Origin of the sequence: Vibrio sp. L5-1, assembly GCF_021728315.1 — a bacterium.
Taxonomy (GTDB): Bacteria; Pseudomonadota; Gammaproteobacteria; order Enterobacterales; family Vibrionaceae; genus Vibrio; species Vibrio splendidus_K.
This window is the reverse complement of the sequence record NZ_JAKKCQ010000014.1, coordinates 1-57,671: the sequence shown is the minus strand read 5'-3', so window position 1 is coordinate 57,671 and position 57,671 is coordinate 1. Positions and strand designations below refer to the sequence as shown.

At 44.5% G+C, this 57,671-nt stretch carries 55 protein-coding genes, 1 tRNA gene and 1 riboswitch; of the genes, 17 read left to right on the top strand and 39 right to left on the bottom strand.

The annotated features are described in order from the left end of the window. Window positions 1–367 precede the first annotated feature (367 nt). Window positions 368–820 carry an RNA-binding protein gene (locus L3V35_RS24360; RefSeq protein WP_054548335.1) on the top strand — a complete coding sequence of 151 codons (453 nt, stop codon included), beginning with the start codon at window positions 368–370 and terminating at the stop codon, window positions 818–820. On the opposite strand, the gene murI is transcribed toward L3V35_RS24360, so the two are convergent. From murI to btuB, 3 genes are read right to left on the bottom strand one after another with little or no spacing between them, the layout of a single operon-like run. Beyond that, window positions 783–1,589, bottom strand: a complete 807-nt coding sequence (gene murI, locus L3V35_RS24355; RefSeq protein WP_054548336.1) for a glutamate racemase — start codon at window positions 1,587–1,589, stop codon at window positions 783–785. The two genes, L3V35_RS24360 and murI, sit on opposite strands and share 38 nt — an antisense overlap. A 60-nt stretch (window positions 1,590–1,649) precedes the next feature. Further along, complete coding sequence (locus L3V35_RS24350) at window positions 1,650–2,315, bottom strand: ATPase (protein WP_054548337.1); 666 nt, start codon at window positions 2,313–2,315, stop codon at window positions 1,650–1,652. A gap of 48 nt (window positions 2,316–2,363) precedes the next feature. Then, a complete protein-coding gene (btuB, locus tag L3V35_RS24345) occupies window positions 2,364–4,199 on the bottom strand; it encodes a TonB-dependent vitamin B12 receptor (protein ID WP_054548338.1) in 1,836 nt (611 codons plus the stop codon). A gap of 39 nt (window positions 4,200–4,238) precedes the next feature. Continuing rightward, window positions 4,239–4,443, bottom strand: a riboswitch (cobalamin riboswitch). Between the two features lie 155 nt (window positions 4,444–4,598). Between btuB and trmA the strand changes: the two genes are divergently transcribed. Beyond that, window positions 4,599–5,708 carry a tRNA (uridine(54)-C5)-methyltransferase TrmA gene (gene trmA / locus L3V35_RS24340; RefSeq protein WP_054548339.1) on the top strand — a complete coding sequence of 370 codons (1,110 nt, stop codon included), beginning with the start codon at window positions 4,599–4,601 and terminating at the stop codon, window positions 5,706–5,708. Window positions 5,709–5,782: 74 nt separating this feature from the next. Here the strand turns inward: trmA and L3V35_RS24335 are convergent, their stop codons facing one another. Then, complete coding sequence (locus L3V35_RS24335) at window positions 5,783–6,154, bottom strand: YijD family membrane protein (RefSeq protein ID WP_054548340.1); 372 nt, start codon at window positions 6,152–6,154, stop codon at window positions 5,783–5,785. Continuing rightward, window positions 6,154–6,795, bottom strand: a complete 642-nt coding sequence (gene fabR / locus L3V35_RS24330) for an HTH-type transcriptional repressor FabR (RefSeq protein WP_004736697.1) — start codon at window positions 6,793–6,795, stop codon at window positions 6,154–6,156. The genes L3V35_RS24335 and fabR overlap by 1 nt, the downstream gene beginning before the upstream one ends. Before the next feature lie 327 nt (window positions 6,796–7,122). Here fabR and sthA point away from each other — a divergent pair, with 327 nt between their 5' ends. Beyond that, window positions 7,123–8,523 carry a Si-specific NAD(P)(+) transhydrogenase gene (gene sthA, locus L3V35_RS24325; RefSeq protein ID WP_004736699.1) on the top strand — a complete coding sequence of 467 codons (1,401 nt, stop codon included), beginning with the start codon at window positions 7,123–7,125 and terminating at the stop codon, window positions 8,521–8,523. 188 nt (window positions 8,524–8,711) lie between these two features. On the opposite strand, the gene dinF is transcribed toward sthA, so the two are convergent. From dinF to L3V35_RS24305, 4 genes are all read right to left on the bottom strand, one after another. Then, window positions 8,712–10,067: an MATE family efflux transporter DinF gene (gene dinF / locus L3V35_RS24320; RefSeq protein WP_237300787.1), complete on the bottom strand. Its 1,356-nt coding sequence runs from the start codon at window positions 10,065–10,067 to the stop codon at window positions 8,712–8,714. 117 nt (window positions 10,068–10,184) lie between these two features. After that, window positions 10,185–11,063: a class I SAM-dependent methyltransferase gene (locus tag L3V35_RS24315; RefSeq protein ID WP_237300786.1), complete on the bottom strand. Its 879-nt coding sequence runs from the start codon at window positions 11,061–11,063 to the stop codon at window positions 10,185–10,187. A 97-nt stretch (window positions 11,064–11,160) separates the two neighbouring features. After that, complete coding sequence (gene lexA / locus L3V35_RS24310; RefSeq protein ID WP_004736702.1) at window positions 11,161–11,781, bottom strand: transcriptional repressor LexA; 621 nt, start codon at window positions 11,779–11,781, stop codon at window positions 11,161–11,163. A gap of 94 nt (window positions 11,782–11,875) precedes the next feature. Further along, window positions 11,876–12,238 (bottom strand): diacylglycerol kinase, encoded by a 363-nt coding sequence (locus L3V35_RS24305; protein WP_004736703.1) that lies wholly within the window; start codon window positions 12,236–12,238, stop codon window positions 11,876–11,878. A gap of 220 nt (window positions 12,239–12,458) precedes the next feature. On the opposite strand from L3V35_RS24305, the gene plsB reads away from it, so the two are divergent. Beyond that, the gene (plsB, locus tag L3V35_RS24300) at window positions 12,459–14,882 is read left to right on the top strand and encodes a glycerol-3-phosphate 1-O-acyltransferase PlsB (RefSeq protein ID WP_004736704.1); all 2,424 of its coding nucleotides are present in this window, start codon (window positions 12,459–12,461) and stop codon (window positions 14,880–14,882) included. A gap of 103 nt (window positions 14,883–14,985) precedes the next feature. Here plsB and ubiA read toward each other — a convergent pair whose 3' ends face one another. Together ubiA and L3V35_RS24290 are read right to left on the bottom strand one after the other, a co-directional pair. Beyond that, window positions 14,986–15,840, bottom strand: a complete 855-nt coding sequence (gene ubiA / locus L3V35_RS24295) for a 4-hydroxybenzoate octaprenyltransferase (RefSeq protein ID WP_054548341.1) — start codon at window positions 15,838–15,840, stop codon at window positions 14,986–14,988. Further along, entirely contained in the window at window positions 15,841–16,383 is a 543-nt protein-coding gene (locus L3V35_RS24290) for a chorismate lyase (protein WP_237300785.1), read from the bottom strand. A gap of 162 nt (window positions 16,384–16,545) precedes the next feature. On the opposite strand from L3V35_RS24290, the gene L3V35_RS24285 reads away from it, so the two are divergent. Continuing rightward, entirely contained in the window at window positions 16,546–16,953 is a 408-nt protein-coding gene (locus L3V35_RS24285; RefSeq protein ID WP_004736708.1) for a flagellar basal body-associated protein FliL, read from the top strand. A gap of 86 nt (window positions 16,954–17,039) precedes the next feature. Here the strand turns inward: L3V35_RS24285 and glpG are convergent, their stop codons facing one another. The 6 genes from glpG to ftsY all read right to left on the bottom strand — a co-directional run bounded on the left by glpG (window position 17,040) and on the right by ftsY (window position 22,699). Further along, window positions 17,040–17,885 carry a rhomboid family intramembrane serine protease GlpG gene (gene glpG, locus L3V35_RS24280; RefSeq protein ID WP_004736710.1) on the bottom strand — a complete coding sequence of 282 codons (846 nt, stop codon included), beginning with the start codon at window positions 17,883–17,885 and terminating at the stop codon, window positions 17,040–17,042. Between the two features lie 58 nt (window positions 17,886–17,943). Then, window positions 17,944–18,264 carry a thiosulfate sulfurtransferase GlpE gene (gene glpE / locus L3V35_RS24275; protein ID WP_054548342.1) on the bottom strand — a complete coding sequence of 107 codons (321 nt, stop codon included), beginning with the start codon at window positions 18,262–18,264 and terminating at the stop codon, window positions 17,944–17,946. A gap of 430 nt (window positions 18,265–18,694) precedes the next feature. Then, complete coding sequence (gene rpoH / locus L3V35_RS24270; protein WP_026012297.1) at window positions 18,695–19,552, bottom strand: RNA polymerase sigma factor RpoH; 858 nt, start codon at window positions 19,550–19,552, stop codon at window positions 18,695–18,697. A 177-nt stretch (window positions 19,553–19,729) separates the two neighbouring features. Continuing rightward, window positions 19,730–20,698: a permease-like cell division protein FtsX gene (gene ftsX / locus L3V35_RS24265; RefSeq protein ID WP_054548343.1), complete on the bottom strand. Its 969-nt coding sequence runs from the start codon at window positions 20,696–20,698 to the stop codon at window positions 19,730–19,732. Next, window positions 20,685–21,362: a cell division ATP-binding protein FtsE gene (gene ftsE, locus L3V35_RS24260; protein ID WP_004736585.1), complete on the bottom strand. Its 678-nt coding sequence runs from the start codon at window positions 21,360–21,362 to the stop codon at window positions 20,685–20,687. Before ftsE ends, ftsX begins: the two co-directional genes overlap by 14 nt. Window positions 21,363–21,439: 77 nt before the next feature. After that, window positions 21,440–22,699, bottom strand: coding sequence for a signal recognition particle-docking protein FtsY (ftsY, locus tag L3V35_RS24255; protein ID WP_171330978.1), 1,260 nt, complete (start codon window positions 22,697–22,699; stop codon window positions 21,440–21,442). A gap of 230 nt (window positions 22,700–22,929) precedes the next feature. Here ftsY and rsmD point away from each other — a divergent pair, with 230 nt between their 5' ends. Then, a complete protein-coding gene (rsmD, locus tag L3V35_RS24250; protein ID WP_004736589.1) occupies window positions 22,930–23,532 on the top strand; it encodes a 16S rRNA (guanine(966)-N(2))-methyltransferase RsmD in 603 nt (200 codons plus the stop codon). A gap of 10 nt (window positions 23,533–23,542) precedes the next feature. Next, a complete protein-coding gene (locus L3V35_RS24245) occupies window positions 23,543–23,809 on the top strand; it encodes a DUF1145 domain-containing protein (RefSeq protein ID WP_004736590.1) in 267 nt (88 codons plus the stop codon). A gap of 72 nt (window positions 23,810–23,881) precedes the next feature. Here the strand turns inward: L3V35_RS24245 and L3V35_RS24240 are convergent, their stop codons facing one another. The 4 genes from L3V35_RS24240 to L3V35_RS24225 form a co-directional block, all read right to left on the bottom strand. Beyond that, window positions 23,882–24,466 (bottom strand): YhgN family NAAT transporter, encoded by a 585-nt coding sequence (locus L3V35_RS24240; RefSeq protein ID WP_009848232.1) that lies wholly within the window; start codon window positions 24,464–24,466, stop codon window positions 23,882–23,884. Between the two features lie 217 nt (window positions 24,467–24,683). Then, window positions 24,684–24,920 (bottom strand): YecH family metal-binding protein, encoded by a 237-nt coding sequence (locus tag L3V35_RS24235; protein WP_017063767.1) that lies wholly within the window; start codon window positions 24,918–24,920, stop codon window positions 24,684–24,686. 90 nt (window positions 24,921–25,010) lie between these two features. Further along, a complete protein-coding gene (locus L3V35_RS24230) occupies window positions 25,011–25,631 on the bottom strand; it encodes a lysoplasmalogenase (RefSeq protein ID WP_237300784.1) in 621 nt (206 codons plus the stop codon). Between the two features lie 925 nt (window positions 25,632–26,556). Beyond that, complete coding sequence (locus L3V35_RS24225; protein ID WP_004736595.1) at window positions 26,557–26,931, bottom strand: hypothetical protein; 375 nt, start codon at window positions 26,929–26,931, stop codon at window positions 26,557–26,559. 244 nt (window positions 26,932–27,175) lie between these two features. On the opposite strand from L3V35_RS24225, the gene L3V35_RS24220 reads away from it, so the two are divergent. Further along, window positions 27,176–27,505 carry a DUF2500 domain-containing protein gene (locus L3V35_RS24220; RefSeq protein WP_004736596.1) on the top strand — a complete coding sequence of 110 codons (330 nt, stop codon included), beginning with the start codon at window positions 27,176–27,178 and terminating at the stop codon, window positions 27,503–27,505. A 59-nt stretch (window positions 27,506–27,564) separates the two neighbouring features. On the opposite strand, the gene L3V35_RS24215 is transcribed toward L3V35_RS24220, so the two are convergent. The 7 genes from L3V35_RS24215 to rhtB form a co-directional block, all read right to left on the bottom strand. Further along, window positions 27,565–28,578: an acyltransferase gene (locus L3V35_RS24215; protein WP_237300783.1), complete on the bottom strand. Its 1,014-nt coding sequence runs from the start codon at window positions 28,576–28,578 to the stop codon at window positions 27,565–27,567. A 139-nt stretch (window positions 28,579–28,717) separates the two neighbouring features. Then, on the bottom strand, window positions 28,718–29,938 hold the full coding sequence (gene arsJ / locus L3V35_RS24210) for an organoarsenical effux MFS transporter ArsJ (protein ID WP_237300782.1): 1,221 nt from the start codon (window positions 29,936–29,938) through the stop codon (window positions 28,718–28,720). 97 nt (window positions 29,939–30,035) lie between these two features. Further along, complete coding sequence (locus L3V35_RS24205) at window positions 30,036–30,545, bottom strand: cyclin-dependent kinase inhibitor 3 family protein (RefSeq protein ID WP_065205731.1); 510 nt, start codon at window positions 30,543–30,545, stop codon at window positions 30,036–30,038. Between the two features lie 158 nt (window positions 30,546–30,703). Beyond that, window positions 30,704–31,705, bottom strand: a complete 1,002-nt coding sequence (locus L3V35_RS24200) for an ArsJ-associated glyceraldehyde-3-phosphate dehydrogenase (RefSeq protein WP_237300781.1) — start codon at window positions 31,703–31,705, stop codon at window positions 30,704–30,706. A gap of 41 nt (window positions 31,706–31,746) precedes the next feature. Next, complete coding sequence (locus L3V35_RS24195) at window positions 31,747–32,088, bottom strand: metalloregulator ArsR/SmtB family transcription factor (protein ID WP_017104736.1); 342 nt, start codon at window positions 32,086–32,088, stop codon at window positions 31,747–31,749. Between the two features lie 99 nt (window positions 32,089–32,187). Next, on the bottom strand, window positions 32,188–33,408 hold the full coding sequence (locus L3V35_RS24190; protein ID WP_054548349.1) for an EAL and HDOD domain-containing protein: 1,221 nt from the start codon (window positions 33,406–33,408) through the stop codon (window positions 32,188–32,190). Window positions 33,409–33,451: 43 nt separating this feature from the next. After that, window positions 33,452–34,069, bottom strand: coding sequence for a homoserine/homoserine lactone efflux protein (gene rhtB, locus L3V35_RS24185; RefSeq protein ID WP_004736604.1), 618 nt, complete (start codon window positions 34,067–34,069; stop codon window positions 33,452–33,454). Between the two features lie 81 nt (window positions 34,070–34,150). Here rhtB and L3V35_RS24180 point away from each other — a divergent pair, with 81 nt between their 5' ends. Together L3V35_RS24180 and L3V35_RS24175 are read left to right on the top strand one after the other, a co-directional pair. Beyond that, window positions 34,151–35,131, top strand: a complete 981-nt coding sequence (locus tag L3V35_RS24180; RefSeq protein WP_237300780.1) for an alpha/beta fold hydrolase — start codon at window positions 34,151–34,153, stop codon at window positions 35,129–35,131. A 223-nt stretch (window positions 35,132–35,354) separates the two neighbouring features. Continuing rightward, the gene (locus tag L3V35_RS24175; protein WP_004736606.1) at window positions 35,355–36,182 is read left to right on the top strand and encodes a Cof-type HAD-IIB family hydrolase; all 828 of its coding nucleotides are present in this window, start codon (window positions 35,355–35,357) and stop codon (window positions 36,180–36,182) included. Window positions 36,183–36,264: 82 nt separating this feature from the next. Here L3V35_RS24175 and L3V35_RS24170 read toward each other — a convergent pair whose 3' ends face one another. Then, on the bottom strand, window positions 36,265–36,732 hold the full coding sequence (locus tag L3V35_RS24170; RefSeq protein WP_017096078.1) for an EVE domain-containing protein: 468 nt from the start codon (window positions 36,730–36,732) through the stop codon (window positions 36,265–36,267). 39 nt (window positions 36,733–36,771) lie between these two features. Here L3V35_RS24170 and L3V35_RS24165 point away from each other — a divergent pair, with 39 nt between their 5' ends. Together L3V35_RS24165 and L3V35_RS24160 are read left to right on the top strand one after the other, a co-directional pair. Next, window positions 36,772–38,316 carry a hypothetical protein gene (locus tag L3V35_RS24165; protein ID WP_171313193.1) on the top strand — a complete coding sequence of 515 codons (1,545 nt, stop codon included), beginning with the start codon at window positions 36,772–36,774 and terminating at the stop codon, window positions 38,314–38,316. 2 nt (window positions 38,317–38,318) lie between these two features. Beyond that, window positions 38,319–38,915 (top strand): DTW domain-containing protein, encoded by a 597-nt coding sequence (locus L3V35_RS24160; RefSeq protein WP_017083175.1) that lies wholly within the window; start codon window positions 38,319–38,321, stop codon window positions 38,913–38,915. A gap of 145 nt (window positions 38,916–39,060) precedes the next feature. Here L3V35_RS24160 and L3V35_RS24155 read toward each other — a convergent pair whose 3' ends face one another. From L3V35_RS24155 to L3V35_RS24120, 8 genes are all read right to left on the bottom strand, one after another. Continuing rightward, the gene (locus tag L3V35_RS24155) at window positions 39,061–41,541 is read right to left on the bottom strand and encodes an EAL domain-containing protein (protein WP_171313194.1); all 2,481 of its coding nucleotides are present in this window, start codon (window positions 41,539–41,541) and stop codon (window positions 39,061–39,063) included. A 192-nt stretch (window positions 41,542–41,733) separates the two neighbouring features. Beyond that, the gene (locus L3V35_RS24150) at window positions 41,734–44,232 is read right to left on the bottom strand and encodes an EAL domain-containing protein (RefSeq protein ID WP_237300779.1); all 2,499 of its coding nucleotides are present in this window, start codon (window positions 44,230–44,232) and stop codon (window positions 41,734–41,736) included. A gap of 170 nt (window positions 44,233–44,402) precedes the next feature. Further along, complete coding sequence (gene yigB / locus L3V35_RS24145; RefSeq protein WP_171309429.1) at window positions 44,403–45,119, bottom strand: 5-amino-6-(5-phospho-D-ribitylamino)uracil phosphatase YigB; 717 nt, start codon at window positions 45,117–45,119, stop codon at window positions 44,403–44,405. A gap of 15 nt (window positions 45,120–45,134) precedes the next feature. Further along, window positions 45,135–46,067 carry a tyrosine recombinase XerC gene (xerC, locus tag L3V35_RS24140; RefSeq protein ID WP_171309430.1) on the bottom strand — a complete coding sequence of 311 codons (933 nt, stop codon included), beginning with the start codon at window positions 46,065–46,067 and terminating at the stop codon, window positions 45,135–45,137. Continuing rightward, on the bottom strand, window positions 46,036–46,734 hold the full coding sequence (locus L3V35_RS24135) for a DUF484 family protein (protein ID WP_017090344.1): 699 nt from the start codon (window positions 46,732–46,734) through the stop codon (window positions 46,036–46,038). Before L3V35_RS24135 ends, xerC begins: the two co-directional genes overlap by 32 nt. Window positions 46,735–46,778: 44 nt before the next feature. Beyond that, window positions 46,779–47,609, bottom strand: a complete 831-nt coding sequence (dapF, locus tag L3V35_RS24130) for a diaminopimelate epimerase (protein ID WP_004736615.1) — start codon at window positions 47,607–47,609, stop codon at window positions 46,779–46,781. A gap of 11 nt (window positions 47,610–47,620) precedes the next feature. Continuing rightward, window positions 47,621–48,874 (bottom strand): diaminopimelate decarboxylase, encoded by a 1,254-nt coding sequence (gene lysA, locus L3V35_RS24125; RefSeq protein ID WP_009848209.1) that lies wholly within the window; start codon window positions 48,872–48,874, stop codon window positions 47,621–47,623. 42 nt (window positions 48,875–48,916) lie between these two features. Continuing rightward, a complete protein-coding gene (locus L3V35_RS24120) occupies window positions 48,917–49,129 on the bottom strand; it encodes a lipoprotein (protein WP_017104751.1) in 213 nt (70 codons plus the stop codon). On the opposite strand from L3V35_RS24120, the gene cyaY reads away from it, so the two are divergent. Then, window positions 49,109–49,423: an iron donor protein CyaY gene (cyaY, locus tag L3V35_RS24115; protein ID WP_171309431.1), complete on the top strand. Its 315-nt coding sequence runs from the start codon at window positions 49,109–49,111 to the stop codon at window positions 49,421–49,423. The genes L3V35_RS24120 and cyaY overlap by 21 nt on opposite strands. 68 nt (window positions 49,424–49,491) lie before the next feature. Here the strand turns inward: cyaY and L3V35_RS24110 are convergent, their stop codons facing one another. Continuing rightward, on the bottom strand, window positions 49,492–52,020 hold the full coding sequence (locus L3V35_RS24110) for a class I adenylate cyclase (protein WP_017084846.1): 2,529 nt from the start codon (window positions 52,018–52,020) through the stop codon (window positions 49,492–49,494). Between the two features lie 344 nt (window positions 52,021–52,364). Between L3V35_RS24110 and hemC the strand changes: the two genes are divergently transcribed. Genes hemC through L3V35_RS24090 form a run of 4 tightly spaced genes read left to right on the top strand, consistent with a single transcriptional unit; the run spans window position 52,365 to window position 56,461 of the window. Further along, complete coding sequence (hemC, locus tag L3V35_RS24105; protein ID WP_102447801.1) at window positions 52,365–53,303, top strand: hydroxymethylbilane synthase; 939 nt, start codon at window positions 52,365–52,367, stop codon at window positions 53,301–53,303. Between the two features lie 2 nt (window positions 53,304–53,305). Then, on the top strand, window positions 53,306–54,034 hold the full coding sequence (locus L3V35_RS24100) for a uroporphyrinogen-III synthase (protein WP_054542664.1): 729 nt from the start codon (window positions 53,306–53,308) through the stop codon (window positions 54,032–54,034). 19 nt (window positions 54,035–54,053) lie between these two features. Further along, on the top strand, window positions 54,054–55,280 hold the full coding sequence (locus L3V35_RS24095) for a uroporphyrinogen-III C-methyltransferase (protein WP_017091151.1): 1,227 nt from the start codon (window positions 54,054–54,056) through the stop codon (window positions 55,278–55,280). Beyond that, a complete protein-coding gene (locus L3V35_RS24090; protein ID WP_102572232.1) occupies window positions 55,280–56,461 on the top strand; it encodes a heme biosynthesis HemY N-terminal domain-containing protein in 1,182 nt (393 codons plus the stop codon). Before L3V35_RS24095 ends, L3V35_RS24090 begins: the two co-directional genes overlap by 1 nt. A gap of 1,089 nt (window positions 56,462–57,550) precedes the next feature. Here the strand turns inward: L3V35_RS24090 and L3V35_RS24085 are convergent. Beyond that, window positions 57,551–57,627 (bottom strand) — tRNA-Asp (locus L3V35_RS24085). Window positions 57,628–57,671: the final 44 nt, after the last annotated feature.

Below are 57,671 nucleotides of genomic sequence, written 5' to 3'. Positions count from 1 at the left end.
AGCGCTAGCGTTTTGTGATTTACATCTCAGTCGCTAGGGGTGCGTACTATACCTGCACCACTTAGAGAGTCAAGGGTTATTTTCAACTCCTTTTTCTCTACCGATTTCGCTGTGTGACTTTCGTCTCACTCCGTGTCGGTGAGGCGGCATTATAGAGAGATCGACATAGAGCACAAGGGCTTTTTTGAATAAAAGTTTTGTTCGCCTAAAAAGCCACCAGATCCGCATTTTTCGAATAAAAACTAAACATTTGAGACGTATCACAGCAATACATTGGCAAAATGGAAACCATGAACGTAAGATTCATGTATCTATTTTGTTAAGAGTAGATGCGTCTATTTCGTTTATTAATATGTAGTATTCCGATATGAACTCAAAAAAATCGATGTTGTTAATTGTCGCACTAGCTGTTCTAGGTGGCATTATTTTCTCTCAGGTAGATATATCGCCTGCAATTACCTTTATCCTTGGTGTCTTGGCTTCCGCTTTTGTTGTTAACTTTTCAAGCACCGACTCAAAATCAGATTCAGAACCTAAGGCATCAACAAAAACACTTTATGTAGGTAACCTTCCATACAAAGCGAATGAGTCACACGTACGTGAATTATTCTCAGAGTATGGTGAAGTATTTGCAGTACGCTTAATGAAAGACAAACGTACTGGTAAAAGAAGAGGCTTTGGATTTGTCGTAATGGCTAGCAATGATGTGAATCATGCTATTTCAGAACTTAACGATAAAGATTACATGCAACGAACTTTAAAAGTGCGAGTTGCAAATGATCCTAAACATCCAGAAACGGACGAAGCTGAACTGAGCTAAATCCTAACTGCTTCAACATGCTATTTAGTGCACTTTCTTTCTTAGGAAGTGCACTACAAAAAACCTCACGCACTCCCCCTTCTTTATCACTACTCTCCAAATCCAATAAATCTTGAACTCGCTTCGCAATCGCTTTACCAGAATCAACCAATAAAACACTCTTACCTAGGACTTGTTGAATCTCTGATTTTATCAGCGGGAAATGTGTGCATCCTAAAACGGCCACATCAATTGTATTGATCATCGGTTGAAGGATGAGTTGCAGCTCTTCAAGGTCAATCGTCTCCCCCCTGAGTTTATCTTCGGCCATATCCACCAGCCGAGTAGAACCTAACAGTTCGACTCTTTTATTACTCGAGAAGTTTTTGATGAGCTCGTGTGTGTATTCACGAGTAATCGTTGCGGGAGTAGCAATCAGACCCACCGCTTTATTGGCAAGTAGGGATGCAGGTTTGATTGCCGGAACAACGCCAACAATTGGGATTAGATTATTAGCACGCAGTGTAGGTAAGACAATCGTACTTGCGGTATTGCAGGCTATTACTACGATATCAATAGCGTGGCTAGCCACAAAGCTAGCGACGATACTTTGGACTCTGCGGACAAGAACTTGTTGATCGAGTTCACCGTATGGGTAAGCCTCGTTATCGAATACATAAGTATAGTTATGATTCGGTAGTAACTGGCTTATCTCCTTATATACAGATAGGCCACCCACTCCAGAATCAAAGACCAATATATTTTTTTGTAGACTATCCGACACAACGATTACCTATAATAAGTTTCGCTGCAATGATACTCCTTCGCTTAGTTTTCGCCAATCCTCACTCTATATAATGCAAGCTTGATAACGTTGATGAACAAAGCGCTCACCTTGCTCTACATTTTCTAGATCTATCTTGAGCTTACCTTTAAAGCATGGCGCTGACATCACTAAGGTATGGAACTCACCATCTTCGCCACATGGATCGACATGACTCGGTAAACTGTCTATTAGTTCAAGCGTGTATTTTTTCCCGCAATAGCTCATGTCTAATGCATCGCTATCGACCGTGACGAGAAAGGTTTCGATTCCTCTGTCTATTATTTCACTCGCAAGTGCCTGACTGCTCTCTCCCATGAGAGGGAACACACACTCCCAACCAGCGGGTTCTATATAGCTTCTTCGATAATCGGCAATGCCATTACAAAACATGTCTCCAAACGCGACCGCATCGATTGATAAGCCAGAACCTTTAAGTGCGGAGACAATGGTACTTTGATAAATCTCATTACTAGGAAACACTTCCGGGAGCTCAATCGTGATGAGTGGCAAACCGACTAATTGCGCCTGCATGGCAACCACATCAATGGGAGTCACTTGGAAAGGAACTTCATCTCCAACATATGTCGTGTATAGAGCGACAACTTCATATTCGGAGCTTTCAAGTAGACGCTCTAGCGTTAATGTCGAGTCTTTACCTGACGACCAACTTATGACGACTTTCTTTTTCATTGATATACCCAATAAGAAAAAACCGCCCGGAGGCGGTTTAGGTGTAAATTAGAATTGGTAAGCTACGTTCAAGTAGTAAGCACGCTCTGCGGCTGGGTACCCTAAAGCCGTTTCGTAGTCTTCATCAAGTAAGTTATCAACACGAGCACTGATCGTAGTGTTCTCATTAGCATAATAGCTAACAGCAGTGTCAACCAATGAATAAGATGGGAGAGTTACATCACTATATGGCCATGTCCCGTAATCAACATCAGGTCGCTTACCTACATATTGATAGCTTATAGACCAATCGACAACGTCAAATGCCACCAATGCATTCCACTTATACAGTTCTTTTGCTCGTCGCTGCAGCTGTTTACCATCATCACCTTCTGCATCTTTATAATCAGCACTCAACTGGTGTTGCACAATGCCCGTATCAAACTCGGCAGTCAGCTCTACACCTTGAATATGCGTCTCACCGTCAACGTTGATGTACTTATATGTTGTTGGGTGGTAATCGATTAGATTGGTGATCTTGTAATCGTATCCAGTTAATGTCCAATATACGTCTTTCACTAGACCATAGAAGCCCACCTCAATCGCATCAGACTCTTCTGGCTTAAGATCTTGAGTTCCGTAAGACGGATCATACTGTTGGTAAAGGTTTGGAGCTTTAAAAGCTGTACCGTATGAAGCTTTCATACCAAATTCTGGAATAAATTGATAACCAGCCCCGACGTTATATGTCGTTTCTGTACCAAATTCTTCATTGTCATCGACTCTTGCACTTGCTTCTAAAGTTGCAGAATCAACAGTGACTGAAGATAGGCCGAATACTGCCAAGTTAGAACGGTCGAATGTTTTATTCGCATTCTTATCTACATATGACTCATCGCGCCAATCAACGCCACCAGCTAACACAACATTCTTGTTCAATTTATAGCTATTGACCCACTGAACATTGTTTTGTTCTAATTCGTCTTGAGTTCCAGAAGTTTTGCTTTCACCAAATTGATAATTCCAAGAATCTTGGCTTTGTACTGTTGCTTGCATCTCAGAGTGTAATTGGCTGCCTTGATAAGTACCACCAATAGACACTGATAAATCGTCTTTTTCAGACTCCATATAGCTACGTGTACTATATGTATTGTCATATTGGTAAATATTCTCATAAGCACGAACATTACCAAATACACTGAATTGTTCATTCAACTTATGAGTATAACCAATCAAACCATTCAACGTTTCAAAGCCATGGCGGTCGCCATCATTTAAGCCAGGTACGGGCTTAACATTGTAGCCTTCATCGCTCTCATGGCTAATAGCAAGGTTTAACTGACCATTTTCAGAAGTCGCAACGCCGGATGCTAGACTAAGTTCTTGATAATCTAAGCTACCCAAACCAGCACTCAATGTTGTTGACTCATCCGTCGCACGAGCAATCGTAATAATGTTGATTACACCACCAATTGCTTCAGAACCGTATAAAGAAGCTCTAGCTCCTCGTACATACTCGATTCTCTGAACATAACTCAATGGGATCTGGTTGAAATCTACTGCACCTTTTGCTGCACGAGCAAAACGAACACCATCAACTAAAACTAGAACTTGATCAGAACTTGTTCCGCGAACAAATATAGAAGCGAGCTGTCCTCTACCACCATTTTGAGTAATCTGGATCCCTGTTAATCTTCTCAACACCTCTGGGATTGTTTTAGCTTGTGTTCTTTGAAAATCTTGGCGAGTAACAACTTCAACATCAGTTAATGTCGCAGTGGCAGACTGCTCAAAACGGTTAGCCGTTACTACCATGGTTTCGTCAGTAGATGCTTCTTGGGCGTGTAAATTGGAGATAGGTGAAAGCAGCGATGCTACAGCAACCGCTAAAAGGGATTTGTTCATGTTGTGATCCTAAATCGCGTAAATTCCTACCAAACCACATTGTATGGTTTAGCTACTGGCAGGTATTCGGACTCAAGAGCACAACCTTATGGTTACCTAATATTCGACTTCCCACAAAAAGCTATTTGCAGTGTCTTATGAATATTCGTTCTCTTTTACCGCTGCGCGTCAGTTCTGGATTCACACCAGATTCCCTCTTCAGCCATCTATACATCCAAATGGCACCAGCTTGCGGGAGATAGTATTAACCTATGAATCATTTGTCTAGTCTAAGATAGTTATAAGCTATAGTTTTCATGCTCGATTTACATTGAATGGCTCTCAACACTGGACAAGCGCCTGTGATTGAATAAAATCTGCGCTCTTGATTTAAAAGCACGACAGCAAAAAGGCATAACAATGGCGAATTTAGATGTAAACCCGCAACGCTACCAAGAACAACTAGCAGAAAAGACTGAGCGTCTTACTGAAATGTTCTCACAATACGATGTGCCTGAGTTGGAAGTGTATGAATCTCCAGAACAACACTACCGCATGCGTGCTGAATTTCGTGTGTGGCATGAAGGTGACGATATGTATTACGTCATGTTCAATCAAGAGACCAAAGAAAAATACCGTGTAGACCAGTTTCCAGCAGCTAGCCGTCTTATCAACGACTTAATGCCTCTACTAACAGATGCAATGAAAGAGAACCACTCTCTACGCCACAAGCTATTCCAAGTAGATTTCCTTTCTACACTAAGCGGCGAGATTTTGGTGTCACTGCTTTACCACCGTCAGTTGGGTGAGCAATGGATTCAAGATGCTAAAGCGCTAAAACAGCAATTGAACGATGAAGGTTTTAACCTAAACCTGATTGGCCGTGCGCGTAAGATGAAAATCGTACTAGACCGCGACTACGTAATAGAAAAGCTAGACGTGAATGGTGACAGCTACATCTACCAACAAGTAGAAAACAGCTTTACTCAACCAAACGGTAAAGTAGCAGAGAAAATGCTGGAATGGGCTGTCGACTGTACTCAAGACAGCAAAGGTGACTTGCTAGAACTTTACTGTGGTAACGGTAATTTCTCATTAGCACTGGCACAAAACTTTGAGCGTGTACTAGCAACTGAACTAGCGAAGCCATCTGTTGAATCTGCTCAGTACAACATTGCGGCGAACAAGATTGATAATGTTCAGATCATTCGTATGTCTGCGGAAGATTTTACCGTAGCAATGGAAGGTAAGCGTGAATTCCGCCGTCTGCAACAGGCGAACATCGATCTGAAGAGCTACAACTGCAACACTATCTTTGTTGATCCACCGCGCTCAGGTATGGATGTTGATACTTGTAAGATGGTGCAAGGCTACGAGCGTATCATGTACATCTCTTGTAACCCTGAGACATTGAAAGAGAACCTAGACATCCTAAGCGAAACACACGACATCACTCGTTTTGCTCTATTTGACCAGTTCCCTTACACGCACCACATGGAAGCCGGTGTATTCCTTGAGCGTAAAGCGTAAATATCGCTCTCTAGGTCGCACAGCAGATACAAAAAAACGAGCCAATTGGCTCGTTTTTTTATTTATACGTTGGTTTAAGCGGTTTTACCGATAAAGCCTAGCTTCTTACCTACCCAAGCGAGTAGCAGCATAGCGACAATAATCGCAAAGAAGTTTGAACCTGCATCAGGGTGTTGTGCTTTCACAAAAGCCGAGTGGCCAAATGCACCTACAAAGAAACAAGCTAAACCCACTAATGGAATATCTTCAGATACTGGATTCGTGAGGTATTCTTGGTAAAGCGCTTGTACAGCCAAAACTAACGCAATCAGTGGGAAAATAGAGAAGCCCACTTCGCTCATTGTTACCCAAGATAACAGTGCATCACCACACACACCTGCAACAACAGCAAGTACGAGTGTCTTTCTTTCAGAACCACGGTTTACAGTATTTTTTTCATTCGACATTATTCAATCCCGCCTTTTAATCGGTTACGTTCACGTTCTTTACGATACCAAAAAGCACCTTTGGCCATCATTCGCAATTGCATGATCAAGCGATCAGCCAATTCATCTCGCTGACGTCGATCTAAATCTAATGCTTCTGCCCCTGAGTTGAAGACCAAAATGACGGAGGCTTCAGCTTGAGTAAAAGCTTCATCTCGTGTCATGCCAGTCGTTATCAAATATTCGGTTAACTCAGCAGAGAAGTGCTGTATCTCACGAGCTACCGCAGCACGAAACTCAAAAGAGGTTCCTGAGCGCTCTCGCAATAACAGTCTGAATACGTTTGGGCTGCTTTCAATGAATTCCATAAAGGTTTCAACCGAGGTACGAATCACACTGCCTTCTTTTACTATGCGTTGCCTAGCTTGACGCATTAGCTGACGCAACAGTAAGCCACCTTCATCAACCATGGTTAAGCCAAGCTCATCCATGTCTTTGAAATGACGATAAAAGGAAGTCGGCGCTATTCCAGCCTCACGAGCAACTTCTCTCAAGCTCAGGTTGGAAAAGCTACGATCGGCACTGAGCTGGCTAAATGCTGCGTCGATTAAGCTGCGACGAGTTTTTTCTTTTTGCTGCGCGCGAATGCCCATTGGTTTCATACTTTATCAAACTCTTCTTTTACAGCCTAAACAGGCATGCCTAATACTCTGTTCAATATAACGCGAATCACATATTTATATAAGGCACTCTGGTTATATAAGACACTAAACACACCTCTTTGTTCACGTACCGAAGTAAATACGTTCGAAGAAAAAATTTCAATATCCACACTGTCATTTGGAGACATACGACATACCAAATATTATTTTTTCGATAACACTGCGTGATCCCACCGACTCTCTGATGCCCTTTTCATGTACCCAAGAACAGAATCAGTTAAAATCTCGCTAAAGCAATGTTAATCAAATATAACAAGGAAGATATCTATGCCGCACTCCAACCACTTTGATGTAATCGTAATTGGTAGTGGCCCCGGAGGAGAAGGGGCAGCGATGGGATTAACCAAAGCCGGGTTGAACGTTGCAATCATTGAAAAAGAGAGCAGCGTTGGTGGTGGTTGCACCCACTGGGGAACGATTCCTTCAAAAGCACTGCGTCATGCAGTAAGCCGCATCATTGAATTCAATAGCAACCCGCTGTTTTGTCAGAACAATAAAAGCATTCACTCAACCTTCTCCAACATTCTGGGTCATGCTAAATCAGTCATCGACAAACAGACTCGATTGCGTCAAGGCTTCTACGACCGTAACCAGTGCACATTGGTGTTTGGTACTGCGCGTTTTATCGATACTAACACTATCTCTGTCATGCAGAGCGATGGTACTGAAGAACATTACAGTGCAGACAAATTTGTTATCGCAACAGGTTCTCGCCCTTATCAGCCAGACAACGTCGACTTTCTGCATGAACGTATCTACGACAGCGACTCGATCCTTTCTCTTAAACACGACCCTCAACACATCATCATCTATGGTGCTGGCGTTATTGGTTGTGAATACGCTTCAATCTTCCGTGGTTTAGGCGTTAAAACCGATCTTATTAATACTCGCGATCGCCTGTTGTCATTCTTAGACAATGAAACCTCGGATGCTCTGTCTTATCACTTCTGGAACAGCGGCGTTGTTATTCGTAACGATGAAACCTTTGAGAAAATTGAAGGTACTGACGACGGTGTAATCATTCACTTAGAGTCTGGTAAGAAAATGCGTGCCGACTGTCTACTGTATGCCAATGGCCGAACGGGTAATACTGACAAGCTGAATCTTGGTGCCGTTGGCTTAGAAGCGGACTCTCGAGGACAAGTATCAGTCAACAGCAACTACCAAACCAGTGTTGAACATGTTTACGCTGTTGGTGATGTGATTGGTTATCCTAGCCTAGCAAGTGCTGCTTATGACCAAGGTCGATTCGTGGCTCAAGCCGTGGTGAAAGGTGAAGCAGAACGACACCTTATCGAAGACATCCCAACAGGTATCTATACTATTCCTGAGATCAGCTCTGTCGGAAAAACAGAACAAGAGCTTACCGCGGCTAAAGTACCTTATGAAGTGGGACGATCTTCATTCAAGCACTTAGCTCGTGCTCAAATCGCAGGTAAAGATATTGGTAGCTTGAAGATACTTTTCCATCGTGAAACTAAAGAGATTTTAGGTATCCACGTGTTTGGTGAGCGTGCTGCTGAGATCATCCACATCGGTCAGGCAATAATGGAACAGAAAGGCGAAGCCAATACCATCGAGTACTTTGTGAATACTACCTTCAACTATCCAACAATGGCCGAAGCGTATCGCGTCGCAGCGCTGAACGGACTTAACCGTTTGTTCTAAACAAAGAACCAATAGGACTATTTGACCACCTGTAGGCCAAATACATAAACAGCAAGCCACGCGCTTGCTGTTTTTATTTAAGACACTGAATAGTAAGGAATTGATAGTAATTAGATCATGGTGTTCTAAATACCTCTTTACCTGTACAGCTTCTCTTTTCGCTCCCTGAACTAATCTATCTATCTAAGCTAAGCGAGAAACTCACCTTTCTTCCACTGAGAGATAAATAGAACACCAAGACCAATGCCGCGCATTGCCATAAAGCTCAGCATCGCTAGCCAAAGTGCATGGTTCTCTAAACCTGATGCTAAGTAGAAAATCGCAAAGAAACTGCAGGTGGCCACAAACATACTGTTACGCATATCTTTGCCTTTGGTAGCGCCCACGAAAATACCGTCTAGCAAGAAGCACCACATAGAAACGAGCGGCATCGCAATCAGCCATGGCAGATACACCTCAGCCTGACTCTTAACCTCTGGAATTGTAGTAATTATATTAATCAAACTAGACCCAGCAATCGCGAACACTATGGTCAGTACCAAACAAATATTGAAGCTCCAGAAGAAAGTGCCAATCAAAGACTGATTTAACTCTTCTTTATCTTTCGCGCCAATCGCCTTTCCGACCATAGCTTCCATTGCGTAGGCAAAACCATCCATCCCATAAGAGATGATCATCAAGAAGCTCATCAATACCGCATTGGCCGCCACAACATCATCACCAAAACTTGCACCTTGGAAGGTCATAAAAGTGAAAGTCGCTTGCAGACACAGCGAGCGCAGAAAGATGTCGCGATTCAGTTTCACAAAACGGCTCAAACCTTGGCTGGTTTTCTTAAGCAGCTCCCATGGCGATGGTAACTGCTTCTTTGCCCAGATTCGATAAACACAAACCAAGCCAAACGTTAGCCCGGCATAATCTGCTATCACCGATGCCAATGCCGCACCTTCAACTTGCCATCCAAAGCCAATCACAAATACGATATCCAAAACGATGTTGGTGATATTAGTGATAATCACCATCCACATTGGCGCTTTAGCATTTTGGGTTCCGAGCAACCAACCTAAAATTACAAAGTTAGTTAGCGCAGCAGGCGCACTCCAGGCACGGATAGAGAAGTACTGCAGGCCATAATGTTTGACTTGCTCGCTGGCACTGCTCAATGAGAAAACCGCATCCGCAACTAAGCTGTGTAAAAGCAAAAAGACACCAGCAAACCCTAAGGCCATAGTCACGCCTTGCACAAAGACTAAACCAAGCTGCTTACCATCATTCGCACCATAAGATTGCGCGGCCAATCCAGTCGTCGACATACGCAGGAAACCAAGCAACCAGAAGGTCACACTGATCATGGTGCCGCCTAAGGCCACACCACCTAAATACCAAGAATGCTCTAGGTGACCGATAACCGCAGCATCGACTAAGCCCAGCAGTGGAACCGTAATATTGGAGAGAACCATCGGGATCGCGAGCAATAGCACTTTTTTGTGCATCGCCTGATTGGATAGCGTTTGAAAAATAGTTTGGGGATTAAATAGCTTCACGATCACCTCTTTGATTAGAGGCGATAGTTTAACCTAGTGGGTGGGCTTTCACTATGTTGTGGGGTTTTACTTATCTTGATACTTCTATTCAGCTACCTGCAAACAAAGTCGCTAGCACTACCACTTAACAAGCACTAACTGTGGCGTTAAGCGCTTTTTGACCTGAGAGATCTTACACAGTAATCGCTGCCACAATTTCCAACGATTGCATTGTTGATCAAGTGGAGAAAACGCTTTTACCCATTGCGCCCATGGCAGCCAATTAAGAACACTGTCTACTGGAGAAGATAAGCCATGTGCATATTTTCCTGAACCAAGCTTTTGCCCAAGAGCACTAGAGCTTTTGTCTCCAGCTAACACTAAACACGCGTGTGCATGAGTAAAGTAACGACTTAATGACTGAATAAAATATGCGGTTTGTTGTTCATTGCAATCAAGCAAAGCATGTTCGCACACCACCATCACTGAGGCTTGTTCTGGGATGTTGAGCTCATCCAACCAAGTCAGATCGTCAACCGAGCCACACTCCAAACGGTAGCGTTCATTCTTGTGGAACAGGCGTTGGCGCCAAACTAAGTTCTCTGTGACATCCAATTCAACCCAATGACAACGGCCATTATCTAAACGGTAGAAACGCGTATCGAGCCCCGCTCCAACATTAATGATCCAAGCATCTGGATTATGAGATAGAAATTGTTGAACTTGAGAGTCACAAAGCTGAGTCAATGTTGCGTAGAGAAGTTGTTGTTGGTCGAGTTCACCAGTAAGACATTCTGGTGCTAATTGGCAGCGCTTGCAGGCTTGAGCTGCGATAGGGTCATAGACTAAGCCGTCATCGGCAAAGCTTTCGCGGCTGCGAAACCAAAGATGTTGAACGAGATCCGTCGGAACTTGGAATTCCTGATGTGCAGACCCTTGATCAAAAGGAGCCTTTTGAACAGAAGAGCGCGGCTTAGGAATAAGCGGCTTCATTTGAGGTTTGGTTGGATTTGGCATCATCATCTTCCTTGTATCCCGACAAAGAAGATGATAATGAATATCAATTACAATAACAAGTTATTGAGAATAAATATCAATAAGCTGCTTGTACTGATTACATCCAGTCAGTGTTGCGGATAATACCAACAGCCAGCCCTTCAATAGACAAGTGTTGAGATTCCAGATCGACATGGATTGGAGAAAACTCTTCATTTTCAGCGTGTAACAGCACCGTTGAACCTTTACGTTCTAGGCGTTTTACCGTTACATCATCATCGACACGAGCCACGACAACCTGACCATCGCGGACATCTTGTGTTTTATGAACAGCTAATAGATCACCGTCCATAATACCGATGTCTTTCATACTTTCGCCATTTACACGAAGTAAGAAGTCAGCTTGTGGTTTAAACATGCCTGGATCAACTTGATAATGCATTTCTACATGCTCTTGAGCCAAAATAGGCTCACCAGCGGCAACCTGACCGATTAGTGGTAAACCTTGCTCTTCATTCGCTGCATCTTCAAGCAAAATACGAATACCACGAGACGCACCCGGGATAATCTCAATCGCTTCTTTACGAGCAAGAGCTTTTAAATGTTCTTCTGCAGCATTGGCAGAACGGAAGCCAAGTTCACGCGCGATTTCTGCACGTGTCGGTGGCATACCGAAATCTTCGATCTTACTTTTGATAAGGTCAAAAACTTGTTGCTGGCGGGGCGTTAACGGCTTCATGATTCACCTGTCTTTTTATACAGTTGACTGTGAGTATATCCAGTAACTGAACAAAAGCAAAGCAATTGGTTGTTTTTAGTTCATTTTTAGCGATTTACAAAAACAAGATCTCTAGCCACACGTAACCCGCTAATACTAAACAGATAAAAACTGCAGCTGAGCCAACATCTTTCGCCATCCCAGAAAGCTCATGATGTTCACTACCGATTCGGTCAACGACCGCTTCAATCGCGGTATTGATCAACTCGACAACCATCACCAGCACGACTGCTGAAATCATCAAGATTCTCTCAACTTGGCTTACATCTAAGTAAAACGCCAACGGAATAAGCACTGCGGCCATGAATACTTCTTGTCGAAATGCCGCCTCGTTTTTAAACGAGCTCGTGATGCCTTGCCATGAAAAGCCCGCCGCTTTCACTATACGTTTGAATCCGGTGTTTGATTTTTTGGTCATTTTTAACCCTATACTCAATCAGTCGATGAATGATTTTCCACAAACTTAACGGCAATATGACTATTTCCATTAAAAGGTTAGACCAGTTTCTGGTATTCTTGCATCGATTAAATTTACGCCTAGGCTTATCCCTATTTCACTCACAGGATTTATCCTTTTCATCATAGAAATAGAGATACGCTTGAGCACATTGAAATAACTATTGAGGCAGTGAACCTATATGTCTTCTGGACAATCTTTTTCACGTTCATTAATGAAGCTACCTTTATCCGTATTGGTAAAGGGCACATCAATTCCTTCAAACCCTGTTGAGGATTTGAACATTGATTTGAGCAAACCGATTGTATACGCCTTACCGTTTCGCTCAAGTGTAGACATTCTTACATTGCAAAAACATGCACTTGAATTAGGGTTACCTGATCCGTTGAGCAAGCTTGAAATCAATGGCAAATCACTGCAACGCTACGTTTTTATCTCTTCTCGCAAAACTCTACTGCAAGACGATGATTATGTACCAAGCTCATCAATTGAAGTCTTCTCTGAGCTGCTTTCACTGCATGCTGAAGACTCTGATCTCGACGTTCAAGTTATCCCAGCCACTGTATTGTGGGGTCGTAAGCCTGGTAAAGAGAATAACCAGAAACCTTACCTACAAGCAATGAACGGCTTAGAGAAATCAAAAGCGGTATTACTGGCAGGTCGTGACTGCTTGGTTCGCTTTAGTCCTGTGGTTTCTCTGCGTTATATGGCTAACTCACACGGCACCGACAACACCATCGCACACAAACTGGCGCGCGTGGCACGTATTCACTTTTCTCGCCAAAAACTGGCAGCATCAGGTCCTAACCTGCCCAGTCGCCAAGCTCTGTTTGACCGCCTACTAAAATCTGAAGCGATCAAGAAAGCGATTGAAGATGAAGCACAAGCAAAAAACATCTCGATCGAGAAAGCGAGCAAAGAAGCTCAAGACATCATGGACGAGATTGCTGCGAACTTCTCTTACTCGCTAATCAAACGCGGTGAGAAGATTCTTGGTTGGTTGTGGAATAAGTTGTATCAAGGCCTGCATATCAGCAACGCTTCAACCGTTCGTAAGCTGGCTCAAGATGGTCACGAGATTGTTTATGTGCCTTGTCATCGTAGTCACATGGATTACTTACTGCTTTCTTACGTGCTTTACCACGAGGGCATGGTGCCGCCGCATATCGCTGCAGGTATCAATCTGAACTTCTTCCCTGCCGGTCCTATTTTCCGTCATGGTGGTGCATTCTTTATTCGTCGTAGCTTCAAAGGCAACAAGCTGTACTCGACTATTTTCCGTGAATATCTGGCAGAATTGTTCGCCAAAGGTTACTCGGTCGAGTATTTCAGTGAAGGTGGTCGCTCTCGTACGGGTCGTCTACTGCAAGCGAAAACGGGCATGCTAGCAATGACCATTCAGGCGATGCTGCGTGGTATGAACCGTCCAGTAACGTTAGTACCTGTGTACATCGGCTATGAGCACGTAATGGAAGTGGCGACCTACGCAAAAGAACTTCGTGGTAAGCGCAAAGAAAAAGAAAATGCGAGCCTAGTGATTCGTACGCTCCGTAAACTGCGCAATTTTGGTAAAGGCTACGTGAACTTTGGTGAGCCGATTCAGCTTAACCAATATCTGAACGAGCACGCTCCAGAGTGGACTAAAGATATCGACCCAATGGGAACCAGCAAGCCACAATGGATGAATCCAGTGGTCAATGACCTGGCAACCAAAATGATGACACACATTAACGATGCGGCAGCGACCAACGCACTAACACTTTGTGCAACGGCGTTACTGGCTTCAAGACAGCGTGCATTGTCTCGTGATTCTTTGGTTTCTCAGATCAACTGTTACCTGTCTCTGCTTAAGAACGTACCTTACTCTGATACATTTACGGTACCAAAAGACAGCGCTGAAGATCTGGTAAAACACGCTGAATCGCTGAACAAGTTCCTAATTGAATCAGACTCAATGGGCGACATCATTTCGCTAGACCGTCACCAGTCAATTCTGATGACCTACTACCGTAATAACATCATTCATTTGTTTGCTCTACCATCATTAATTGCTCAGATGACCATTCGTCAGCACGGCCTAACCATTGACACGATTCAAGAGAACGTTGCTGCTATCTACCCGTTCTTGAAGAAAGAGTTGTTCTTAAGCTACGACGAAGATCAGCTTGAAAGCGTGGTGGCGAACATCATTGAAGAGCTTGTTGGCCAAGGTATGCTTGTGGTGTCGGACAATCAAGTCACCATCAACCAGTCAAACAGCCAAGCACTGATGCTGTTAGGCCGTACGATTTCAGAAACGCTACAGCGCTACTCTATTGCTCTGAACCTATTGGCAGAGAACCCTGATCTGGATAAATCTGATCTTGAGCAGAAAAGCCAAGACATCGCACAACGACTGGGACGTCTACAAGGCATTAATGCACCAGAGTTCTTCGATAAAGGTGTGTTTGCGTCGATGTTCGCAACTTTGAAACAGCAGCAATATTTGGATAACGATGGTAACTGCGATTTAGAAAAGACTCAGCAATTCGCTAAGCTTCTTTACTCAATGCTTTACCCAGAGGTCCGTCTGACGATTCAAGAGAGTATCCACCAAGCAGAGTAATCGCTTGGTTAGCAATTGCTTTAATCACTAGACTGAACACGATCAAAAAAGGCACCCATTGGGTGCCTTTTTATTGAGCGTTAGTTTTGCAAAAAACTCGTGCTTACCAGAAGGTGATGAATAAGCCTGCTGTCACTGCCATTCCAACATAATTGTTGTTTAGGAAAGCTTGGAAACATAAATCTCGATCACGGTGGCGCATCAGATGTTGTTGATACACAAACAAGCCCCCCGCAACCAGCAGTGCCCAATAAAAGGTATCTCCTAATTGGTAATGCATGCCTAACGCTATTAACATCGCCAGTGTCACTAGCTGTAAGAAGCCAACGATAAGCTTGTCGAAACGACCAAATAGAATAGCCGTCGATTTGATGCCAATTTTTAAGTCATCATCTCGGTCAACCATTGCATATTGCGTGTCGTAGGCAATCGTCCACAGCGCATTGATAATGAAAATAAACCAGACCACACTAGGTAGCTCACTAGTTTGCGCCGCCCAAGCCATTGGGATAGCCCAACTAAACGCTAAGCCGAGGAACAACTGTGGAAGGTGCGTAAAACGCTTCATAAAAGGATAAATGAAAGCTAAGCCAACACCAATAACAGAAAGCTTAATCGTCAGCGGGTTCATGGTTAGCACCAGTAAGAATGAAACCATGGCTAGCGCTAAAAAGAGCAGAATAGCTTCCTTACTGGAAACCAAACCTGAAGGTAATGGGCGCTGCTTGGTTCGTTTTACATGGCCATCCACTTTACGGTCAGCAAAATCATTGATCACACAGCCAGCTGAACGCATCAATATCACGCCAAGTACGAAAACAACCAAGACATCAAAATCAGGCATGCCTTTCGCGGCAATAATCAGCGACCATAAGGTCGGCCAAAGGAGTAATAGAGTACCAATAGGGCGATTCATTCGCGTTAATTGCCAATACGCCTTCGCTTTGGTGGCAAACATTTACACACTCTCCTTAGAGTAAATGGGTGATGTTGGCAAAAACAGTTCTGCCACAAGCATCGGTTTATGGTTCATCCATAATCGAGAACGACGCGCGAGCAGTCGCTCATCGCCTGCGATAACCCAACCGACTTGCAGCGCATCTCGCTCCACGTTCTCAGCGCTGAACACGGTTAAACCAAGTGGGACATTACCTTGTTGAGAAAGGTCAGAGTGCTGATGATCTTCTAATGTGACTCGAGGAATCAATGTTCGCCCTAACACCCACGGCTCATCATCACCCTTCAAAATTACTTTACGCAGTAAGCAATCAAACGATGATAAAAGAAGTTCCTCGTCCTGTTGTAGCATTGAGCGTTCTACAACTTGATTATGAAGCAACTCAACAGACAGGTGCTGACAGCTCTTGCCCAGCTTGCGGGAAAGAGAACCTTGCTCCAAAAGCCACTCTCTGGTGATTTTATTAGGAAAATCAAATGTTTCTGTACTTTGCCAATCTACATTCATTAACGAATTAAGATACAGCGATATTGGCTTATTCATACTAGTATTCAATAGGTGACTTTACACGTACAATAAAGCTTCAACTTTCGAACAAAATTAAAGCGCTCTTCGAATTGTAAACGTATTTAGATTTAGACTGCTCATTGTAACAAGACTAATGCGTTTCGAATATCGCGAATAAACTAAAGAAAAGTCACAAATATGCACAAACGTTATGTAGCCCAAATATTTCTTGCGATTACCCTACTATTTTCAGCATCAAGTTTCGCTGAAGAGGAATCGGCACCCAAACTAGCCTACTTCACGCTAGAGCCTGACCTGACCACCAATTTTTACACTAAAGGTAAAAAACTGGGCTACATTCAGGTTCGCCTCGATATTATGGTTGCGAATAGTAACGACTTGGCAGCCATTGAGCACCACCAACCACTGATTCGTGATGCAGTGATTGAATTGCTCGGTAAACAAAACGAAGAAACCATTAAGTCTCTATCTGGTCGTGAAGATTTAAGAAAAACCCTAGTTGAACATCTCAACAAGGTATTGCTTCCTGAAACAGGCAAAACCCTCATTGCTGACCTACTGTTTACCAAATACCTTTATCAGTAATAATGATGTAAAAACGAATCCAAATAAAAAAGCGGCTCATCTGGCCGCTTTGTTGTCTCTATTATTTAGCTACTGCCAAAAAACATCTACTCGCTTCGTGCTGAACTCGGTGCTTTCATAGCATCAATCCAACCAATAATGACACCAGCGGCTAGGCCAGCCAAATGAGCGGTGTTTGCAATGGCCATGAACGGTTGCATGTACCCAAGCACTAGCCACACCAACATAAAGCCGACGATCTGTCTTGGAATGCCTAAACCAAGCTGAGGGGCTTTTGCACCCACCACCCATAGATAGCCAACCAAGGCATACACAACACCAGACAAACCACCGAAATTCGCCCCTTCAACCCAATACTGCCCAGCACCTGAAAGCGCAGAAGAGACAGCAAAGATCTGAAGTAGCTTGAGGCTACCTAGTTTTTTCTCAATATCCCCACCTAACTGCCACCACCACAAAATATTAAATGCGATATGCATAACAGAGAAGTGCAGAACAGCATGGCTTAACCAACGCCACAATTGCCATTGTTGTCCGTCAACCGCAGGGAAATGTAGGGCGTTGAAAATAGCTTGACCAAAACCGACTTGCTGCAGTGCAAAAATCACCACACACACCAACATCAGGCTGAGTGTCACGGGGCCCGCTTTGGCTTTTATCATGCCCATAAAACTTGGCGTGTGATAATGAAAGTTGCTCTTTCTGGTCTCTGCCATGTCCCAAGATGCTGCTTGATAGCGCTTATGATTGGGTTCCGACAGGAAACGATTGAGCTCGGCCTCGGTTTCAACCTGATATTGACCATCAAGAAGCCAAAGAGCAAAACGCCCTTCTCCCTCAGGTGACATCTGAATAGGGATCTGACGAGAGGCCATATAATCAATAAACGCTTGAGCAAGACGTGGATTGTCTAACACCATCAATCTAATCATTGTTACTTCCTATTCATGCTATGAGAGATGCTTGAAGCGATTCAAGTGATAAAGGATATTAACCCGCGATCACTGGAAGTTCAGCACGATGCCAAGCTTCAAATCCACCATCAACACTATATACCTCTTCAAAGCCTTGGTTCACTAAATATTGTGCCGCACCTTGGCTACTAATGCCGTGATAACACATCACTAAGATTGGCTGTTCGAACTCAACCTCATCCATGAACGACACCATGGTATCGTTAGTAAGATGGTAAGCGGTTTTTGAGTGAGCTACCGCAAAAGACTGCGGGTCACGTATATCGACAAGTCGAGCTTCGCCCCGTTCAATAAGGGCTTGAGCACCTTTAACATCGATATGTTTAAACTGGTCCATGACTTTCTCTTTTATACTGATTTACTTTGCTGCCATTGTAACCTATCCCAAGGCTAACAATCACATCCACTTAATAAGGTTATCCACCAGCGATCACTTTTACACCATTTGTGGATAAACCTGTGAATTGCGTGAATAAAGTGCTTTTTTAAAAATGGATCCACAACATGTAGTAATGATCCTGATCTAGCTGTGGGTTAACTGAAACATATCCCCACTCGAAAAACCCCGTCAAAGCCTTACTACACCCTGCTTTTAGACAGCTGACGAATAAACTTCTCACAGAGTTATCCACAAAATCACTTTGCAAATTTCGATCGCAAAAATTGAGAAATCGATCCAAAACAAAAAGGCCGAGATCTCTCGATCTCGGCCTTTTCAAAAATTCAGCTATTTGTTAGCTCTACTATTAGATAGAAGCTAGATGCTATTAGAAATCGCCAACGGCTTGTTTCAATTTCTTCATCGCATTCTTTTCTAACTGGCGAACACGCTCTGCAGAAATGCTGTAGGTATCCGCTAAGTCTTGCAGTGTCGACTTATTATCATCTAACCAACGTGAGCGCACAATGTGCTGGCTGCGTTCGTCTAAGCTCTTCAATGCGAGTCCTAGGCGATTGTTGGTGTGTGATTCCCAGTTCGCCGCTTCAACCGTTTCAGCAACGTCTGATGCTTTGTCTTCTAGGTAGTAAACTGGAGCCGTGTAAGCAGAACCACCGTCATCGTCATCCATCGGAGCTTCAAACGTAGCATCTTGTGCCGCTAAACGTGATTCCATCTCACGAACTTCTGAAGGCTCAACACCCAACTCACGTGCAACCGTCTCAACTTCGCCGTTATTGAACCAACCTAAACGCTTTTTAGACTTACGAAGGTTAAAGAACAATTTACGTTGTGCTTTCGTTGTTGCGATCTTAACGATACGCCAGTTACGCAAAACGTACTCATGAATCTCAGCTTTGATCCAGTGAACAGCAAAAGAGACTAGACGAACACCAACTTCTGGATTGAAGCGCTTAACAGCCTTCATCAAGCCGATGTTACCTTCTTGGACGAGATCAGCCATTGGTAGCCCGTAGCCAGAGTAGCCTCTTGCAACGTGCACCACGAATCTTAGGTGGGAAAGGATCAAGCCTTTCGCAGCGTCGATCTCACCTTTGTAATGTAATCGCTCTGCAAGTCCACGTTCCTCTTCAGGAGTCAGCATAGGGTAGCTGTTCGCTGAGCGGATATAGCTATCTAAACTATCTTGTGTGACTAAAGCCATTTGATACGCTTGGTTTGCCATTCGGTTCCTCATCAATCTCTGATCTGGAGTAATACATCTATTAAAACCCGACAATCTTGAACCTAAAATGAACAGGTTTCAAGGAGGGGGAAGTAATTATGCATAATCAATTCGTCTATACAAGGCAAAAACTGGTTAAGAACTGCCTATTTTTCGTATAAATATGACTCTATTCACCTAAACTGGTTCAATTTCTTTTAGGTGACGCTGTGCAGAAAGCTTCGCAGCCACACTACCAAGCAGGGTTCCGACGATCAAAAGTAATAAAGATTCATCCCAACTCAGGCCAATCAAACGGAAATGGCTATCATAAAGTTGAGCCAAATCATCCACTGCACTGTTGAGCAATACGGTAATCAATGCCGTCATAACCCAAGCACTAATCGAACCTAAAACGCCAAACCACATCCCAGCATAAAGGTATGGTCGAAGAATGTAGCTGTCGGTGGCACCAATCAGCTTCATGGTTTGAATCTCGTCTTTATGCGCCAACACATTAAAGCGTAATGTATTGCCAATAATCAAAAATACCGCGCCCAACATCAATACCGTTAGGGTAATAACGATGACCGCTGCTAATGCTTTGATCGCATCTAATCGAGCTAACCAATCTTCGTCTAAACGAACATCGGTCACTAGCTCTTGCTTTTTAACCTTGCTTGCTAATTCTTTGATTAAGACATCACTGTGCACGCTTGGCGTAATCACCAACACACCTGGCAATGAATAATCATCTAGGATAGTCAGGGCATCTTCAAAACCAGAATACTGGCTTAGATCCGCAAGCCCTTGTTGCGGTGAAATGTATTCCACCAGTTCGACTTGATCCCAACTTTCAATTTCATCCTTAAGCACCATTACTCTCGGCTCAGGAATGCCATCCTCTACGTAAGCACTTATTTGTGACGGGCTGGTGACATCTTGAGCCACTTCACCAACATTCTTACCCAGTAGGTACAAACAAGCTGGCATCGCCAAAGCCATTGAGATCACCGCAAGGGTCAACAAGTTGCCCAACGGACGTTGCCACATTTGCGAGAACGATGACTTAGCTTGTTTCCAATGAACAACAAAGAAACCGTCGCTTGAAGCCCGGTTTGCTGCTCGATTGGATTGAGGTTTCTTGATGCGCTTATTCGCGGCCATAGTCTTCAACCTCACTCAAAAAGCCTTGGTTTAACTCAAGATGACGGTACTGAGGGCGAGTGTTCACTAACCCGATATCGTGCGTCGCTAGGATGATCGTAACACCCGCGCGGTTGAACTCTTCAAACAAACGTAATACACGGTTAGATAATTCAGGGTCGAGGTTACCGGTCGGCTCATCCGCTAAAAGCAGAGTTGGACGGTTAACCACAGCGCGAGCGATACCCACGCGTTGCTGCTCACCACCAGAAAGCTGGCTTGGCAAACAACGGGCTTTGTCTAGTAAGCCGGTTTTATCCAACGCAGCACTGACTCGGCGTTTTATTTCATTTTCAGAAATAGATTCAATACGCATAGGCAGTGCGACGTTATCAAAGATAGAGCGATCCATCAGTAGGCGATGGTCTTGAAAGACAATCCCGATGTTACGACGTAAGAAGGGAATGTCTTTAGCTGGAATACGAGTGATATCGTGATCGTTAAACCAAACACGTCCGTCAGTTGGACGCTCGATGGCGCAGATCAACTTCAGCAAGGTACTTTTACCAGCGCCAGAGTGTCCACCCAAAAAAGCCATCTCTCCACGTTTAAGGTGAAAGTCCACTTTTTGGAGCGCTTGTCGTCCGCCTCGGTAGGCTTTGCTCACTTGCTGAAATTTGATCACCGAAAATTCCTCTTACGATCACTCATATCAAATTTAAAACGGTAGCAGGTTAAGGATAAACCACTTTGCTACTCGCGTTACTCTTCGCGGCTAAATAGTGCTTCAATAAAGTCTTTAGACTCAAATGGACGCAGGTCATCAATGCCTTCACCCACACCAATGTAGCGGATTGGAATCTGGAACTGGTCAGCAATTGAGAAAATCACGCCGCCTTTCGCCGTACCATCTAGCTTAGTGAGCGTAATACCCGTTACTGGTGCCACGTCACTGAACAGCTTCGCTTGGCTGATAGCATTCTGACCGGTACCTGCATCTAGCGTTAACATGATTTCGTGCGGTGCAGAGTCATCAATCTTCTTCATTACACGAACAATCTTACGCAGCTCTTCCATCAAGTTGCTCTTGTTCTGCAAACGACCTGCAGTATCAGCAATAACAACATCAACACCACGCGCTTTCGCCGCTTCAATGGCATCGTAGATAACAGACGCGCTATCGGCACCTGTGTGCTGAGCGATCACAGGAACATTATTACGTTGGCCCCAAACCTGAAGTTGTTCAACCGCTGCCGCACGGAAGGTATCACCCGCCGCCAACATCACTTTCTTGCCTTCACTTTGGAATTGTTTAGCCAGCTTACCGATGGTGGTTGTCTTACCAACACCGTTCACACCAACCATTAAAATAACGTAAGGTGTTTTAGTCGTATCAACAACCAGTGGCTGTTCCACTTGGCTTAAGATATCTGCCATCTCTTCTTTGAGCAGACCATATAGAGCTTCACCGTCTTTTAGGTCATTGCGAGATGCTTTTTCTGTCAGATTTTCAATGATCTTAACGGTGGTATTCATACCCACGTCTGCAATCAGAAGTTGCTCTTCTAGTTCTTCAAACAGGTCTTCATCGATTTGTTTACCCTTGAACAAGCCAAAGAAGCCAGCACCGATGTTTGCTTTAGTACGGCTAAGGCTACGCTTAAGGCGCGCAAAGAAGCTTTCTGTCGGCTTATCTTGAACTTCTTCAACCTGAGCTTGAGGAACAGCAACTTCTTCCTGTTCTGCTTCTGCTTCTGCTTCTGCTTCTGCTTCTGCTTCTGCTACGACAGGCTGCTGCTCTTGCTGAATCTCTTCAAGCGCTTGCTCTGAATCAACTGGCTTAGATTCAACTGGCGTAGTTACCTCTAGTTCAGACTCGGCTTGTTCAACCTCGACTTGTGATTCAACTTCAGTTTGATCTTCAACGTTTTCTACGTTCGCTTCATTCTGAGTTTTTGGGCTTTGTTCTTCGTCACCAAAACCAAGCCACGATAATAATCCGCGCTTCTTTTTTTCCGTCATCAGAGGAGTTTCCTAGATCTACTAATTAGCTGTATTGACTTAATACACGTCGACTCTTTGCTATTGTTATACAATACAAGCTTGTACAAACGAATAGTAAAGAAAAATGACAAAGCAGTGATAAGTTTGCTTTTAGCTTGATACACTTTGTCATTGCAAATTTATTTAATACTCGAACCCACTTAAATTGGGCTCGGTATAGTATCACTTTATTAGCGGTCAAAAAATCTATGGTAAGACGTCGCCAGCAAAACACATCACAAAAAAAGCCATCCGGAGGCTTTGTTCGAATTATTAGTGGCTCATGGAGAGGTAGAAAACTGCCTGTTCATGATTTAGAAGGATTACGCCCAACCATTGACCGAGTAAAAGAGACACTCTTTAACTGGGTGGCTCAAGATATCCCACATTCAACTTGCTTGGATGTATTTGCCGGTTCTGGCGGTCTAGGTTTTGAAGCAGCTTCTCGCCAAGCAAAAATGGTGACACTGCTCGAAATGAATCAAAAGGCAGCCAAACAGCTTTCTGATAACGCGAAAGAGCTCAAGGCAGACAACATCAATGTCGTGAATACTGATGCTATCTCTTTCCTTAAGAAACCAGGTACTCCTTACGATATGGTTTTCCTAGATCCACCATTTCGTAAAGGCTTACTTGCAGAAACTGTACAACTGCTTGAGAGCAATGGCTGGTTGGCAGACAACGCCATCATTTACGTAGAGACAGAAAAAGAGCTGCAGCTTGAGGCTATGCCAGAGAACTGGGAATTACATCGCGATAAGACCACTGGCCAGTCTAGCTACCGACTGTTTAATCGAACCACTGAAGAATAGGAGTTATTGAATGAAGTTCTTACTTCCACTAGCAAAAGTAGCCATCGCCTTTGTTTGGTTTATCTTAATCGTAAATATTTTCTACCCATTCCCAGGTAATGCTGCGATTGCGCTTTATATCATGACAGCATTCTTGTTCTTCATGCACGGCCTGCAGATGCTGATTTTCATCGGTGCTTTTGGCGATAAGATCGAAATGTCACGTTGGGAGAAGTGGTCAATATTGATTTTCGGAGTCTTTGCCCTCCTCGATATCCGACGTAAACACATGATGTAATAAAACTTAAGCTCAGATACAAAAGCGCCGCTCATTTGAGCGGCGTTTTTTTATTCATCGTTGATACTGATGTTACCCCATGTAGCCCTTTACGCCATCTAGGAACATTTGCGTCGACAGCATAACCAGTAACAAGCCCATCAAGCGTTCGATGGCTTTAAGGCCTCTCTCACCCAGTACTCGTAGGAAGAAGCCATTAAACATCAAAATAAAGAAGGTCGCGCCCCAAGCCAGCATCACCGCACCTGACAGCTCTAACATGTTGTCAGGGTGCTGTGTCGACAACAGAATCAATGCCGCAATCACTGAAGGGCCAGCAATCATTGGGATCGCCATCGGCACAATAAATGGTTCTTCACCCGCCGCTAGACCAGTAATACTGCCTGCACTTGGGAAAATCATCTTAATCGCGATGATGAACAGAATAATACCACCAGAGATACTCAAGGTTTCAGGTTGCACGTGCAAGAAGTTCATAATGCTTTGGCCAGCAAACAAGAACAACAGTAGGATAATCAGCGCAAACATCAGTTCACGAACAAGAACAATACGGCGACGTTTCGGATCAATATGCTTAAGGATAGAGAGCACGATTGGTAGATTGCCAAGCGGATCCATAATAAGAAACAGCATGGTCGCTGCAGATAAAATTTCCATAAGTTTGTCTCGAAAAGCGTAAGTGCGCGGAGTATAGCAGCCTCAACATTGATTTTCGAACGCAGTAATAAAAGGATTAATTTACGTAATTAGAAGGGAATTTTGCGAGAGCAGATAGAAAGCTAGAAGAGATAATTTAAAGAGTGGAGCCGAAACATCGCATCCACTCTTCTTATATAAAAGTCAAAGGGCTCAAAAAACCAGTTGTTACTCGAGATTAGTGGTTACACACGCGTTCGCGATTGGTGCAAAGTTTGTCATCAACAACTACTACCTTTTCCATCTTGAGGAAAAATTTCAGCAGGCCTTCCAAATCCAGACCATTTAGCTTACACGTATGGAAGCGAGCTTCTGCGCCGTAAGTTTGAGCGAGCTCTTGCGTCAACTCTTCACGGGTCAGGGGCTTTTCACTCAGTAGGTTTAAAACATTGTGTGCATGAATTTCGGTAGTCATAACTCTATCTCATGTTTAATGAAGTAGACGTAGAGTACCTACTTTCATCTGAGCTGCCTTGATGTAGCTCAGAATTAAGCTAGCTCTACCCTAAATGGTAAGGGAAGCAACAATGAGAGCGTGTGCGAGAAAGTAACTGCCCGTCACCCAAAGATAAGCGCCCTTGATTGGACTACGATAGCAATTGAGAGCATACGCCAGTGCAGAAAGCAGCAGCACGCTACAGCCAGCAAAACCAACCGCGTGTGATAGCTGAGGCTCAAGCAGCCAAACCTCACCAGAGGCCCAAGCCAGCTGGATAAGCACAATGCCCATAATGACCACGGGAAAAACCAATCTATCTAGGCGCGGAAGAAGTAAGAAGAAAGCGACAACGCAGGCAGCCAACAATAATGCAAACAACCACCAAACCATCTCTCCTGAGAGCTGTAACCAAAATGCCTTGCTATAACAAAGTTGAGCCAATAAAAAACAGACAAAATGAAGTGGTCGTTTTTGAGTCACCGTATGTAGAACATCAGCCACAGCCGAGATAGCTAAGCCAGCGACAATCCAATAAGTATATTCAGCAACGATCGATTGAGTGACCGCCACTACCGCCAACAAAACAAAGGTAAACACCTTGTACACTAAGGCCTGACCGATATGTCCATGTTTCGTCCCTGCTATCGCTCCGATACCAGATAAAGAAACCGCTAACCAACTCCACATACCCATTGCCCTATTGCTTTAAAACGTCGCCAGTCTAGGCACACGAGTGTTGATGTAAAGCCTCAGCCCCTCAAAATTGGATCTTGATTACGCTTCCACTAAAAAGAGTCCCTTTCAGTTAAAGCCATGACAATTACGCGGAGATAGCGGTGATTCGTTTAAAACTAAAGCGATTCGCCGTAAAACCCCTTTAAAACGGCGTTACACGACTCAGCTTTCAATTTTCGGCACTTCTCGATCATTGAAATCCCGATAAACCACTAAATACCGCCAAAAATCATAGTTAAAAGTTAAAAAATATCCAACCAAAAATTATTAAAAACAAATACTTAAAAACAAAAAATCAGAGTTAACTAGCGAATAAAAACCCCAGGCAACTCTAGGTTTGTAAAGTGAGAAACTTGTTTTCCTCATACCTTGAATTGTCAGAATTTCCCAAGCCTCGTGTCAAAACAACCACCAAAATCGAGCTAAAAACCCAAAAACAAAACCAAATCAAACCTCACCACCACCAACCCCTATTAATACAGTTTAACAACCTTTAACAATATAAATTACACATAACAACCATTATAAAACAGCAACTTAAAACAAATAAGAACAAACATGAATCACAACGAACAAAATAAGAACACACCAAAACACACAGTTAAACAGAGTCAAACAAGCCAAAAACTAATAGTTTTCTACTACTTTTGGGGCTTTCGAAAGTAATTCTTGATCTAAACCTATAAGTGAGCTATTCTTTAAAACATAGCGAGAGACAACCAAATTTAGGAGTAGTGTTATGATTTCATCTTCGCAAAGACAAGGACTTGTAATGATCGCGGTAGTTGTAGGTCTAATGACACTACCGATGATGTACTAAGCAAGTTACAAATAAAAAAAGGGACGCCATGAGCGTCCCTTTTTTTGTTCAATTTTTTCACTTCGAAAACAGATGCAGTGTTAGCACATCCCAGTTCGCATAATAGAAACCCGCGGCTGCTAAAGTCATTGCCATCATCAGTAAGATCGCAACTCGCCAGATAAAGCGACCACTACGTGGAGTCAGCTCCTTCTCACAGTCGTTACACATCATGATGAACTTATGTTGGTCTTCCAACTTAGCCTCATGTTCATTGACTACCTTATTACGACACGTTGCGATATAACGCAGCTTGCTCACCATATCGTGCGGTAGCCTTTCTTCACAGCTTGTTACAAGCTCATGCAATCCTTCGCCTTCGGCATGATATTGAAGCCTCAATAACTTCTCTATATTGCGAGTTCTTGTCACCACTTTTTCAATATCGGTCATCTTGGCCCTCCCACTCCACACTATAATTCTAGTCGAGCATTCCCTTATTTTTATACAAATTTACTGATATTTACGTGAGAAAGAGACAATAAATAACAATGCTTTATCCCAAACAAGCCACTAAATGTGATGTCTGCCGAAAAATAATCAGCTTGGCTTACAACAGTTCACGAATAACAGCTTTAAACACATATCCCTATTGCTTGAAAGACTAGAATAACCATCACGACTACATGGAGGTTATATGCCTAATTCACTCTTTTTTGCCATCTTTGCACTTGCTGGTCTAGCGGCTTGGGTATTTATTGGTTTCTATCGAAAACACTCGCAAGGTGAAAATGCGCCAGAAAAGAAAGTGAATGTCACGGTATTAGACAAACAATCCATCGACCTTCCTGATGCAGAACCAGGCCAAGAAGATCAAGAGTACTGGATTTACGTTCAACGTGGTGTCGTTGGTCCAAAACGAGAATTCCAAGTCGGCATCCACTACTTCCACGCCCTTAACCCTGGCGACAAAGGAACCTTAACCTACCAAGGCGATAAGTTCTTACACTTTGCGTTGAAGCGCTAACCCTAGCCGCCTCAACTGTCTCCTCTAAGCAACCCATCAAAAAGCCTTAGCCCCTACCGCTAAGGCAATAACCAACGCGTTCTCTCTGACTTAGAGACCAACCAGCTCATCCATAACGCGCCAGCTCCGCTGATCACGACCCATAATGGAATAACCCAAGCAGGGTGTCCTTGGTACCAACCGAACTCTTTCATTGGCCACAAGAAAATCGGGTGCAGCAGATAAATACCTAAGCTGTGTTTACTGATAAAACCAACCACTTGATTGCTCTTCTCAGACAAGCCTTCACCATAATAACGACATACCATGAACACCATGCTCGCTGCTAATACGGTATTCAACGTTTTGTAAGATAGCCAGCGCCCTACCGTGTACTCTTCTGTCACCAAACTTGCATCAACCACCATGTAAACCGTGGTTAGTAACGCTAGCCCACCCAGTAACACACTCACGCCAACTGTCATCTTGTTAAGTGGCACAATCTTATACAGCAAGTAACCCAATGGTAAGTAACCGGTATACAACCACAATTCGTGACTCCAAGGGCCATCGATTTTCAATAAGAACAATAACGTAGTGAACAACCATACCGCCGTAAAGGCATAGACAGATCTATCACCGTACTTTCTGACCATGATCTGTAAAAAAGGAATCACAAAGTAGAGTGGGATGAAGTAATAAAAGAAGCCAAGGTGATAGTAGGTATAGTGATGATAGCTATTGAGTAGCACATCCCAACTGACGGCAGCATCGAAGCCCATGACCGACCAACCCGATAGGTAGGTATAGAAAAGCGACCAGACAATGAAAGGGATCAGCACCTTACCCAGACGACGCTTGAGGTAGTACTTGGCGTCAAACGGGCGCTGATCACTCAGCATCAGAGCACCAGAAATCAAGATGAACACCGGCACCGCCCAACGACTGAAACCGTTCACCGTAATGGCGGTCAGCCACTCACCGAAAGGAATGTTGCCTAATTCATTACGATAAGGCGCCAAAACATGAATCGCGATAACTGCTATGGCCGCGACACATCGTGCTAAATCAAAAAAAAGAATTCGCTGCTTCATGTAAATGCCTGATTAATATTCAATCATTCTACTATAGCAATAAAAAAGCTGACCGGAATAAATACCAAGTCAGCTTAGTGTTAAAGGAGAGGCTTATCGCGAATTTAGCTCGTGTGAATTTAGTTCGTGCGGCTGAAGCTTATGCTGCTGAGATTTGCGGCACTTTAGGTAAACGCAGAGAGATCACCGTCGTTATCGCTAAGAACGCAAAAGATACCCACAGACACGCAGACAAACCGATCATTTGGAATACCAAGCCCGACAATATCGTGCCAATCAAGCGACCCATCGCGTTTGCCATGTAGTAAAAACCGACATCAAGAGACACCCCATCGCCTTTCGCATAACTCACAATAAGGTATGAGTGCAGCGATGAATTCACCGCGAAGATGGCACCAAACACCATCAAACCACCGATGATAACTAGCTCTGGTTGCCAGCCAATTTGCACCGCATAGGCAATACCGGCAGTCACAATAGCCAATGCACCCGCCCATAACAGCGCAGCATGGCCATCTGGCACCTTGCCTTGGGCTTTACCGGTAATCTTCGGCGCTATGCCCTGTACAAAGCCATAAGCAATTGTCCAAGCTGCTAAGAAACCACCCACCCATGAGTGATCCCAACCAAACACACTGCCTAGATAAATCGGCAAAGCAATCACAAACCACACATCACGAGCACCAAACAGGAACATACGCGCAGCCGACAAGATATTGATGGATTCAGACTTAGAGAAGATTTGTTTAAACTTAGGTTTGGTTTTCGCTTTGCCCATATCGGCTTCTAAGCTCACCAAACTGCCAATGAACACCAATGTCAGCACAGCAGCCATCGCTAGCACTGCGTATTGGAAACCAATCGTCGAAAGCAGTAAGCCACCGATAAAGAACCCAGCACCTTTCAGTGCATTCTTAGATCCGGTCAGAATCGCAATCCACTTATAAAGCACACCCTGCTGTTCATCAGGTAACAAAGTCTTAATTGAGCTCTTGGCACTCATCTTATTGAGATCTTTAGCGATACCAGACAACGCCTGCGCCGCCATGACCCAAGGAATAGTCAACATTGCGCTTGGCACCGCGAGCATACCCAAGGCAACAACTTGCATCCCTAAGCCGATGTTCATGGTCTTATTGAGGCCAAGACGCGCCCCTAACCAACCACCAATTAGGTTAGTCACCACACCAAAGAATTCATAGAAAAGGAACAGTGAGGCGATTTCTAGTGAACTGTAGCCAAGGTCGTAAAAATACAGAACCACCAGCATACGAAGTGCACCATCAGTAATGGTGAAGTTCCAGTAGTTGAAAGTCACCAACATGTATTGGCGAACGCTCTTACTTAGATTTGAAAACATAACGCTATCTCTGCAATCTAAACAAAAAGAGCTTTTGGATCATGATAAGTTCAACACTCCAGATACCAAAAGCTCCTTGTATAACAACAATGGCTTATTAGCTGTTCGCTACACCATTAATGTATTCAACCTGAATGGGCTTAGTAAATGCACCCGGACGCAGTGCCTGTACCTCTTGAATAATCTTGCTCATGTCCCAGTTCTTTTCTAGCAATAGGTGTGCAGCTAGTAAGCCCGTGCGGCCAGAACCGCCCATGCAATGCATCGCAACCTTGCCGCCGTTATCAACCACTTGATGCAACGCAGGGCTAGCCGCTTGCCATTTCGCAGTAAAATCAGCGCCTGGCGCGCAGTCGTCTTCAATCTCTATCTGGAACCATTGCATGCCTAGTGCTTGCGCTTTCTCGCCAAGTGTCGCCACGTCTTTGCTTGCAAGCTCATGATCATCAAGTGCTGTCACGATAGCTTCAACGCCTTGTGCTTTCAGTTGCGTTAACGATGCATCTAGGTCAGTGTCTTTAGTACCTGGGCACGGAGTAAGCACTAACGCACCAGTTTCTAGATCTAGTTGCCATGTTGGGTGTACTTGAGAATTCGTCATCGTCATCAATCTCTTAAAATTCTTTTGTATATAGACCGATACTCAAAATAATTGGAGTTGCAGCTAGGCAACCAGTAAGTTCAGCCCTATGAGCATAGGGGTTCTATGTGATTAGGGTGAACTTACGCAGTTAACAACGCTTGCAGCTTCAAGTATGAAGAGTATTAAGCTAGGCCAACTGTACGTACTAGCTCTGCCGTACGTGTCGCGTAACCCATCTCGTTGTCGTACCAAGCGTAGATCTTAACCATGCGCTTACCCACTAACATGGTTGAGAGTGCATCTACGATGGTTGAACGTTGGTCGCCTTTGTAATCGATAGAAACCAGTGGACGCTCTTCAAAACCAAGAATGCCTTTTAGTTCGTTCTCAGACGCTTCTTTCAGCATCGCGTTGACTTCTTCTGCCGTGGTGTCTTGCTTCACTTCAAAGATAATGTCAGTTAGAGACGCATTAGCTAGTGGTACACGAACCGCGTGGCCATTGATGCGGTTTTCAAGCTCAGGGAAGATCTCAACAATCGCTTTAGCACTGCCCGTTGTTGTCGGAATAAGGCTCATGCCACATGCACGAGCACGACGTAAATCTTTATGGGGCGCATCAAGAATAGTTTGCGTATTGGTTAGATCGTGAATAGTGGTGAAAGCTGCATTTTCGATACCCAGCTTCTCGTTGATCACTTTAACCACTGGCGCGAGACAGTTGGTTGTACAAGATGCTGCGGTTACGATTTTATGTACAGCTGGGTCGAAGATATTGTCGTTCACACCGACAACGATGTTTGCAATGCCTTCTTCTTTCACTGGCGCCGATACCACAACGCGCTTCACACCTTGCTCAAGGTATTTATTTAGGAAAGGTGCCTTACGGTGAACACCGGTAGCTTCAAGAACAACATCACAACCTGACCAATCAACAGCATCAATATCGCGTTCTTGAGTCGTCTTGATACGCTGTCCATTGACGATCATCTCATCGCCTTCAACATTCACTGCGTGGTTCCAGCGACCTTGAACCGAATCGAACTCAAGAAGGTGAGCCAATGTCGCGGTGTCGCCAGCCACATCGTTAATCTGTACAAACTCGATTTCCGCCCAATCAAACGCTGCGCGAAGTGCTAAACGGCCGATACGACCAAAACCATTAATACCTACTTTGACTGTCATTTTCTGTTCTCTCAGCTCGTGGTGAATCTAAAAATATTAAATTAAACGCAACATTGAGGGCGTGAAGTCATGGCTTCTAAGCGCTCAATATCTTGCTGGTATTCAGTTTTCAAACAGTTCGATGCGATAAGGTCGTCAATTAACTTTAGCATCCAACCTGGTAAATCTTGTGACAGGCGGTAAAACACCCATTGTCCTTGGCGAACATCAGTCAAAATGCCGTTTGAACGCAACTGCGCAAGGTGGCGTGAAACCTTTGGCTGACTTTCTTGCAATGCCTGAGTGAGCTCACCAACAGACAAGCACTCATTGCGCACTATCAACATTAAGCAACGCACTCGCGTTTCATCGGACAGTAATTTAAAAAATTGGTGAGGAAGCATAACTATATACTCATATATGGATATGCATATATGATAGATGTAAAAAAACGCACGTCAAGGCGTGCGTTATAATTGTCATAAAAGTTTAACGAAGATAAATCAGAGCTGATTGGTTACGTTATGACTCCAGCGTCGAGCTTCGGTGAGCTCAGTTTTAACCTGTTCCACACTCAATCCTAAATGAGCACAGTGCTCATCCATTTGCTGCCAATCGGCATGTTCAAAGCTTTCTTCAAGGGCCAGCAAGGTTCCATATGGCCCTTCTCTACGTAGCAGAGCCACCTTGATACTTTTACACAAGGGCAGTTGCTCAACTAAATTCTCTAACGACAAGTCGAGCAGCGCATCAAGCAATGAGAACAAACCAATCATAAAGGCTTGCTCGGCATGCCCTTCAAATGCCTGATAACGAGACATACGTTGGCAGAACTGAGCTCGCTGAAGCGATAAGCCATATAGCTCTTTTGGCTTCTTATCAGAGACATAAGACGCCACCGCCAACGAGACAAACATTTTCAGCTTCTCTTGCCCCAGATAAACCAAAGCCTGACGGAACGAAGAGATGGTGACCTCAAGACGAGGTGACATGGTATTCACAAAACGCAGTAACTTATACGACAAGGCAACATCTTTCGCGACGATGCTTTCGACACGTTGAAAGTTGACTTCCGGCTTACACACTTCTTGAAACAGCTCCATAGCAATTACTTGCTCAGGGCTAATGTACTTGGTCTTGATGATTTCAGGTTTGCTGAAGAAGTACCCTTGGAAGAACTTAAAACCCGCCTCTTTCGCTTGCTTAAACTCTTGCTCAGTTTCGACTCTTTCAGCCAGAAAGCTAAACTTCTTCCCTTGATGAGCTCTTACCAAATCACACGCTTCATTCAAGCCCATTTGCATGATATCGAGCTTAACAATATGCGTGTATTTAAGGAATCGTTCCCATTCTGGCGTAGAGGTAAAGTCATCTAGGGCAATCATGTACCCCGCTTGATAGAGCTCTTTGACCGCCTCTAACAGCTCATCCGTCGGTTGGCAGGTTTCAAGAATCTCGACCACAACCTTGTCTTTCGGCAAGCCTAAAGGAAGCCGACGAATCAAGCTTTGATGAGGGAAATTAATAAAACAGCGCGAAGACGGAATCGAAGGGTTATGCCCAACCGATAAGAAGTTCTCAACAATCAGACGGTACGTTGCTCGATTAGACTCAATATGCGCTGGGTAGGCATTCCTTTCTCCGTCGCGAAACAACAGCTCATAACCAAGCGTGTTCTTGTTACGGTTTAAGATAGGTTGTCGAGCAACGTAGGTAGCGGTCATTTATCTATAACTCTATTGATTCATCTATAACTGTATTGCTTTACTAAGCTTTAGCGGCAGCAAGCAAGGCACCGCAACCCATGAACATACCACCAAATATTTTATTTATCTTACTCATTATACGATCAGAACGAATAAAACGTCCCATTTGTGAAGCTAATGAGGTGTAGCCCAACATAACAACACTATCAATGAATACTGTTGTAACTCCTAACACTAATAACTGCGGTGCTTGCGGTTGTGTAGGATCGATAAATTGAGGAAACAGAGCCACCAAAAACACGATAGATTTTGGGTTAGTTAGATTGATAAGCACGGCATTTCTAAGCAGCTTACCACTCGATAGCGTTGAGCTTTCTTCTGAAGCCACCAAGCTAGAATTATCACGCCATTTTTGAATACCCAACCAAACAAGGTAAACCACACCTACCCATTTGATGATGGTGAACGCCAACGCAGATTGAGCCACCAGAGCACCAATACCTGCACCCACCAGCATGATGTGGAATGCAAGACCGAGCTGTAAGCCGGCGATAGACGCAAGTGACTTCTTGGTGCCATAACTTAGCCCATTGCTGATTGAGTTAACGGTACCTGAGCCCGGAGCCAAACTAAACAATATCGCCGTGACGACATAAGCAAGCCAAACATGAGTATCCATTTGCATTTCCTTACTAGTTCTTTAATCTAACAACATTAGTAGCGATAAAGCTCTCACATGCATCAGTTCAGGTAATTTCCCATGGAAAACCACAGTGCCGCCCCATTTTCGTACACGCAAGAACCTGAGTTCGAGCAAGCGATTAAACACCCGATCCCTGCCCTTTGGCAACAACGTGAAGATGGGTATGTCACATCATCAGGTAAAAAGAAGCTGTACTGGTGTAGCCTAACCTCACCAACGCACACCAAAGCCATTGTTATTTCAAATGGCCGCATTGAGTGTTGCTTGAAATACCAAGAGCTCTTTTATGATTTTTATCAGCAAGGCTATGACGTTTATTCATTTGACCACCAAGGTCAAGGCCAGTCGGAACGTATGGTAACAGACTCTGACATTGGTCACATTCATGAGTTTGATGATTACGCCTCAGACATGTCTGACGTCATTGCCAGTTTTGACCTAAGCCGATACGCCAATCGCTACCTACTGGCACACTCAATGGGCAGCACCATAGCCACTCGCTATCTACAAACTCATCCCGATCACCCGTTTGACAAAGTTACTCTGTGCGCTCCGATGTTTGGGATTAAGACTGAATGGTACTTCAAGCCCATCGCGATGGTTGTTGGACAAGTACTCACCGCTTTCTATGCTAAGCCGACTTATGCCCCGGGGCAGCAAGCGTACTACTCTAAGCCCTTCGAAAATAACTTACTCAGCCACAGCAAAGTACGCTATCACTGGTTCCGTTGCTTGTATGACGGCTCCCCTTCTTTGCAGGTTGGTGGACCAAGCACTCGCTGGGTATGGCAAGGGTTAATGGCAGCCAAGCAGGCGATACAACAAACTCGTCAAATCAAGATCCCACTGCTATTGATTCAAGCTGGGGAGGAGAAGATTGTCAGCAACAGCGCTCAAGTGAAGTTCATCAATAAACTGAAGAAAACCAACTCAGCCTGCCAGTTTAAGGCCATTGAAGGGTCTAAGCATGAGGTGTTGTTTGAGAAAGACGAATATCGCAATCAAACACTGAATGCTATCAATCAGTTTTTTGCCTAGAGCTAATAAACTAATAAGCTAATAAACGAATAAGCGAATAAGCGAATAAGCTGAGTAACCGACCAAGAACATAAGCGCTAAAGAGGAAGAGAAGTAAGTGAGCTTTGCCCTCTTTTCTTGCATGAAATTGGCATACAATTTCTACCTAGAGATATTGTAGTTAAAACGATTCTAGCGTTGGCTAGCGTCGATATTGGTTAAGCATTTTTGCAATGAGGGTTAAATGAGTATTCCTGCACTAAAAGATTCCGTGAAAATTGTTGCTTCTGATTTAGATGGTACGCTTTTGGCTCCCAACCATCAGCTAAGCGACTTTACCAAGCTAACACTTAAGAAATTACACGACCAAGGTTATACCTTTATCTTCGCTACGGGTCGTCACCACGTCGATGTGGCGGGTATTCGTCAGATCGCAGGTATTCCGGCGTACATGATCACTTCAAACGGTGCACGCGTGCATGACCAGAACGATCAACTGATGTATAGCCAGAACGTGCCTCAGGAACTCGTTCAACCTGTTATCGATATTGTTCGCCAAGACCCAAATCTCTTTATTCACATGTACCAGAATGAAGATTGGCTACTGGACCGTGAAGACGAAATGCTGGCAAAATTCCACAGTGAGTCTGGCTTTAGCTACAAGCGCTTTGAAGCAGAAAATGCACCAAGCGAAGGTATTGCGAAAGTCTTTTTCACTCACCCAGAGCAGGACCACGAATATCTCGTCACGTTTGAACAAAAGCTAAGAGATGCTTTTGGCGACAAACTGAACATCGCCTTCTCTACACCTTGGTGTCTGGAAGTGATGGCCGCTGAAGTCTCTAAAGGCCACGCCCTAGACGCTGTTGCGAAATCACTGAACCTGACACTGGATAACTGTGTTGCCTTTGGTGACGGAATGAACGATGCCGAGATGCTGGCTATGGCAGGCAAAGGCTTAGTGATGGGTACATCGCATGAGAAAGTATTTAAAGCTTTACCAGACAATGAAGTGATTGGCAGCAGCGCAGACGACGCCGTTGCTCACTACCTAGAAAAGCACCTGCTCTAATCTCGTCGAAGAGATCTGAATAAATAAAAAGGCAGCCAATGGCTGCCTTTTTTGAACCTTACGTAAAAAGCTCTCTCTAACGCTAACGAGAACCTAGCACTTCTTTGCTTAAGATCGCCTGCCACTCTTGCTCTGTAACTGGCATGATGGATAAGCGATTGCCCCGTTTAACCAACGGCATTTCTGCTAGCTCAGGCATCGCTTTAAGCGTTGCCAAAGGAATTAAGCGCTCAGTCACTCGCACAAACTCGACATCCACCATTATCCAGCGCGGGTTGTCTGGCGAAGACTTGGCATCGTAGTAATCACTTTCTGGATCGAATTGAAAATGGTCTGGGTAGGCTTCTCTGGTTACTTTAGCGATCCCCGCTACGCCAACTTTCTTACATGATGAATGGTATATCATCACCAGGTCTCCAAGCTTAACGTCATCGCGCATCATGTTTCGAGCCTGATAGTTGCGTACACCCTCCCAACAAGAGGTTTTTTGTACTCTCAGAGTCTGAATAGAGAAGGTGTCGGGTTCTGTTTTAAATAACCAATATGCCATAATAAATCCAATTAACGGTTGCTCCGAGGAAGATATAACATGAAGGTAATGAAAAACCCAGTGACATGGCTAGTCGCATTCGCTCTACAAGGCTGTGTTACGGCACCTGATACGCCGCAACAACCTGAACTGCCTCCAGCAACCTTGGATGAGCCACTGAGCATTCAACCGCAAACCTTCATCATGCGTGGTCAGGTAGTGGTTGGCCATGAAAGCCGAACCTTCACCCCTTGCGGTAGCCAACAACAATACTGGTTAGATTTAACGCCAGAACTCGCATTAGAAGCGCAAGGGCTCTCAACGAGACCTTACCAAGCCTTATACGGCGAGCTGATTGGTCATCTAACCGTACCGAGCCAAACAGGGTATAACGCAGATTTCACGGCACGTTTCGTGGTTGATCAAGTGAATATCCTCACCGCAGAAAACCCTGATCGTTGTGACCAACTCCTGCGTTCAACACGTGTATTCGGCAATGAACCTTTCTGGTCAGCAAGCTTCGATAAAGACCAGCTCAAATACACTAAGATGGGCGAACAGCCACAGATCCTAGATATTGAATCAAGCCGCACCACACCAAGCAGTCGTGATTACCAATTAGAAGGTAAAGCAGCGCAAGGCAAACTCAACCTTACAAAAGAGAGTTGCAGCGACGGCATGAGCGATTCTATCTATGGATGGCATGCCAAGCTTAACCTCAATGACAGTAACTATAATGGCTGTGCAACGGTCTCTAACCAAGATCCAACATTGGACTGGAGCGGGCTCTACTTCGCTAGCTCAACGCAGAACACTGGATTCTCTATCAACCTTGAGCTCAACGATGACCACAGCGCCATTACGACATACTCGTACAGCAATGGAGACCCTTCTATTGTTGAGCAAGGCTTCTGGCAGCAACTGAACCAAAATCAGGTACAAGTGGTTATGACTCGCCACCAGCAACAGTATTTGATCTCTGAGCGCATCTTCACGCTCGATAACGGCAAGCTGGTCGCTGAAAAAGAAAAAGTGGGCAACGTTGTCTACCCGATTGCCAATGGCGGTCTGGTGCTATTCGAAGCTAAGAGTGCACAAGCGCAAGTCAACACCACCGCTAACGTTGATCTAACCGCAAAGCAGGTGAACTCCAGCGATCAATTTGATCAAAAAGTCGACCAAGCGATCCGCGAATACTTTAAGATCAATAACACCTCACCAGACAATACTAAGTACCGCTGGTTAACCTACGACTTAAATGGCGATGGTAAAGAAGAACTGTTTGCCCAGCTCGATTGGTGTGGTTCTGGTGGCTGTACACTGCTGATTTTCGAAAACCATCAAGATAACTGGCGCTTCAATAGCCGAGTGACACTGGTTAAGGGCGACATACGCTTAGGTAAATCGCAAAACCACGGCTGGCAGGATCTGATCTTCAATGTCAGTGGCGGCGGAGCAACACCTGCAAAACACACACTGTCATACTCTGGTGTGAGCTACCCACTCAACCCAAGTGTCGCTCCAGTTGCAGATGATGCTGATATCAGCGACGTGGTTTTGTTTGCTGATGGTGTATCACCTGCACAAAGTGGAGTTAAGCTGTAAAGATGAGTAACCAACAAGCTTGCCATGGTTGTGGCTTCACTCACCAGTGCGTTTGTCATCTAATACCGACGGTTGAAAGCCAAACCGAACTTGTACTACTGACTCATGAGAATGAACTGTCGCGAGACACCAACACCGGAAAGTTGCTTCAGCAATCCCTTGAGCAGTGTCAGTCCTTGATATGGCAAAGGAAAACACCACCAGCTGAGCTAGTGGCACTGCTTGAAGATGAAACACGACAACCGTTTCTTTTATTCCCGAGTGATCAAAGTATCGAGTGTCAGCAAGCAGTGATGACCCAAGCCATGAGTCGAAAACCGCTATTCATTATCTTGGATGGCACATGGCAAGAAGCGAAGAAGATGCTTAACAAGAGCTCGTGGTTACAAGCTATCCCACAAGTTCACCTCGACATCACCAGCGAATCCTCTTACACCTTGCGCCGCAATCAAGACAGTGGCCATCTGTGTACTTGCGAAGTGGGTATTGAGTTACTCAAATCTTTAGGTGAAAGCGAACCTGCCAAACTGATTAATGACTACTACCAACAGTATCTTAAAGTATTCCACGCCGACAAATGTGGCCACGCCCTCAAATAGATCAAGCAGGTGAGCGGGAAAGTAATATGCACATTTCAGGACGGGACTGATACTAAAAACAAAAGGGTGAGCCATAAGCTCACCCTTTTTACATCGTACTTTCGTTATTGAACCAACCAGTGTTTCACGTGAAACGCTCGCTCCATCAAAACAAACGCTGAGGTTGACCAAAGTAATACCCTTGCAGGTAATCGACACCCATGTCTTCAGCAATACGACACACCTGCTCATTATGAACGAACTCCGCCACCGTCTTAGCATTCAGAATCTGACATAAGCTCACCAGCTGTTGGGCTATTTTGCGTTGCTTTTTATCCTTATCGATATTGCGAATTAAACTGCCATCAAGCTTTATCACTTGTGGTTCCAGTTTCAATATCTCATCAATGTTCGAATAGCCTGAGCCAAAGTCATCGACAATAATATTCACACCAAGATCGCGGAAGTGATTACACACCTCGATCAAGCGGCCGTAATCCTGAATTTGCTCGGTTTCCAACACTTCTAAACCAATACGCTGTGGGTGACTGATTTTTTTGATGGCTTGTTCAAGGTGAAGAATGGTTTTCTCATTGCTGAAATCTTGTGGCGCCAAGTTAATTGAGAACGAATCGGTTCGCTGGCTCATAAAATCAAAGGTGCGCGTTATCATCTGGCGACTTAAACGCGTATAGAGATGAGTTCCCTCAATGATCGGCAAGAACTTACCCGGCGCAATCAACTGACCGTCCTCTTCAATTCGAACTAAGCACTCATAGCTTTCTACCTGGTGGCTATGCGCCGATACAATAGGTTGAGAGCACGCAACAATATTTTGATTGAGCACTGCGCGGCTCACACACGACAGCCAGCCGAGTTGCTCTTGGCGATGCTTCTCGAGTTGAATTAACGTCTTGGCACTCACCAAATGTTTATTCTGGCTCACCGCACTGCGTCGAGCTTCAATCGCTTTCAGTAACAAGTCATCAATCGAGGTCGCTGGAAAATCTCGACGACTCGCGACACCCGCACAGATTGAAACCGAAAGATAATCGATATCGGGTAGCCCCATCGGCTCAAAATTGACATGCTCGGTTTGGTCTGAAAATTCAGAGAAACGCTGATGAATGTGTTCTTGGCTGGCCCAACTATCAAACACCACCGCCCACTCACCAATACCAATACTGTAGAGCTGGCAACCCTCATCAAAAAACTGCCACAGTGCTTTCTGAAAGTACTCACTCAGATCATGCAGAAGTTTGTCACCTACTCGATAACCATACTTCTCATTGATTTGACCAAATGTGGTGACCTTCAAAGCCAACAAATGACTGTCAGAGCTCATTTGTGACAGCTTCTCACGCAGTACACTTCTATTGGGTAACCCAGTGCGACGATCAATTCGGTAGCTCGCCGTCAATGCAGTCGCTTGCTGCTGAATCTTACTCGCCATGCTATTGTTCATGTCATCAACATCAAGCAGTGCATTTCGAATCAATGAAAACAGAGGCGATATGTTGGTCGTGGGTTGTGTCTCTAATGGCTGTACAGCCTTGCCTTCACCTTCTCTAAGCGCGAGATAAGTGAGGCTATGATGCAGGATTCGTTGTTGGCCACGATCTTGATAGAGTTCTCCCATGCAGTACACTCCATAGGTGTCTGCGAGCGTCTGGAAGACCTCTACTTCTTGGTTACCATCAATAAAATCGATACGAGAGGTGCAGTTGTAGATAAAAAACTGCTCCGGTTTATGAGAGGCAATCTGTTGTACACCGAGTCGGATCTGCTCCAAGGTCAGTGAAGGATGGTCGTAACAAAACCTGACCTCATCACCAATCTGAAAATGACCACTAAATTCTATCTCTCCACATTCTCTCACCTTGAGTGGCAAATGAATATTTTGCTCTTTCGGGTCGCCGACCATCAAGGGGAAATTATGCAGTTGCTCGAAAGGTACTTCGAGGCCATCAGCAAGGTAGCGATTATAAAGATCGCGAACAGGCATACCATCCAATTCAGCCAACCGGTTATCTTGAGCACCAGTGACACGAAAGGTGCGGCCAATAGGGTTCCACTCGGTGTAATAACCCTTGGTGGTTACGAGCTCGACACTGTGCAACGCCAACATCACATAAGCATTCTCATAGCAAATGCCGTCTAGCATTACCCATCGCCCATTATCTGTGATGGTCGATGCACCGCCACAAATAGGCAATGAATATCTCGATTGTTCAAACGCTGAAAATAAGTCGCGGTTGTTTATCTGCAAGCGATCGGCGAAACAGATGATATTTTGAGTATTGGTATTACACTCAAGCTGCTGCCACATCGATTGACTATCTAATAGTGGTTGCTTGCTGTATTCGACAACGCCACAAGTGTAAGAGGTCGCATCGAAGCGAGTGACAATAAGATAGAGACCTTGATGCAGGATGACGCCTTGGCTGATGTAGTGGTTTGCACTACAGCCAATCAGCCTAGCATTAGGGAAAGTCGCTTGAATCACTTGGCAGGCAGCCAAAACCGAACCTTTCTCGAAAGAAGAAAACACCTGAATCAGTAGGTCTTCATGTTGATGAAAATCTATCTTTTGCAATTCACGCTGGGTTTGCTTTATATCTTGTATCAGGAGAGAGGTCGATTGCATATTCACATTAATCGTTACGTTAATGATTGGTTATTGTGCTTATTATAGATAAGGCTTGCACGGAATACTTACGATCGTCTTATAAATAATGTGACGTTAGTTAGACATCATTGATTCCACCCAAAACAGTCACCAATAGCGGCAGAACACTTTTTAAAGCAAGTCACAATAGGATACGGAAAGCTTTAACAACTAAAACAGTCGCTTAGGCTCACCAAAGTAGTAACCCTGCAGATAATCGACACCCATTTGCTCTGCTATCTCACAAACCTGTTGGTTATGGACAAATTCAGCGACGGTTTGCGCATTAAACACCTGGCATAAGCGAACCAACTGAGAGGCGATATTTCTTTGTTTTTGGTCTTTGTCGATGTTGCGAATCAGACTACCGTCGAGCTTGATAATCTGCGGCTCAAGCTTAATGATCTCATCAATATTGGAATAGCCAGACCCAAAGTCATCAACAATGATTCTCGCCCCAAGAGCACGGAAGTGATCACACACCTCAATCATACGACCGTAATCTTTAATCTGCTCAGACTCAAGAACCTCTAGGCCAAGTCGAGTGGGATCGTTCATAGCACTGATGGCGGTCTCGAGTACCTCAAGCGTCTTGTCGCTCAACAAATCTTGTGGGGATAGATTGATAGAAAATGAGCTTTGCTTATCCGCCATATAACCTATGGTGTTCTTAATCATGTGTCGGCTGAGGCGAGTGTAAAGGTGCGTGTCGGCAATGATAGGTAAGAACTTACCTGGTGGCACAATGGTACCGTCTGACTCCATGATTCTGACCAAGCACTCTTGGCCAATCATTTCGTGAGTACCGGACGCCACAATTGGCTGGGAATAAGTGATGATGTTCTGATCTAAAATCGCACGACTTACACAGCTCAGCCAGCCGAGTTGCTCTTTACGATCTTCTTCACTCACCTGAATGTCTTTAGCATTGGTGATGTGAGTGTTATTCCTGACCCCATAACGTCGAGCTTCGATCGCTTTCAATAAGATCTCATCACCACTATCAGTTAGGAAGTCGCAACGACTAGCGAAGCCGCCACACAGAGAAACTGACAGATAATCAATATCAGCCAAGCCATACGGCTCAAAATTGATGTGCTCAATATCATCAGCAAACTCAACGAAACGTTGCTCTATCTTATCGCAGCCAACATTGGCGTTAAAAATGATCGCCCATTCACCGACACCAATGCTGAACAGCTCTACTTTCACCTGAGCTTCCTTAGCCACACTAAGGTGTAATCGCTCGACAAAATGATTAGATAAATCAAGTAACAACTGGTCACCCACTTGGTAACCATACTTCTCGTTAACTTGATGGAAATTAGTCAGCTTTAACGTCAGTAAGTGCTCACTGAAGAGAATCGTATTGAGGCGCTCTTTTAATACGATACGGTTGGGTAGCCCGGTGCGAGAATCAATACGGTAGCTTTCGGTTAAACGACGCGCCTGTTGATGAAGTTTTTTCTCCATCTGCGTGTTCATACTGTCGAGATCAGCCACTGCATTTCTGACGAGATTAAGCAGTGGCGATACCGTTGAGTCACGCTGGAAATCTTCACAACGAAACTCATTAATCTCGTCCGACTCTCTCATCGCAATATAGGTGAGGCTGTGATGCAGTATCTCTTGGCGATCGTCGTTGCGGTATAGCTCGCCCATGCAGTATGCGCCGCACGCGTTTACTACCCCCTCAAATGGCTTGAGCTCAAGTTTACTGTCGATGAATTCAAGTCGAGAGACGCAGTTATAGATGATCACCGATTCCGGCTGATGCATGGCAAGCATCTCAGCGCCGTGACGCACTTTTTCTGCGGTCAAAGAAGGATGGTTATAACAAAACTGTGCCTCTTCGCCGACATGCCAAGGACTATCAAACTCGATACTGCCATCATCATTAATGCGCAGCGGTGTCGATATGCCCTTCTTTCTGCCAAGCTCTCGATAAAGCGGAAAGCTCATCAGCTGACTGAAAGGGAGATCTTTACCATCAGCAAGATAATGTTTGAATACGTCGATAGCCGGCTTGTCGTTCAACGCGTATAAGCGATTTCCGACTGCATGTGTGACTCGTAGCTTCATCCCGATCGGGTTCCACTCAGAATAGGCATCTGACCAAACCTTCAATCTGGGGTTAGTCAGAGCCACCGCCACACAAGCGTGTTGGTAGGTCTGTTCATTATGCATAACCCAACGCCCGTATTCATTCTCATGACACAAGCCACCAGCAACAGGCAATGTATAGGGTAGGTTTTCAAAGGCGCTATAGATAGGGTAATCACGACCTTCAACCTGATCGCATAGGCTGATGACCGTTTTCGCATCTTTCGAGAGATCTAGTTGAGAAGCGAGCTCTTGGCTGTCTTGGTTTGGGTTGCCTGTAAAAGGCTGAACCGCGGAGGTTAAACGGGTTTCATTAAACTCACTGATAATGATTAAGGTACAACGACTCTCAAGACAATTGTCACAGATAACATGACGAGCACTCTGGCCAATTAAGGTGGCATTTCTTAGGCGATTGAGAGCAACACTCGCGATTCGACGAGCCATATCAGAAGATTGGGTAGAGAAAAGTTGAATAAGATATTGTTTGCTGTCACACCACTCTCGCTGATCAAATTGAGATTTAAATAGCTCCTCAGTATTTGCGAGAAATGTAAATGTTTGCATGCCAACCCTTGATCGAAATAGAGTGAAGTGAAGAACCCGCAACCACTGCTATGACTGAAATGAATCGATAAAAAGTAGTCGCCAATTATCCTAGCCTAAACAGGCATTTAATTGCGACTAATGTAACAATTCAATATCATAAATGCGACACAATAAGCTTACAGAGGTCTTTAAATTAGTCGCATGAGATCGCTAAGTTGCTCTATTTCAACATCAGGCAGCACACTCGCCTTCGAAGAGAGGTATAAATTGGAACCAATGTCATTAAACCAGCATGCTTGGAAGCCATTTTGCTTAGCTCCGTAAACATCCGTTCTAAGGTGATCGCCGACATGAAGAATGTTGATGGCATCAACATCTAAGTATTGTTGCGCTTTATCAAACATATCTGGGTAAGGTTTTGCTCTACCGTTTGGGCCAGCTTTAAGGATTAGTTGAAAATACTGCCCTAAACCAATTTTATGTGGATCGACATTGCCATTGGTAATCGCAACCAAAGGAATGCGTTGGCTAAGTTCTGCCATCACTCGATGCGTTTCTTGAGGGACATCGACTTGATTGCGCAACCACAAAGCATGTTCTATCCCCTCACGAGCCGCCTGTTCAGCTTGCTGCTGAGAGTAGCCCAACTGCAGTAAGCCACTCTTAATCTGTGTTTCACGCCAAACGGTAACATCATGCTTTAAAGCTGGGTTTTCAGAGGCGACTTGCTGCTTAATGCCCTGCCACTCTTCAAGCGATAAAGAAGCCGACACTGGGTGCTTTTGGTAAAGCCACTGCGCCATCTCTTTTTCTACCATCATGATCACAGGCCAGTTGTCATACAGGGTGTCATCCAAGTCAAAGGTCATGGCTTTGATGGACTTTAACCCTCGATAAATTCGCATAGTAAAACCTTTAATCTATTCTTTATTCTTCTTACGTGCTCTTGGGTGAGCTTGATCGTAAGCTTGTGCTAAGTGTTGAAAGTCCAAGTGGGTGTAAATTTGGGTGGTTGAGATGTTTTCATGCCCAAGTAATTCTTGGACAGCTCTCAGATTTTGGCTCGATTCAAGCACGTGAGTTGCAAAGGAGTGACGCAGTTTATGCGGGCTAATATGACTCGCGACGGATTGCTTCTTACCCCACTCTTCCATGCGCTTTTGCACACTGCGATGAGAGATCCGGGTCCCTAACTTGGACACAAACAGGGCCTTTTCTCCCGGAGAAGCAAGATCACCGCGCACTTTGAGCCATTTATCGACCCACTCTTTAGCCAGTCCTGAAAACGGCGCTTTGCGTTCTTTGTCGCCCTTACCAATCACTCGGATTTCGCCTTGCCGGCCCAGCACATCTTTAAGATTGATGCCAACCAGTTCAGCGAGACGTAAACCTGCACCATACATCACCTCCATCATCGCTCGATCACGAATCGATAATGGATCGTCTTCATTCACGTCAAGCAACTGTCCGACTTCATCGACATCGAGATTTTTAGGTAAAGGACGCTGTTTGCGAGGTGCAGAAACCCCTTTGGCTGGATTTGCAGTCATTTCGCCACGTAACACAAGGAAATCAAAGAAGCTGCGTAGTGACGATAAGCGCGTCGCGATACTGCTCGCTTTCATTCCTTCTCGCATGCCTTTACTGGCAAGTTGTCTTACCCACGCCGCGTCTACTTGGCCCCAATCTTTCAGTCCAAGTGTGACCAAATGAGAAGCCATAGTTTCAAGTTGTTGTTTGTAATTACGTTGGGTGTGCAGGCTGAGTCCCTTCTCGCTTCTGAGATATTCATAGAAGCGAGAAAGTGGCTTTTGAAGGCTGTTAGGAAGAGGTATTTTGGGCTCTAGGCTCATTATTTATCTGCCAAGGTAAGGTGTCCGCCAAATGAGACACAACAAGTGCTAAATGGCGTAAAAATAGCGTATCCATATGAGGTTGGAAATGTCCGCCATCTTCACTAGAAAAGGCAAGCAAACCCAACGGAGACTGCTTAGCAAGTGGTAGTACTACATAAGAGCCTAGCTCTGGAACTTGGAAATCACCAAACAAATCGTGTCTGTCAGCTTTTCTCAAGCGTCCTAGATAAGCATCTTTACCATTGAAGTGGTTGAGCGAAAACTTCGAATAGCGCTCTTCACTCAGCTTATAAAAGCCAGGTTGCGAGAGAATTCGTACATGAGCTTTCAACCCTAAATCTAACGCTTTTTGTTCAACAGCTTTGATCACCTGCATAAAGTCACTGCATTTCAGCACGTGAGCTTGCAGATCCATAAATTCATAGAAGGTTTTATCGTTATTCGCTGCCAACGACATCAAGCCAGTGATCTCTTCCTCTAGCTCTTCGATTCGATGGCGTTGGCGTTTAAGCTGAACTTCCACCAGAGATACAGCGCCCTGCTCAACGTTATTGATAGCAAGGCGATCAACCAAACCTTTCCTGTCTTGGAAAAAATCTGGGTTATCACGTAAATATTCCGCGACCACTTCTGCGGTGAGTGCGTCGGCTTGAACGTAAGACAAAACCTATCCTTTATTTTTATGAATCTATTGGTTATGAATGTTTATTAGCAAGAAAGCTGACCATCAAACACATGGGTTGCCGGGCCAGTCATAAACAGGGGTTTACCCGGACCTTGCCAACTAATCTGCAAATCACCACCAGGTAGACGAACTTTCACGTTCTCAGCCAGCAAGCCTTGATTGATACCAACCGCAACTGCACCACATGCACCGCTACCACACGCCTGAGTTTCACCCGCACCGCGTTCATAAACACGTAAGCGAACTTCTTCACGGTTAATCACTTGCATAAAGCCAGCATTAACACGCTCAGGGAAACGTTCATGTGATTCAAGAAGCGGACCTAAGGTCTCCACATCTGCAGTATCGACATCATCAACAACGGTAACCACATGCGGGTTACCCATGCTTACGGCACCACAGAACAAGGTATGTACATCCGTTCTTAAGATATACGTCTTCTCAGGCTGCTTTGCCTTGAATGGGATTTTGCCAGGTTCAAACTCAGGAATGCCCATGTTGACAGTGATCTGGTCATTGTCTTCAATCTTGAGAACCATTTTACCTTTCTTGGTGCTCACGTTGATGCTGTACTTATTCGTTAAGCCTTTCATGCGAACGAATCGAGCAAAACAACGCGCACCATTACCACACTGCTCCACCTCACTGCCATCCGCATTGAATATGCGGTAATGGAAGTCGGTTTCTGGATCATAGGGAGCCTCAACCACAAGTAGCTGATCAAAGCCCACACCAGTGTGACGATCCGCCAAACGACGGATCAAATCTGGAGAAAAGAAAATATTTTGAGTAATGCAGTCCACGACCATGAAATCATTGCCCAAACCATGCATTTTAGAAAAGTGGAAGTGCATAACGCTTAAAATTACTCCGGAAGAATGTTTTCAAGTTCCCACAGACTCGTAAGCTCTTCACGCTGACGAACCAAGTGAGTTTTATCGCCATCAACCATCACTTCAGCCGCACGCGAACGAGTGTTGTAGTTAGATGACATAGCGAAGCCATAAGCACCAGCAGAACGAACGGCCAGTAGATCGCCTTCTTCAAGAACAAGGTCACGATCCTTACCTAGGAAGTCACCTGTCTCACAGATAGGGCCAACCAAGTCGTAAGTCACCGCTTCACCCTGACGCGGGCTCACTGGCACAATATCTTGCCAAGCTTGGTAAAGTGCCGGGCGCATCAGATCGTTCATTGCTGCATCTATGATGGCAAAGTTCTTATGCTCAGTAGGCTTCAGGAACTCGACTTTCGTTAATAATACACCAGCGTTCGCAGCAATCGCTCTTCCAGGCTCGAAAATCAACTCTAGATCAGAATGATTGTCTAAACGAGCCAACAAAGCCTTCGCGTAATCTGAAGGTTGTGGTGGTAATTCATCTCGGTAAACCACGCCCAAACCGCCACCTACATCAAGGTGTTTAATGTTGATGTCATTGGCACGTAGTTGGTCGATCAGTGCAAGCAGGCGGTCAGTGGCATCGATGAAAGGTTCGATATCCGTTAACTGAGAACCGATGTGGCAATCAATACCATGGATAGACAAGTTATCGAGTGTTTTTGCAAACGCATAAACTGCAGGAGCACGGTCGAAGGCAATGCCGAATTTGTTATCACGCAGACCCGTAGAAATGTAAGGGTGAGTGTTCGCATCAACATCTGGGTTAATACGCAGTGAAATCGGCGCTTTAACACCAAGCTCACCAGCCACTTTATTCAGTCGCTCCAATTCTGGCTCAGACTCTACGTTAAAACATTTTATGTTCAACTCAAGCGCACGCTTCATTTCAGCGGCTGTTTTGCCGACACCAGAGAAAACAACTTTTGCTGGATCGCCACCGGCAGCAACTACACGCTCTAGCTCACCGCCAGAAACGATGTCGAAGCCAGAGCCCAAGCGAGCCAAAGTATTCAACACGCCAAGGTTCGAGTTAGCTTTAACGGCATAACACACTAAGTGTGGGTGCTCGCCAACCGACGAATCAAACGCATTCCAGTGGCGCTCTAATGTTGCACGAGAATATACATACAGCGGTGTACCATATTGCTCTGCTAGTTGTGAAAGTGCGACGTCCTCAGCCCAAAGCTGGCCATCTTCCTGATAGTTGAAGTAATCCAAAGTTCTTATCCCTTATAAATAACGATTTCTGCGTGTTTTCACTTATTGTGATTGTTCAGTCTGCTGAACTTCATCAGGATCGTACAAAGGACCCGTTTGACCACAACCAGAAAGTCCAATAACGGACACCATAAACAGAGCGGTAATTAATTTTTTCATTTTGCATATCGTGATTATTAACTCAATGCCCCCTATAATCGCACCACACTCAGGAAAAGCAATAGGATAGAAAGGATGAACGAGACTGAATTTCATCAACTGGTCGATATACAGATGCAAAACATCGAAGAAGCTATCGATGAATCAGAGGCAGATATTGATTACGAAGTGACTGGTAACGTAATGACGCTGGAGTTTGAGAACCGCAGCCAAATCATTATCAACCGCCAAGAACCAATGAAAGAAATCTGGTTAGCGTCTAAATCTGGTGGTTTTCATTTCAAGCTAATCGACGACAAGTGGACATGTTCTAAGACGGGCATGGAATTGTTTGAGATGGTTAAAGAAGAATGCGCGAAGCACGCAGATGAAGCGATCAATTGGGTCTAATTATTGGTAAAAAACAAAAAGGAGTGAATCAATCACTCCTTTCTTAATATCAATTATCGAGAATAAACCTAGATGTTGACTATCTTTGAGCTCCGAGAAGCTAAAGTCGCATCATTACGGTAAGGCACCACGTAAGAGTTACCTTCTTCAGGATGAACAATTTGGTAGTACTGAGGTAGATTGAAATTAATCAACTTAGATGACACCTTCGACTCATCTTTTACTGAAGTGTAGAAAGAATTCACGCTCGCGATCATCTCATCTTTTTCACCGCTGTATTGGTGATACACCTCAACTTGATTCGACTCGTCCAATACATAAATATTGAAACCTTTGTCGGTATCCTCAAAGAAAAATTGAATTAAACCTTCACTCGCAAAACCATCAACCACTTCTGGTAGCTGATACTCTTGCTCTTTATCGAGCATCAGTAAAGGTGAGCCCTTCAGCTTATTCGTCGAGATACTACGATAGAAATCGACCGAGTTTTCCAGCATCTGCACCGAAACGCCACGACGTTCAAAGAACAGGCCAAACATCTTATTTGCCAGACGAATAGCCTTGAAGCGGCGGCGCTTCTCCGGCTCAATCGGTTTCAATCGTAAGTCGATACACTCAGCAAGCAGTTGATACACCATATTACGCATCACACCACGCAGGTTTTTGCTGTAACAGAACACATCGACCGATTCTGGCGGTAAAGCATCTTGGTGCATTTTACCAAGTACCGTCTTCAACGCGTCGAGCATTGCAGTATCACCTTGGAAATGAAGCGTACGTACTTCATGCCAAGAGTTACGATAAACCAGATCAACACTGCCGACTAAACTCTTACCCTCTTCACCAAAACTGAAGATATCGGCGTTCTTAAGATCAACCTTCAACGCACGACCACTTAATTCAGAAGTTGGGTCACTTTCAAAGTTGATGAACATCGCCAGTTGGCTTATTTCACACGGGCTCGCCAGAGCTTGCATACTCGGGCGACGCTTACGTAAAGAGAAGGTATTACGCAGGTCGCTCACCATTTGGTAGAACTTATCGATATCAATCTGAGCGTCACGTACCACAGAGTGCAAACGCGTCGACTCGGTAATCAAGCCATTAAAAAACGACCAAGCAACCAACTTACTCAAGTACTCATGGTGTTCCAGAGAAGGCTGACCAAGAATACGATGCGCTACCAGTGGCTGCTTATACAAGTACCAACCGGCTTTATTCGACTGACCCTGACGAACTTCTATGAAGCTCAAGTCTGGTTCATGCAGATCCGGGGATATTTGCGGGTTCAGTAATGTCACTTTACCCGGCAACACCTCAAACGCAGCGTAAAGCTTACGAGCCAAGATACTGATATCTTGTGGGCTGATTGCCGAAGTGATGTCGTTACGACGCGCAAATTGAATCAGATTGCGGTAGCTCAGCATCAAGGCATCGAGTAATGCATGGTGTACCACTTTAACTTGCTCTACCTTCCAGTTACGGCGGTTATCGAGCTCAGCAATGGTTTCATGTCCCCAATTCCAAGACTTAGTCATCTCAGTTAAGGCTTCACGACGCCACGCAACAGAACCAATGCCCGCATCTCGTGACAACTTCTCGTGGGTCTTAAGGTAGAAACAACGTCTCACCAAGTCCAATCGAGTGTGGTCGTTAATGCGTTCTAGATAGCGCGTTACCTTCTCAAGCATCAGATAGTAGCTATCCATGCCATACAGATCCGGTTCATCTGCGAAGAAGCGACGCTTGGTATCAATACTAAGCAGTTGGGTGTTTGGGTATTCCCATGAATAAGCTTCTAACAGGATCGCCTTCAAAACCGATTTATACGGTGAGTCGATACTCTTATAGAGCTGCCATAGGTTTGAACCAAAGTACTCTTCAGCAGGGATGCGGTTCAGCTTGCCGAAATCGATCCACTGCGAGCAATCAAGATAGCCATCCTGACACAGGCCTTGGACATACTCGTCGTAACACTCTTCCATTTCTGGCGGAATTATTTGCCACAACAAACGCTGGCCAGCCAAACGAACGGCAGAGCGATAGAACTCATCAAGCAGTAATAAGTGCTGTGAAGAACCACAGTTATCACCGGTCATCTCTTCAGAATGGTTTGAGCGGAAACGCTGTTCATCCATCAAGAAGAAGTTAGCTTCAACCCCTAAGGTTTCAGCCCAGTCGGTAATCAACAGACATTTGTTGGTCAGGCTGTCGCGAGATGCGCCATCCATATCCGGAGAAACACACACCCATATATCGAGATCACTTGAAGTGCTTTGGCCAATAGAAGAAGTACTGCCCATGGTGTACAAGCCCAGGATTGCTGGTTCAGCAGCCTCGGTGAGTTTTCCACCCAGCGTTAATTCGGTATCAGAGACAAATTGCTTTTGGAATTCATTAGGCGTGAAGCTACGAATTCCAAAAGGAACTTGTTGGTCATAATAACCAGGCATCATGGGATGATTGAAGTGAAGTAGTGCAGGAATAAGGTTGAAAACTCGCTGGCCTTGGACATTCATCAACGCCAACGCACGATCAATGCGCTGCTGATTAAGATTGTCTAATCGTTGAATCAAAGTCTGAGTGTAAGCCTGCAAGGTAAGTCCTTGGTTTGAGATTAAATGCACTTCTGTTTAGTTACTGAACGAAAGGAGCAACAAAACGTGATCAATTTAACACTTTTACCCTTAATGGTAAAGCAAAGGAACCTGTCATACTGGCCAATGCCTTGATGACAAAAAGTTAAACTCACGGCGCCGTAGTGTCCTCTTTATTACCTATTTCTAATAATAGCCCATGTTTCAAATGAGATACCAATCACACTATTTTGGTGAACTCATGAAAATCCCTCAGCTATCAAAGCATGGAATGATCAAACAGTAAGAATTTTCGCCTCACAATGGTAGGATTAGCCTATTACAGAACCTATATCGGAAACACCATGACAAATTCAGCACCAATCCGTATCGCGACCAGAAAAAGCCCTCTTGCCCTTTGGCAGGCATACTTTGTAAGGGATGCACTGCAAGCTGCTCACCCTGGTTTAGAGGTTGAGTTGGTAACTATGGTGACCAAAGGTGACATCATCCTAGATACCCCGCTGGCTAAAGTGGGTGGTAAAGGGCTGTTCGTTAAAGAACTCGAAGTAGCCATGCTAGAAGGTCGTGCTGATCTAGCTGTTCACTCAATGAAAGATGTACCGGTCGACTTCCCTGAAGGTCTAGGTCTAGCAACTATCTGTGAACGTGAAGACCCTCGTGATGCTTTTGTTTCAAACACTTACAACAACATCGACGAGCTACCACAAGGTGCTGTCGTGGGTACATGTAGCCTGCGTCGTCAATGTCAGTTGCTAGAATACCGCCCAGATCTCATCATCAAAGAACTGCGCGGCAATGTTGGTACTCGTCTAGGTAAACTCGACGATGGTCAATACGATGCGATCGTACTCGCTGCTGCAGGTCTTAAACGTCTAGAGCTAGAAGAGCGTATTCGTAGCTTCATCGAACCAGAGCAGTCTCTCCCTGCTGTTGGCCAAGGCGCTGTTGGTATTGAGTGTCGCCTTGATGACGAGCGTCTGATAAAACTCCTTGAACCACTGAATCATAAAGACACGGCTGATCGTGTACTGTGCGAACGTGCAATGAACCTTACCCTAGAAGGTGGTTGTCAGGTTCCTATCGGCAGCTACTCATTATTAGATGGCGATAATATCTGGCTACGTGCATTAGTAGGCGAACCAGATGGTTCTAAAATGGTTCGTGGTGAGATCTCTGGCCTTCGCAAAGATGCAGAAGCGCTTGGCGTTACTCTGGCAAATCAATTGCTGGATGATGGCGCGAGAGAAATCTTAACCAAGCTCTACGCTGACCAAGAATAATCATGACAGTGTTGGTGACACGTCCCGGCTCAGAGGGACAATCGCTTTGCCAACAACTAGCGGATGAAGGGATTCAAGCAATCCATCATCCGCTTATTCGTATCGTTGATAATCCACACTCATCGGATTTAAGCACCCAGCTTAATAACAGCGATATCATTATTGCAGTCAGTCACCACGCTGTGACCGCTGCCCAAAACATCCTTTCGAAAACTTCATCTATTTGGCCAACTTCGCCGCTTTATCTTGGCGTTGGTCAAAAAACTGCGCACGTTTTAAGCAAAGTTAGTAAACAAAAAGTAAACTATCCCCAAGTGAGTGATAGTGAGCATCTTCTCAAACTTACTGAACTTAATGGCGTAGATAATAAATCCATTTTGATACTGCGTGGAAATGGTGGGCGTGAGCTCATTAGAGATTCTTTACTCAATCGAGGTGCGCAAGTCTCCTATTGTGAGACCTACCGTAGAGAATATATTCCCATTAACGATCACAATATCTATCAAACATGGATAAACAAAAAAACGTCCAAAGTTGTCATCACTAGTCAGGAACAATTGGAGTATCTCTGCTCAATTACCCCTGATGAGTATTTGGCTTGGCTTTCAACGAGACAACTATTTGTCCCAAGCCAGCGCATAGTAGAACGAGCACAACAACTCGGTTTCTCGAACGTGACCAATACTCACAGTGCTACGAACCAAATATTACTGGCTGCTCTCCGGCCCTAGCTAGAAACAGGAAATAAGCATGACAAGCAAAAAAAATAATGAGCATATTGAACCTGAAAAGAAACAAGACACTCAGCCAGTAGTTGTTGAAAACGAAAAAGCTGAATCTACAGAGACAAAACAGCCTGAAAAAAAACTTGATGCCTCTGCGTCAAATACGGTTCAAAGTGAACAGCCTCAAGCTGAGCATAAAGAACAAATCGAGAAAGCAGAAAAGCAAGGTAAGCGCGGTGTCAAACTAGGCGCTATTGCGATCGCTATTTCTATTATTTTCAGTGGCGGCATCGCATTTCAAATGCAGCAAAAGAGCGCTGAGTACTCAACTCAAATCGCTGCTCTTCAAACACAACTGCAAAATACCCAATCTGCAGTAAATAAAGACCTGCAAACCATCAAGCAAGAGACTATCCAAGAAGCTTCTCACGCAGTGGAGAAAACTCAGGTCGTACAATCCCAGCAACAAAAGAGTATTCAAAGCCTGCAGTTAGCAGTAGCTGACGTTAAAGGCCGTCGACCAAATGACTGGTTGCTTGCTGAAGCCGATTACCTAGTAAAACTAGCAGGTCGTAAATTGTTCCTTGAGCATGATGCCGTTAGCGCAACCAAACTAATGGAAAGCGCCGATCAACGTATCGCCGCACTAAATGACCCAAGCTTAGTATCACTGCGCCAATCAATGACCAATGACATTACTAAGCTTCGCACTATCCCTCTTATCGACCGCGATGGCTTAGTTTTACGCATCACAAGCCTACAACAGCAAGTCGATACGCTACCGCTTGCCAATGCAATTCTTCCAGAAGCTGCAGTTGTTGAGAAAAAAGCGGTATCGAAAGATATTAATGATTGGCAGAACAACCTGATGACGTCGATGAAAGACTTCTCAGAAAACTTCATCACCTTCCGTAGTCGTGATGGTGAAGTCATCCCTCTACTCTCTCCTGAGCAACACTTCTACCTACGTGAGAATATTAAGGGCAAATTAGAGACCGCAATTCGCGCTGTCTACAAAGAGCAAGGTGATGTCTACAGTGCAGCACTTAATACCGCTAGTGAGTGGTCGAAAGCGTACCTAAACCAAGATAACAACTCAGTGATTGAATTTGAGAAGGCGATTAAACAGTTAAGTGAGCAGAATATCTCAGTGAAATACCCTGTAAAACTTGAGTCTCAAAATGAGTTGTCAGATGTTATACGCGAGCGCCTACGTCGTGAAGTGACAGTTATGACCACGGAGGAGAAATAATGATTCGCTGGATTTTTCTTTTTCTCGTTCTAGGTGCCGGATTAGTTGTCGGTACCCAGTTCTCAGGTCAACAAGGTTATGTCCTGATCTCGATAGCAAATAAGACCATTGAGATGAGTGTGACAACACTGGTTATATTTGTCATTGCTCTTCTAGCTGCTCTATTCGGCTTGGAGTACCTATTCAAAAAGCTTATGTACGCAAGCTCAACGACTTGGAACTGGTTCAGTGTTCGTAAACTAAAACGCTCTCGTCGTTATACCAATGAAGGCATCATCAAGCTTCTTGAAGGTGATTGGAAAGGCGCAGAGAGGAAAGTAACTCGTTGGGCTAATCATCACGACATGCCTCTACTTTGCTATTTAGTCGCTTCTCAAGCTGCTCATGAACAAGGTAATACGAGTGAGCGTGATAAGTACATCGAACTTGCTAGCCAACAAGAGGACTCTCTACTGGCCGTTGAGCTAACTAAAGCAAAACAACAGATCAGTGAGTCGAACTACGAAGCCGCATTCGATACACTTTCGACCTTAAAAGGTACATATCCTAATAACACCGCTGTACTTGGCCTATTAAAAGCCACCTACATGCAGCTTAAACTCTGGCAACCATTACTAGAGTTAACGCCTAAGCTAGCTAAAAACAAGCTTCTTACGGCTGATGAGCAAGTTGAGTTAGAACAAAAAGCACAATGCGGCTTGCTTCACGATGTGGCACAGCAGCAAGGTAGCGAAGGTTTAATCAGCCATTGGAACAAGCTTTCAAGAAAGCAGAAACAAAGCTCTCACCTTGTTTCCTGCTTTGTGAAGCAACTGATCGCTCGTAAAGCTGACTCAGAAGCCTTCACTGTGATCAAAGAGAACATTGCGAAGAGTGGTTCAAATGAGCTCTACATGTTGCTTCCAGAGCTTAACCTTGCCGATCACCACCCAGTCGTTGTGATGCTAGAGCGCGCCATCAGTAAAGATGGTGGCAATGCCGAAGCACACAGCGCATTGGCTCAGTTCTACCTAAGAGAACAGAAGTGGTCAGAAGCACAAATCCACTTCGAGAAAGCACTAGCACTTCGCTCAAACGTATCAGATTACGGATACTTATCTGATGCACTAGAAAAGCAAAACTTAACGAAGGCTGCTCACGAAGTTTCTCGCAAGGCACTCGCTCTCGTTCAACCAGCTTAAACTGATACAACTAACATGAAGCCGATGCCAAGCATCGGCTTTTTTGTATCTACTGTTTACCTTAGATAACTTCCTCAGTACCAATAAGCAAACACTAGAGATGGTAGTAAAAGTCTTCCATCCAAATCCCTTCTCCACACCAAGCTTATTGCAGACCGAAGCACCGTCCATTTGTATATGGCCCACCTAGCTCGGAACAATCCATAAGTCACACATCTTGATCATTGGTTTTCAAATACTATTAATGCTTTATAAGTACTGATTTTAAGTCATGAGGTTAAATCTTCATGAAATCCCCCGCAAGGTTTCCTAAAAAACACTGAGGGATACGTTAGATCTATCCGTATGTAGTTTTAGCAAACTATAAAACAAGCTGTTTAGAATCCATTTGAGCTGACTGACAACCTTTATATAGATTTTTGAAGGAATAACGATCAGATAACTTGGTTGGATTTGTACCGAAAGAAAAGACGTTTCGCAGTAGTTGTCATTTGATAGAGATTAGCTCTAGATTACAGTGGGCTTAGCAACTGGAATCATTAGATGAAAATTACATTTCAGTAATGTACCTCAAAGCGTTGGAGATCGTAAACCCGACCTACCTCCGTAACCAACCTATTGGTTTAAGATTGAAGAAGTAAATGTATTCAGACTCTAGACGAAATCAATTCTGAGACACAGCAAAACTCCGAAGTTTAAAGCGCGGCTTAATCATCACTCAACAGAAGTAATTAAGAAGCCACAGCTACTGATAAAACTCCTGCTAACTTATTTATTAAAATCAATTTGTCATGTTAGAGCCCATAAACGCAAAGCCCTGCTATTGCTAGCACAGCTTTCTAATCAATCGTTGATTCAACGATTACTAGCAAAAACAACCTTTTACGGAAGCCAAAACCAAGAGTTAAAACTCATACCCCAGAAACGACGAAAGCCTAGTCGTCAGACTAGGCTTTCTAATAAGTAGCGGAATGGACGGGATTGTGGGCTTCAGGAAAACCCTTTGTGGGACTCTTCGGACGAAGGGCAAAACACTTTTCTTTAGATGTAAAAAAGCCCTGCTATTTCTAGCAGGGCTTTTCTAATAAGTGGCGGAGTGGACGGGACTCGAACCCGCGACCCCCGGCGTGACAGGCCGGTATTCTAACCAACTGAACTACCACTCCGCAGTGGTCAACTCACTAAGTGAGCGTCCATATCTCCAGGTCGG

Excerpts from the sequence above, each read along its gene's own strand:
- L3V35_RS24240 (WP_009848232.1), bottom strand. The coding sequence starts at position 24,466 with ATGGAAATTTTATCTGCAGCGACCATGCTGTTTCTTATTATGGATCCG.
- L3V35_RS24155 (WP_171313194.1), bottom strand. The coding sequence starts at position 41,541 with ATGCAATCGACCTCTCTCCTGATACAAGATATAAAGCAAACCCAGCGT.
- L3V35_RS24290 (WP_237300785.1), bottom strand. The coding sequence starts at position 16,383 with ATGAATAAGCCAATATCGCTGTATCTTAATTCGTTAATGAATGTAGAT.
- rsmD (WP_004736589.1), top strand. The coding sequence starts at position 22,930 with ATGGTAAGACGTCGCCAGCAAAACACATCACAAAAAAAGCCATCCGGA.
- L3V35_RS24225 (WP_004736595.1), bottom strand. The coding sequence starts at position 26,931 with ATGACCGATATTGAAAAAGTGGTGACAAGAACTCGCAATATAGAGAAG.
- glpG (WP_004736710.1), bottom strand. The coding sequence starts at position 17,885 with ATGATTAGATTGATGGTGTTAGACAATCCACGTCTTGCTCAAGCGTTT.
- L3V35_RS24150 (WP_237300779.1), bottom strand. The coding sequence starts at position 44,232 with ATGCAAACATTTACATTTCTCGCAAATACTGAGGAGCTATTTAAATCT.
- arsJ (WP_237300782.1), bottom strand. The coding sequence starts at position 29,938 with ATGTTTTCAAATCTAAGTAAGAGCGTTCGCCAATACATGTTGGTGACT.
- L3V35_RS24220 (WP_004736596.1), top strand. The coding sequence starts at position 27,176 with ATGCCTAATTCACTCTTTTTTGCCATCTTTGCACTTGCTGGTCTAGCG.
- L3V35_RS24120 (WP_017104751.1), bottom strand. The coding sequence starts at position 49,129 with ATGAAATTCAGTCTCGTTCATCCTTTCTATCCTATTGCTTTTCCTGAG.
- xerC (WP_171309430.1), bottom strand. The coding sequence starts at position 46,067 with ATGAGCCTAGAGCCCAAAATACCTCTTCCTAACAGCCTTCAAAAGCCA.
- ftsX (WP_054548343.1), bottom strand. The coding sequence starts at position 20,698 with ATGGCCGCGAATAAGCGCATCAAGAAACCTCAATCCAATCGAGCAGCA.
- L3V35_RS24305 (WP_004736703.1), bottom strand. The coding sequence starts at position 12,238 with ATGACCAAAAAATCAAACACCGGATTCAAACGTATAGTGAAAGCGGCG.
- btuB (WP_054548338.1), bottom strand. The coding sequence starts at position 4,199 with ATGAACAAATCCCTTTTAGCGGTTGCTGTAGCATCGCTGCTTTCACCT.
- L3V35_RS24335 (WP_054548340.1), bottom strand. The coding sequence starts at position 6,154 with ATGTCGAATGAAAAAAATACTGTAAACCGTGGTTCTGAAAGAAAGACA.
- plsB (WP_004736704.1), top strand. The coding sequence starts at position 12,459 with ATGTCTTCTGGACAATCTTTTTCACGTTCATTAATGAAGCTACCTTTA.
- L3V35_RS24230 (WP_237300784.1), bottom strand. The coding sequence starts at position 25,631 with ATGTGGAGTTGGTTAGCGGTTTCTTTATCTGGTATCGGAGCGATAGCA.
- hemC (WP_102447801.1), top strand. The coding sequence starts at position 52,365 with ATGACAAATTCAGCACCAATCCGTATCGCGACCAGAAAAAGCCCTCTT.
- L3V35_RS24315 (WP_237300786.1), bottom strand. The coding sequence starts at position 11,063 with ATGCCAAATCCAACCAAACCTCAAATGAAGCCGCTTATTCCTAAGCCG.
- L3V35_RS24175 (WP_004736606.1), top strand. The coding sequence starts at position 35,355 with ATGAGTATTCCTGCACTAAAAGATTCCGTGAAAATTGTTGCTTCTGAT.
- L3V35_RS24350 (WP_054548337.1), bottom strand. The coding sequence starts at position 2,315 with ATGAAAAAGAAAGTCGTCATAAGTTGGTCGTCAGGTAAAGACTCGACA.
- L3V35_RS24100 (WP_054542664.1), top strand. The coding sequence starts at position 53,306 with ATGACAGTGTTGGTGACACGTCCCGGCTCAGAGGGACAATCGCTTTGC.
- dapF (WP_004736615.1), bottom strand. The coding sequence starts at position 47,609 with ATGCACTTCCACTTTTCTAAAATGCATGGTTTGGGCAATGATTTCATG.
- L3V35_RS24180 (WP_237300780.1), top strand. The coding sequence starts at position 34,151 with ATGGAAAACCACAGTGCCGCCCCATTTTCGTACACGCAAGAACCTGAG.
- cyaY (WP_171309431.1), top strand. The coding sequence starts at position 49,109 with ATGAACGAGACTGAATTTCATCAACTGGTCGATATACAGATGCAAAAC.
- L3V35_RS24165 (WP_171313193.1), top strand. The coding sequence starts at position 36,772 with ATGAAGGTAATGAAAAACCCAGTGACATGGCTAGTCGCATTCGCTCTA.
- lexA (WP_004736702.1), bottom strand. The coding sequence starts at position 11,781 with ATGAAGCCGTTAACGCCCCGCCAGCAACAAGTTTTTGACCTTATCAAA.
- trmA (WP_054548339.1), top strand. The coding sequence starts at position 4,599 with ATGGCGAATTTAGATGTAAACCCGCAACGCTACCAAGAACAACTAGCA.
- rpoH (WP_026012297.1), bottom strand. The coding sequence starts at position 19,552 with ATGGCAAACCAAGCGTATCAAATGGCTTTAGTCACACAAGATAGTTTA.
- L3V35_RS24095 (WP_017091151.1), top strand. The coding sequence starts at position 54,054 with ATGACAAGCAAAAAAAATAATGAGCATATTGAACCTGAAAAGAAACAA.
- ftsY (WP_171330978.1), bottom strand. The coding sequence starts at position 22,699 with ATGACGGAAAAAAAGAAGCGCGGATTATTATCGTGGCTTGGTTTTGGT.
- L3V35_RS24205 (WP_065205731.1), bottom strand. The coding sequence starts at position 30,545 with ATGACGATGACGAATTCTCAAGTACACCCAACATGGCAACTAGATCTA.
- L3V35_RS24170 (WP_017096078.1), bottom strand. The coding sequence starts at position 36,732 with ATGGCATATTGGTTATTTAAAACAGAACCCGACACCTTCTCTATTCAG.
- L3V35_RS24360 (WP_054548335.1), top strand. The coding sequence starts at position 368 with ATGAACTCAAAAAAATCGATGTTGTTAATTGTCGCACTAGCTGTTCTA.
- L3V35_RS24195 (WP_017104736.1), bottom strand. The coding sequence starts at position 32,088 with ATGCTTCCTCACCAATTTTTTAAATTACTGTCCGATGAAACGCGAGTG.
- L3V35_RS24285 (WP_004736708.1), top strand. The coding sequence starts at position 16,546 with ATGCACAAACGTTATGTAGCCCAAATATTTCTTGCGATTACCCTACTA.
- L3V35_RS24235 (WP_017063767.1), bottom strand. The coding sequence starts at position 24,920 with ATGACTACCGAAATTCATGCACACAATGTTTTAAACCTACTGAGTGAA.
- glpE (WP_054548342.1), bottom strand. The coding sequence starts at position 18,264 with ATGGACCAGTTTAAACATATCGATGTTAAAGGTGCTCAAGCCCTTATT.
- L3V35_RS24245 (WP_004736590.1), top strand. The coding sequence starts at position 23,543 with ATGAAGTTCTTACTTCCACTAGCAAAAGTAGCCATCGCCTTTGTTTGG.
- rhtB (WP_004736604.1), bottom strand. The coding sequence starts at position 34,069 with ATGGATACTCATGTTTGGCTTGCTTATGTCGTCACGGCGATATTGTTT.
- L3V35_RS24160 (WP_017083175.1), top strand. The coding sequence starts at position 38,319 with ATGAGTAACCAACAAGCTTGCCATGGTTGTGGCTTCACTCACCAGTGC.
- L3V35_RS24200 (WP_237300781.1), bottom strand. The coding sequence starts at position 31,705 with ATGACAGTCAAAGTAGGTATTAATGGTTTTGGTCGTATCGGCCGTTTA.
- sthA (WP_004736699.1), top strand. The coding sequence starts at position 7,123 with ATGCCGCACTCCAACCACTTTGATGTAATCGTAATTGGTAGTGGCCCC.
- ubiA (WP_054548341.1), bottom strand. The coding sequence starts at position 15,840 with ATGTTTGCCACCAAAGCGAAGGCGTATTGGCAATTAACGCGAATGAAT.
- fabR (WP_004736697.1), bottom strand. The coding sequence starts at position 6,795 with ATGAAACCAATGGGCATTCGCGCGCAGCAAAAAGAAAAAACTCGTCGC.
- L3V35_RS24215 (WP_237300783.1), bottom strand. The coding sequence starts at position 28,578 with ATGAAGCAGCGAATTCTTTTTTTTGATTTAGCACGATGTGTCGCGGCC.
- L3V35_RS24190 (WP_054548349.1), bottom strand. The coding sequence starts at position 33,408 with ATGACCGCTACCTACGTTGCTCGACAACCTATCTTAAACCGTAACAAG.
- yigB (WP_171309429.1), bottom strand. The coding sequence starts at position 45,119 with ATGCGAATTTATCGAGGGTTAAAGTCCATCAAAGCCATGACCTTTGAC.
- L3V35_RS24090 (WP_102572232.1), top strand. The coding sequence starts at position 55,280 with ATGATTCGCTGGATTTTTCTTTTTCTCGTTCTAGGTGCCGGATTAGTT.